The sequence below is a fragment of the Jannaschia sp. S6380 genome (assembly GCF_023015695.1).
GTDB lineage: Bacteria > Pseudomonadota > Alphaproteobacteria > Rhodobacterales > Rhodobacteraceae > Jannaschia.
The window spans coordinates 2,101,399-2,155,596 of the sequence record NZ_JALKAS010000001.1; the positions used below are offsets into that span (position 1 = coordinate 2,101,399).

63 protein-coding genes (2 of these 63 cut by a window edge) are annotated in these 54,198 nt (G+C 68.3%); 37 read left to right on the forward strand and 26 right to left on the reverse strand.

Annotated features, from left to right (window positions below; all coding sequences use genetic code 11):
• The 11 genes from ffh to rimM form a co-directional block, all read left to right on the forward strand.
• Positions 1-1,258 carry the 3' portion of a signal recognition particle protein gene (gene ffh, locus MWU52_RS10855; protein WP_246951910.1) on the forward strand. Its footprint begins 218 nt before the window's first position, so the window shows 1,258 of its 1,476 coding nt (coding positions 219-1,476); its start codon lies beyond the left edge, outside the window; its stop codon occupies positions 1,256-1,258.
• Positions 1,255-1,782 carry a GNAT family N-acetyltransferase gene (locus tag MWU52_RS10860; RefSeq protein ID WP_246951913.1) on the forward strand — a complete coding sequence of 176 codons (528 nt, stop codon included), beginning with the start codon at positions 1,255-1,257 and terminating at the stop codon, positions 1,780-1,782. Before ffh ends, MWU52_RS10860 begins: the two co-directional genes overlap by 4 nt.
• Positions 1,779-2,285 (forward strand): GNAT family N-acetyltransferase, encoded by a 507-nt coding sequence (locus tag MWU52_RS10865; RefSeq protein WP_246951915.1) that lies wholly within the window; start codon positions 1,779-1,781, stop codon positions 2,283-2,285. Before MWU52_RS10860 ends, MWU52_RS10865 begins: the two co-directional genes overlap by 4 nt.
• Positions 2,282-2,797 carry a GNAT family N-acetyltransferase gene (locus MWU52_RS10870; RefSeq protein WP_246951917.1) on the forward strand — a complete coding sequence of 172 codons (516 nt, stop codon included), beginning with the start codon at positions 2,282-2,284 and terminating at the stop codon, positions 2,795-2,797. Before MWU52_RS10865 ends, MWU52_RS10870 begins: the two co-directional genes overlap by 4 nt.
• A complete protein-coding gene (locus MWU52_RS10875; protein ID WP_246951919.1) occupies positions 2,794-3,351 on the forward strand; it encodes a GNAT family N-acetyltransferase in 558 nt (185 codons plus the stop codon). The genes MWU52_RS10870 and MWU52_RS10875 overlap by 4 nt, the downstream gene beginning before the upstream one ends.
• Positions 3,348-3,860 carry a GNAT family N-acetyltransferase gene (locus MWU52_RS10880; protein ID WP_246951921.1) on the forward strand — a complete coding sequence of 171 codons (513 nt, stop codon included), beginning with the start codon at positions 3,348-3,350 and terminating at the stop codon, positions 3,858-3,860. The genes MWU52_RS10875 and MWU52_RS10880 overlap by 4 nt, the downstream gene beginning before the upstream one ends.
• Entirely contained in the window at positions 3,857-4,189 is a 333-nt protein-coding gene (locus tag MWU52_RS10885) for an NIPSNAP family protein (protein WP_246951923.1), read from the forward strand. The genes MWU52_RS10880 and MWU52_RS10885 overlap by 4 nt, the downstream gene beginning before the upstream one ends.
• A gap of 118 nt (positions 4,190-4,307) precedes the next feature.
• Positions 4,308-4,601, forward strand: a complete 294-nt coding sequence (locus tag MWU52_RS10890; RefSeq protein WP_246951925.1) for a chorismate mutase — start codon at positions 4,308-4,310, stop codon at positions 4,599-4,601.
• Between the two features lie 25 nt (positions 4,602-4,626).
• On the forward strand, positions 4,627-5,055 hold the full coding sequence (gene rpsP, locus MWU52_RS10895; RefSeq protein ID WP_246951927.1) for a 30S ribosomal protein S16: 429 nt from the start codon (positions 4,627-4,629) through the stop codon (positions 5,053-5,055).
• 55 nt (positions 5,056-5,110) lie between these two features.
• Entirely contained in the window at positions 5,111-5,260 is a 150-nt protein-coding gene (locus tag MWU52_RS10900) for a hypothetical protein (RefSeq protein ID WP_246951929.1), read from the forward strand.
• Between the two features lie 87 nt (positions 5,261-5,347).
• Positions 5,348-5,860, forward strand: a complete 513-nt coding sequence (gene rimM / locus MWU52_RS10905; RefSeq protein WP_246951931.1) for a ribosome maturation factor RimM — start codon at positions 5,348-5,350, stop codon at positions 5,858-5,860.
• 7 nt (positions 5,861-5,867) lie between these two features.
• On the opposite strand, the gene MWU52_RS10910 is transcribed toward rimM, so the two are convergent.
• Positions 5,868-6,848, reverse strand: a complete 981-nt coding sequence (locus tag MWU52_RS10910; RefSeq protein WP_246951933.1) for a phosphotransferase — start codon at positions 6,846-6,848, stop codon at positions 5,868-5,870.
• A gap of 40 nt (positions 6,849-6,888) precedes the next feature.
• Complete coding sequence (locus tag MWU52_RS10915) at positions 6,889-7,872, reverse strand: aminoglycoside phosphotransferase family protein (RefSeq protein WP_246951935.1); 984 nt, start codon at positions 7,870-7,872, stop codon at positions 6,889-6,891.
• Positions 7,873-7,971: 99 nt separating this feature from the next.
• On the opposite strand from MWU52_RS10915, the gene MWU52_RS10920 reads away from it, so the two are divergent.
• The 8 genes from MWU52_RS10920 (at position 7,972) to MWU52_RS10955 (ending at position 14,103) form a co-directional block, all read left to right on the forward strand.
• Positions 7,972-8,136, forward strand: a complete 165-nt coding sequence (locus tag MWU52_RS10920; RefSeq protein ID WP_246951936.1) for a DUF1328 family protein — start codon at positions 7,972-7,974, stop codon at positions 8,134-8,136.
• Positions 8,137-8,175: 39 nt separating this feature from the next.
• Positions 8,176-8,967 carry a tRNA (guanosine(37)-N1)-methyltransferase TrmD gene (trmD, locus tag MWU52_RS10925; protein ID WP_246951938.1) on the forward strand — a complete coding sequence of 264 codons (792 nt, stop codon included), beginning with the start codon at positions 8,176-8,178 and terminating at the stop codon, positions 8,965-8,967.
• Positions 8,968-9,114: 147 nt separating this feature from the next.
• On the forward strand, positions 9,115-9,501 hold the full coding sequence (gene rplS, locus MWU52_RS10930; RefSeq protein ID WP_246951940.1) for a 50S ribosomal protein L19: 387 nt from the start codon (positions 9,115-9,117) through the stop codon (positions 9,499-9,501).
• Entirely contained in the window at positions 9,501-9,722 is a 222-nt protein-coding gene (gene rpmE, locus MWU52_RS10935; protein WP_246951942.1) for a 50S ribosomal protein L31, read from the forward strand. The genes rplS and rpmE overlap by 1 nt, the downstream gene beginning before the upstream one ends.
• Before the next feature lie 227 nt (positions 9,723-9,949).
• A complete protein-coding gene (locus MWU52_RS10940) occupies positions 9,950-10,759 on the forward strand; it encodes a division plane positioning ATPase MipZ (protein WP_348645518.1) in 810 nt (269 codons plus the stop codon).
• A gap of 159 nt (positions 10,760-10,918) precedes the next feature.
• Positions 10,919-11,902: an ABC transporter substrate-binding protein gene (locus tag MWU52_RS10945; RefSeq protein WP_246951946.1), complete on the forward strand. Its 984-nt coding sequence runs from the start codon at positions 10,919-10,921 to the stop codon at positions 11,900-11,902.
• Between the two features lie 96 nt (positions 11,903-11,998).
• Complete coding sequence (locus MWU52_RS10950) at positions 11,999-13,045, forward strand: ABC transporter permease subunit (protein WP_246951948.1); 1,047 nt, start codon at positions 11,999-12,001, stop codon at positions 13,043-13,045.
• Positions 13,045-14,103, forward strand: a complete 1,059-nt coding sequence (locus MWU52_RS10955) for an ATP-binding cassette domain-containing protein (RefSeq protein ID WP_246951950.1) — start codon at positions 13,045-13,047, stop codon at positions 14,101-14,103. Before MWU52_RS10950 ends, MWU52_RS10955 begins: the two co-directional genes overlap by 1 nt.
• Positions 14,104-14,118: 15 nt before the next feature.
• On the opposite strand, the gene MWU52_RS10960 is transcribed toward MWU52_RS10955, so the two are convergent.
• From MWU52_RS10960 to MWU52_RS11005, 10 genes are all read right to left on the reverse strand, one after another.
• Positions 14,119-15,141, reverse strand: a complete 1,023-nt coding sequence (locus tag MWU52_RS10960; protein WP_246951952.1) for a cytochrome d ubiquinol oxidase subunit II — start codon at positions 15,139-15,141, stop codon at positions 14,119-14,121.
• A complete protein-coding gene (locus MWU52_RS10965) occupies positions 15,138-16,568 on the reverse strand; it encodes a cytochrome ubiquinol oxidase subunit I (RefSeq protein ID WP_246951954.1) in 1,431 nt (476 codons plus the stop codon). Before MWU52_RS10965 ends, MWU52_RS10960 begins: the two co-directional genes overlap by 4 nt.
• Positions 16,565-17,113, reverse strand: coding sequence for a GbsR/MarR family transcriptional regulator (locus tag MWU52_RS10970; RefSeq protein ID WP_246951956.1), 549 nt, complete (start codon positions 17,111-17,113; stop codon positions 16,565-16,567). The genes MWU52_RS10965 and MWU52_RS10970 overlap by 4 nt, the downstream gene beginning before the upstream one ends.
• A 74-nt stretch (positions 17,114-17,187) precedes the next feature.
• Positions 17,188-17,970 (reverse strand): amino acid ABC transporter permease, encoded by a 783-nt coding sequence (locus tag MWU52_RS10975; RefSeq protein ID WP_246951958.1) that lies wholly within the window; start codon positions 17,968-17,970, stop codon positions 17,188-17,190.
• Between the two features lie 9 nt (positions 17,971-17,979).
• A complete protein-coding gene (locus tag MWU52_RS10980) occupies positions 17,980-18,765 on the reverse strand; it encodes a transporter substrate-binding domain-containing protein (protein WP_246951960.1) in 786 nt (261 codons plus the stop codon).
• 58 nt (positions 18,766-18,823) lie between these two features.
• Positions 18,824-19,876 carry a molybdopterin-synthase adenylyltransferase MoeB gene (moeB, locus tag MWU52_RS10985; protein WP_246951962.1) on the reverse strand — a complete coding sequence of 351 codons (1,053 nt, stop codon included), beginning with the start codon at positions 19,874-19,876 and terminating at the stop codon, positions 18,824-18,826.
• Positions 19,873-20,325 carry a dUTP diphosphatase gene (gene dut / locus MWU52_RS10990; RefSeq protein ID WP_246951964.1) on the reverse strand — a complete coding sequence of 151 codons (453 nt, stop codon included), beginning with the start codon at positions 20,323-20,325 and terminating at the stop codon, positions 19,873-19,875. The genes moeB and dut overlap by 4 nt, the downstream gene beginning before the upstream one ends.
• A complete protein-coding gene (gene coaBC, locus MWU52_RS10995; protein ID WP_246951966.1) occupies positions 20,322-21,512 on the reverse strand; it encodes a bifunctional phosphopantothenoylcysteine decarboxylase/phosphopantothenate--cysteine ligase CoaBC in 1,191 nt (396 codons plus the stop codon). Before coaBC ends, dut begins: the two co-directional genes overlap by 4 nt.
• Before the next feature lie 40 nt (positions 21,513-21,552).
• Positions 21,553-22,278 (reverse strand): ChaN family lipoprotein, encoded by a 726-nt coding sequence (locus tag MWU52_RS11000; RefSeq protein ID WP_246951968.1) that lies wholly within the window; start codon positions 22,276-22,278, stop codon positions 21,553-21,555.
• 9 nt (positions 22,279-22,287) lie between these two features.
• Entirely contained in the window at positions 22,288-23,166 is an 879-nt protein-coding gene (locus MWU52_RS11005; protein ID WP_246951970.1) for an RNA polymerase factor sigma-32, read from the reverse strand.
• A 77-nt stretch (positions 23,167-23,243) separates the two neighbouring features.
• Between MWU52_RS11005 and cobU the strand changes: the two genes are divergently transcribed.
• From cobU to MWU52_RS11025, 4 genes are read left to right on the forward strand one after another with little or no spacing between them, the layout of a single operon-like run.
• Complete coding sequence (gene cobU / locus MWU52_RS11010; protein ID WP_246951972.1) at positions 23,244-23,780, forward strand: bifunctional adenosylcobinamide kinase/adenosylcobinamide-phosphate guanylyltransferase; 537 nt, start codon at positions 23,244-23,246, stop codon at positions 23,778-23,780.
• A complete protein-coding gene (locus MWU52_RS11015; RefSeq protein WP_246951974.1) occupies positions 23,777-24,334 on the forward strand; it encodes a histidine phosphatase family protein in 558 nt (185 codons plus the stop codon). The genes cobU and MWU52_RS11015 overlap by 4 nt, the downstream gene beginning before the upstream one ends.
• 58 nt (positions 24,335-24,392) lie before the next feature.
• On the forward strand, positions 24,393-25,262 hold the full coding sequence (locus tag MWU52_RS11020; protein ID WP_246951976.1) for a glutathione S-transferase: 870 nt from the start codon (positions 24,393-24,395) through the stop codon (positions 25,260-25,262).
• A 57-nt stretch (positions 25,263-25,319) separates the two neighbouring features.
• Positions 25,320-26,828, forward strand: coding sequence for a YifB family Mg chelatase-like AAA ATPase (locus MWU52_RS11025; protein ID WP_246951978.1), 1,509 nt, complete (start codon positions 25,320-25,322; stop codon positions 26,826-26,828).
• Positions 26,829-26,903: 75 nt separating this feature from the next.
• Here MWU52_RS11025 and gshB read toward each other — a convergent pair whose 3' ends face one another.
• The 3 genes from gshB to rsmI form a co-directional block, all read right to left on the reverse strand.
• Positions 26,904-27,857, reverse strand: coding sequence for a glutathione synthase (gene gshB / locus MWU52_RS11030; RefSeq protein WP_246951980.1), 954 nt, complete (start codon positions 27,855-27,857; stop codon positions 26,904-26,906).
• Positions 27,858-27,929: 72 nt separating this feature from the next.
• Positions 27,930-28,283, reverse strand: coding sequence for a YraN family protein (locus MWU52_RS11035; RefSeq protein ID WP_246951982.1), 354 nt, complete (start codon positions 28,281-28,283; stop codon positions 27,930-27,932).
• Positions 28,280-29,149 (reverse strand): 16S rRNA (cytidine(1402)-2'-O)-methyltransferase, encoded by an 870-nt coding sequence (gene rsmI / locus MWU52_RS11040; RefSeq protein ID WP_246951984.1) that lies wholly within the window; start codon positions 29,147-29,149, stop codon positions 28,280-28,282. Before rsmI ends, MWU52_RS11035 begins: the two co-directional genes overlap by 4 nt.
• Before the next feature lie 101 nt (positions 29,150-29,250).
• Here rsmI and MWU52_RS11045 point away from each other — a divergent pair, with 101 nt between their 5' ends.
• The 4 genes from MWU52_RS11045 (at position 29,251) to murJ (ending at position 35,319) form a co-directional block, all read left to right on the forward strand.
• Positions 29,251-30,447: a penicillin-binding protein activator gene (locus MWU52_RS11045; protein ID WP_246951986.1), complete on the forward strand. Its 1,197-nt coding sequence runs from the start codon at positions 29,251-29,253 to the stop codon at positions 30,445-30,447.
• Between the two features lie 58 nt (positions 30,448-30,505).
• Complete coding sequence (locus MWU52_RS11050) at positions 30,506-33,238, forward strand: [protein-PII] uridylyltransferase (RefSeq protein ID WP_246952867.1); 2,733 nt, start codon at positions 30,506-30,508, stop codon at positions 33,236-33,238.
• An 87-nt stretch (positions 33,239-33,325) separates the two neighbouring features.
• On the forward strand, positions 33,326-33,481 hold the full coding sequence (locus tag MWU52_RS11055; protein ID WP_246951989.1) for a hypothetical protein: 156 nt from the start codon (positions 33,326-33,328) through the stop codon (positions 33,479-33,481).
• 269 nt (positions 33,482-33,750) lie between these two features.
• Complete coding sequence (murJ, locus tag MWU52_RS11060; protein WP_246951990.1) at positions 33,751-35,319, forward strand: murein biosynthesis integral membrane protein MurJ; 1,569 nt, start codon at positions 33,751-33,753, stop codon at positions 35,317-35,319.
• Here murJ and MWU52_RS11065 read toward each other — a convergent pair.
• On the reverse strand, positions 35,310-36,002 hold the full coding sequence (locus MWU52_RS11065; RefSeq protein WP_348645511.1) for a rhomboid family intramembrane serine protease: 693 nt from the start codon (positions 36,000-36,002) through the stop codon (positions 35,310-35,312). The genes murJ and MWU52_RS11065 overlap by 10 nt on opposite strands.
• 77 nt (positions 36,003-36,079) lie before the next feature.
• On the opposite strand from MWU52_RS11065, the gene trpS reads away from it, so the two are divergent.
• Together trpS and MWU52_RS11075 are read left to right on the forward strand one after the other, a co-directional pair.
• On the forward strand, positions 36,080-37,093 hold the full coding sequence (gene trpS, locus MWU52_RS11070) for a tryptophan--tRNA ligase (RefSeq protein ID WP_246951992.1): 1,014 nt from the start codon (positions 36,080-36,082) through the stop codon (positions 37,091-37,093).
• 300 nt (positions 37,094-37,393) lie between these two features.
• Positions 37,394-38,140: a penicillin-insensitive murein endopeptidase gene (locus MWU52_RS11075; RefSeq protein WP_246951994.1), complete on the forward strand. Its 747-nt coding sequence runs from the start codon at positions 37,394-37,396 to the stop codon at positions 38,138-38,140.
• Here MWU52_RS11075 and MWU52_RS11080 read toward each other — a convergent pair.
• From MWU52_RS11080 to MWU52_RS11115, 8 genes are all read right to left on the reverse strand, one after another.
• On the reverse strand, positions 38,132-38,440 hold the full coding sequence (locus MWU52_RS11080) for a hypothetical protein (RefSeq protein WP_246951996.1): 309 nt from the start codon (positions 38,438-38,440) through the stop codon (positions 38,132-38,134). The two genes, MWU52_RS11075 and MWU52_RS11080, sit on opposite strands and share 9 nt — an antisense overlap.
• Before the next feature lie 113 nt (positions 38,441-38,553).
• Positions 38,554-39,555 (reverse strand): ABC transporter ATP-binding protein, encoded by a 1,002-nt coding sequence (locus tag MWU52_RS11085; protein WP_246951998.1) that lies wholly within the window; start codon positions 39,553-39,555, stop codon positions 38,554-38,556.
• A complete protein-coding gene (locus MWU52_RS11090) occupies positions 39,555-40,793 on the reverse strand; it encodes a hypothetical protein (RefSeq protein ID WP_246952000.1) in 1,239 nt (412 codons plus the stop codon). The genes MWU52_RS11085 and MWU52_RS11090 overlap by 1 nt, the downstream gene beginning before the upstream one ends.
• Positions 40,790-41,995, reverse strand: a complete 1,206-nt coding sequence (locus tag MWU52_RS11095) for a carbohydrate ABC transporter permease (RefSeq protein ID WP_246952001.1) — start codon at positions 41,993-41,995, stop codon at positions 40,790-40,792. Before MWU52_RS11095 ends, MWU52_RS11090 begins: the two co-directional genes overlap by 4 nt.
• Complete coding sequence (locus MWU52_RS11100; RefSeq protein ID WP_246952871.1) at positions 41,992-43,230, reverse strand: sugar ABC transporter permease; 1,239 nt, start codon at positions 43,228-43,230, stop codon at positions 41,992-41,994. Before MWU52_RS11100 ends, MWU52_RS11095 begins: the two co-directional genes overlap by 4 nt.
• A 112-nt stretch (positions 43,231-43,342) precedes the next feature.
• A complete protein-coding gene (locus MWU52_RS11105) occupies positions 43,343-44,689 on the reverse strand; it encodes an ABC transporter substrate-binding protein (protein ID WP_246952003.1) in 1,347 nt (448 codons plus the stop codon).
• The gene (locus MWU52_RS11110; RefSeq protein WP_246952005.1) at positions 44,686-45,807 is read right to left on the reverse strand and encodes a substrate-binding domain-containing protein; all 1,122 of its coding nucleotides are present in this window, start codon (positions 45,805-45,807) and stop codon (positions 44,686-44,688) included. The genes MWU52_RS11105 and MWU52_RS11110 overlap by 4 nt, the downstream gene beginning before the upstream one ends.
• 135 nt (positions 45,808-45,942) lie before the next feature.
• Entirely contained in the window at positions 45,943-46,842 is a 900-nt protein-coding gene (locus MWU52_RS11115) for a LysR family transcriptional regulator (RefSeq protein ID WP_246952007.1), read from the reverse strand.
• 123 nt (positions 46,843-46,965) lie between these two features.
• Between MWU52_RS11115 and MWU52_RS11120 the strand changes: the two genes are divergently transcribed.
• Entirely contained in the window at positions 46,966-47,124 is a 159-nt protein-coding gene (locus MWU52_RS11120) for a hypothetical protein (protein ID WP_246952009.1), read from the forward strand.
• Positions 47,125-47,135: 11 nt separating this feature from the next.
• Here the strand turns inward: MWU52_RS11120 and MWU52_RS11125 are convergent, their stop codons facing one another.
• Positions 47,136-47,552 carry a tellurite resistance TerB family protein gene (locus MWU52_RS11125; RefSeq protein ID WP_246952011.1) on the reverse strand — a complete coding sequence of 139 codons (417 nt, stop codon included), beginning with the start codon at positions 47,550-47,552 and terminating at the stop codon, positions 47,136-47,138.
• A gap of 84 nt (positions 47,553-47,636) precedes the next feature.
• Here MWU52_RS11125 and MWU52_RS11130 point away from each other — a divergent pair, with 84 nt between their 5' ends.
• The 5 genes from MWU52_RS11130 to MWU52_RS11150 all read left to right on the forward strand — a co-directional run bounded on the left by MWU52_RS11130 (position 47,637) and on the right by MWU52_RS11150 (position 52,619).
• Entirely contained in the window at positions 47,637-49,208 is a 1,572-nt protein-coding gene (locus MWU52_RS11130; protein WP_246952013.1) for a lysine--tRNA ligase, read from the forward strand.
• 24 nt (positions 49,209-49,232) lie between these two features.
• Positions 49,233-49,670 carry a GNAT family N-acetyltransferase gene (locus MWU52_RS11135; protein ID WP_246952015.1) on the forward strand — a complete coding sequence of 146 codons (438 nt, stop codon included), beginning with the start codon at positions 49,233-49,235 and terminating at the stop codon, positions 49,668-49,670.
• A gap of 85 nt (positions 49,671-49,755) precedes the next feature.
• Positions 49,756-50,148, forward strand: a complete 393-nt coding sequence (locus MWU52_RS11140) for a DUF4864 domain-containing protein (RefSeq protein ID WP_246952017.1) — start codon at positions 49,756-49,758, stop codon at positions 50,146-50,148.
• Between the two features lie 65 nt (positions 50,149-50,213).
• On the forward strand, positions 50,214-50,399 hold the full coding sequence (locus tag MWU52_RS11145; protein WP_246952018.1) for a hypothetical protein: 186 nt from the start codon (positions 50,214-50,216) through the stop codon (positions 50,397-50,399).
• 123 nt (positions 50,400-50,522) lie between these two features.
• A complete protein-coding gene (locus MWU52_RS11150) occupies positions 50,523-52,619 on the forward strand; it encodes a glycosyl hydrolase family 28-related protein (protein ID WP_246952020.1) in 2,097 nt (698 codons plus the stop codon).
• Here the strand turns inward: MWU52_RS11150 and MWU52_RS11155 are convergent.
• Complete coding sequence (locus tag MWU52_RS11155) at positions 52,591-53,082, reverse strand: YdcF family protein (protein ID WP_246952022.1); 492 nt, start codon at positions 53,080-53,082, stop codon at positions 52,591-52,593. The two genes, MWU52_RS11150 and MWU52_RS11155, sit on opposite strands and share 29 nt — an antisense overlap.
• Positions 53,083-53,208: 126 nt before the next feature.
• Here MWU52_RS11155 and MWU52_RS11160 point away from each other — a divergent pair, with 126 nt between their 5' ends.
• Both MWU52_RS11160 and MWU52_RS11165 read left to right on the forward strand, forming a co-directional pair.
• Complete coding sequence (locus MWU52_RS11160) at positions 53,209-54,072, forward strand: branched-chain amino acid aminotransferase (RefSeq protein WP_246952024.1); 864 nt, start codon at positions 53,209-53,211, stop codon at positions 54,070-54,072.
• Positions 54,069-54,198: the start of a hypothetical protein gene (locus MWU52_RS11165; RefSeq protein ID WP_246952026.1), read on the forward strand. The gene runs 962 nt beyond the window's last position; the window shows 130 of its 1,092 coding nt (coding positions 1-130); it begins with the start codon at positions 54,069-54,071; its stop codon lies off the right edge, out of view. Before MWU52_RS11160 ends, MWU52_RS11165 begins: the two co-directional genes overlap by 4 nt.

Sequence of the window (54,198 nt, forward strand, 5' to 3'; positions counted from 1 at the left end):
GGTCATCAAGATCGTCCATGACGAGCTGAAGCTGGTCCTGGCCGGCGAGGACGGCATCCCGCCCCTCAAGATCGACAACCCGCCCGCCCCGATCCTGATGGTCGGCCTGCAGGGCTCGGGCAAGACGACGACGTCGGCCAAGCTGGCCAAGCGCCTGAAGGACCGCGACGGCAAGCGCGTGCTTATGGCGTCCCTCGACGTGAACCGCCCCGCCGCGATGGAGCAGCTCGCCATACTCGGCACCCAGATCGGCGTCGACACCCTGCCCATCGTCGCGGGCCAGAAACCCGTCGACATCGCCAAGCGCGCCCGTCAGCAGGCGTCGCTTGGCGGCTACGACGTCTACCTTCTCGACACCGCCGGCCGTCTCCAGATTGACCAGGTCCTGATGGACGAGGTCGCGGCCGTCCACGCCGCCGTCGCTCCGCGCGAGACGCTGCTGGTGGTCGACGGCCTGACCGGCCAGGTCGCCGTCGAGGTGGCCGAGGAGTTCGACGCCCGCGTCGGCGTCACCGGCGTCGTCCTGACCCGGATGGACGGCGACGGCCGCGGCGGCGCCGCGCTTTCGATGCGCGCCGTCACGGGCAAGCCGATCCGCTACGTCGGCGTGGGCGAGAAGATGGACGCGCTCGAGACGTTCGAGCCCGATCGCATCGCCGGCCGCATCCTGGGCATGGGCGACATCGTGGCCCTGGTCGAGAAGGCCCAGGAAACCATGGAGCTGGAGCAGACCGAGCGCATGATGAAGCGCTTCCAGAAGGGTCTGTTCAACATGAACGACCTGAAAGGCCAGCTTCAGCAGATGCAGAAGATGGGCGGCATGGAAGGCCTGATGGGCATGATGCCCGGCATGGGCAAGATGGCCAAGCAGATGGACAAGGCCGGCCTCGACGACAGCATCCTGCGCCGCCAGATCGCCCTGATCGACTCCATGACGAAGAAGGAACGCGCCAACCCCGCCCTCCTCCAGGCCAGCCGCAAGAAGCGCATCGCGAGGGGCGCGGGGCTCGAGGTCAGCGAATTGAACCAGCTTCTCAAGATGCACCGCCAGATGGCCGACATGATGAAGAAGATGGGCAAGGGCGGCATGCTCAAGAAGGCCATGGCGATGATGGGCGGCAAGGGCGGCGGCATGCCCGACCCGAGCCAGATGGACCCCGCCGCGCTGGAGGCCGCATCGCGGCAGCTGGGCGCGATGAAGGGCATGCCCGGCGGCATGACCCTGCCCGCGGGCTTCGGGGGCATGAAGAAGAAGTGACCGGCACCGACCTCCATATTCCGCATCTCCAGACGGACCGCCTGATCCTGCGCGCACCGCGCGTGGCGGATTTCGAACGGGTGGCCGCGTTCTACGGCTCGGACCGGGCACGCTTCGTCGGCGGGCCGCTGACGCCGGAACGTGCCTGGCGCCAGCTTGCTGCCGAAGCCGGGCACTGGGTGCTGCGCGGCTACGGGCGCTGGGCGCTGGAGGAGAAGGACGGCGGTGCGTTCGTCGGCCTGGTCGGGCTCTGGTTCCCCGATGGTTTCCCCGATCCGGAACTGGGCTGGGACCTCATGGACGGCGCCGAAGGCCGCGGCTACGCCACCGAGGCGGCGCTGGCCGCCCGGGCCCATGCCTACGACACCTTGGGTTGGACCACCGCCATTAGCCTGATCGCCAAGGGCAACGAAGGCTCCTGCCGGGTGGCCGCGCGCCTCGGCGCGACCTATGAGCGGACGATGGACCATGCCGCCTTCGGCAAGGTCGAGATCTGGCGCCACCCGGCCCCGGGGGCCGCATGACGCCTCCGACGCTCACCACCGCGCGCCTGATCCTCCGCCCCCATCGGTTGGAGGATTTCGAGGTCTATGCCGCGACCTTCGCCAGTCCGCGCGCCGGTTACGTCGTCGACACGCCCTCGCGCCGGAATGCCTGGTATTCCTTCGCCGCGGACGTGGCCGGATGGCTGCTGCAGGGGCATGGCCAATGGGCCATCGACCTGCATGACGGCACCCATGTCGGCCAGACCGGCATCTCGCGCCCCGACCATTTCCCCGAGGCCGAAATCGGCTGGCTGCTGCATGACGGCCATGAAGGCCACGGCTATGCCACGGAGGCGGCCGAGGCCGCGCGCGACTGGGCGCGGGATCGGGTCCCCTCCCTCGTCTCCTACATCACACCGGGCAACGACCGCTCGATCGCCGTGGCCCGACGGCTGGGTGCGACACATGACCCGGATGCGCCCCTTCCCGACGGCGAGACGGCCGACGACACCGTCGTCTATCGCCACTGGGGCTCCGCATGAGTGCCGTAGCCCCCCCGACCCTGCGGACCGCCCGCCTGACGTTGCGCGCGCCCACCGTGGCGGACAGCCATACTTTCGCGGCCTTCCTCGCCACGGATCGCGCCGCGCATCTGGGTGGCCCCGTGCCCGACCCGACGGCGGGACATCGGGCGTTCGGACATGCGATGGGTCTCTGGACCCTGCGCGGATACGGCCCGCTGGTAATGGATCTGGACGGCACCGGCATCGGCATGGCCGGCCCGTGGTTCCCGGTGATGTTTGACGAACCCGAGCTCGCCTGGACGATCTGGGATCCCGCCCGGGAAGGCCACGGCCTGGCGTTCGAAGCCGCCTCCGCCACCCGCGATTGGGCGCGCGATGCGCTGCGCCTGCCCTCGCTGGTCAGCTACATCGCGCCCGGCAACGACCGCTCGATCCGCCTGGCCGAACGGCTGGGCGCCACGTTGGAGCCGGACGACGATTTCGACCCCGAGGAAGACGACCTCGTCTATCGCCACTGGGGTCCCGCATGATCGCCCCGGCCACCATCCCCGTCACCTCGCCTGCGGCGGCCCGCGCCCGCGCGCTCGAAAGCGTCGTACCGGTCCTGCGCACGGCCCGCTGCACCCTGCGTGCCCCGCGTCTCGCGGATTTCGGCGCGCTTCATTCCATCACCGGCAGCGACCGCGCCGTTTTCGAGGGCGGCCCCTTCACGCCCGCGCAAAGCTGGGCCGATTTCTGCGGCATGACGGCGACGTGGCTGCTGCGCGGCCACGGCATGTGGACGATCGAGACCGGCAGCGACGTCGCGGGCTTCGTCCTGATCGGCACCGAACCGGGCGACGAGGAACACGAGCTCGGCTGGCTGCTGTGCGACGGGCACGAAGGTCGCGGCCTCGCCTTCGAGGCGGCCAAGGCCGCGCGCGACCACGCTTGGTCCGCGCTCGCCCTGCCGTCGCTGGTCAGCTACATCGCCCCCGGCAACACGAGGTCCGAGGCGCTGGCCCGCCGCCTGGGCGCGGCGCCCGACGGGACCATCCTCGACGGCCGGATCACGGTCTGGCGTCACCCGCGGGGGGCCGCATGATCCCGACGCTCACCACCGAACGCCTGACCCTGCGGGCGCCCAAACTCGCCGATTTCGACGCTTTCGCGGCTTTCGGCGCGTCGGACCGGTCGCATTTCATGGGCGGGCCCGTCCACCCGGCCAATTCCTGGCAGAAGTTCTGTGCGGTGATCGGCCATTGGACGCTGCGCGGCTATGGCCGCTGGATCGTGACCGAGATGGGCGCGGACCAGGCCCTGGGTCTTGTCGGCCTGCACCATCCGCTGGAATGGCCGGAGCCTGAAATCGCCTGGACCCTGTATGACGGCGCCGAGGGCAAGGGCTACGCCCACGAGGCCGCATTGGCCGCCCGCGCCCATGCCTACGACACATTGGGCTGGACCACCGCCATCAGCTTCGTGGACCCGGCCAACACCCGCTCCCTCGCCCTGGCCCGCCGGTTGGGTTGCCGTGCGGACGGGACGTTCGAGCATGCCGTCTTCGGTACCATGCATATCCAACGCCATCCCGGCCCGGAGGAAACCGCATGATCACCTGCACCGTCCACTACCAACTCGACCCCGAAAAGATCGACGCGTTCGAGACCTATGCCCGCGCATGGCTCTATCTGATTCCCCGCATGGGCGGCACGCATCACGGCTATTTTCTGCCGCATGAAGGGGCGAACGACCGCGCGTCGTGCCATTTCTCGTTCCCGTCGCTCGCCGCCTACGAGGATTACCGCACCCGCATGGATGCCGATCCGGAGTGTCAGCGCGCCTATGCCTTCGCGCGCAAGACCGGCTGCATCCGCCGCTACGACCGGACGTTCGAGCGCCCCGTCCTCGAAGGTGCCTCGCCGGAGGAGTTGGGCCTGTGATCCGTATCTTGACCCCGACCCCGCTCCGCCTCGGCCGCCGCGCGATATGCCTTCGCGTATGCACGGGGGGTGCACAAGCGGTGCACAGGGGGTGCCCCCCGATTTGCGAGGGAAATCAATGACCGAATCAGCCCGCGCCGCCGAACTCCTGGCCGAGCATCGCGACAGCATCGATCGCCTCGACGCGGTGCTGGTCTATACCCTCGCCGAACGCTTCGCCCGGACCCAGGCGGTCGGGCGGCTCAAGGCCCGACACGCCCTCCCCCCCTCCGACCCGGAGCGGGAGGCCAAGCAGATCGCGCGGCTCGAAAGACTCGCCGAAGAGGCCGGGCTCGACCCCGGTTTCGCCAAGCAATTCCTCGGCTTCATCATCGAGGAAGTCATCCGACATCACCGGAAACACCAATCCTAATCTACGAAAAGAACGGAGAAATATCATGGCCATGAAGATCAGGCTCGCCCGCGGCGGTTCCAAGAAGCGCCCGCATTATTCCATCGTCGCCGCCGACAGCCGCATGGCCCGCGACGGCCGCTTCATCGAGAAGCTGGGCACCTACAACCCGCTCCTGCCCAAGGACAGCGAGGACCGCGTCAAGATGGACATGGAGCGGGTGCAGCACTGGCTGTCGAACGGCGCCCAGCCCACCGACCGCGTCTCGCGCTTCCTCGAAGCGGCGGGCGTCGTGGAAAAGAAGGAGCGCGCCAACCTGAAGAAGGGCGAGCCCGGCAAGGCCGCCCAGGAACGCGCGAAGGAGCGCGAAGAGAAGGCCGCCGCCGCCAAGGCCGCCGAGGAGGAAGCCAAGAACGCCCCCAAGGAAGAGGCCCCCGCCGAGGACGCCGCGGCCGAGGAAACCGCGTCCGAATAAAGGCTTGCGCGGCGGTCCCATCCGGGTCGCCGCGTCCCGCCTCATGGCGCATCTCATGCTGCTGGCGCTCGGCCTGCTCGGCCTCGTCGTCGGGACGGTCACGCTGCTGGCGGCAGGACGGGGGCGGCACCGGCTCATTGGCGTCGCGGTCCTGGTATTGGCGACGGTCCCCTTCGCCCATGCCCTCCTCATCTCCGGCCCCTGACGCATGGGCGATCACTGGCCGTCTTGACCGCCGCGCCGCGCGGCCACAGGTTGTGCCCCCGTCGCCGGCCGAACCGAGAGAATTCCAATGAAAGACCACGTCTGCCTCGGCGCGATCATGGGCAGCTACGGCGTCCGCGGCGAAGCCCGGGTCAAGAGCTTCTGCGCCGACCCCTCCGCCATCGGCGACTATGGCCCGCTGACCGACGATCAGGGCCGCAGCTACAAGCTGACGGTTTTGCGCCCGATCAAGGGCGGCTACGCCGTCCGCCTGTCCGGCGTGCCCCACAAGGAGGCGGCGGATGCGCTGAAGGGTCAACGCCTCTGGGCCCCGCGCGAGGCACTGCCGGCGCTGCCCGACGACGAGTTCTACCATTCCGACCTGATCGGCCTTTCGGCCGTCGACACGGGGGGGGCCGATCTGGGCCGCGTCCACGCCGTCCACGATCATGGTGCCGGCGACCTGCTGGAGCTGCGGCCACGGGGCGGATCGCCGGTTCTGGTGCCGTTCACGCGCGCGGTCGTGCCCACGGTCGACCTGGCCGCCGGCCGCGTCATCGTCGACCCGCCGGCCGGCCTGTTCGACGAGGCGCCCGACTGAGCCTGCGTCAATCCTGGTCCAGCACCGCCGCCAGCCGCCGCGCCCCGGCCAGCCGACGCGCCTGGAAATCGTCGCGCCGCCCGGCCTGCGCCGGCACGGCCTGCCACAGCTTCAACAGGTCGAACCACATCAGGGGGCGCAGCCCTGGCGCCATGACTTTGCCATAGCCCTCCTCCGTCGCGCGGATCGCCTCACGAAGGTCGGCCGCCGCCGCAGCCCGCGTGACCTCGCGCGGATCGGGGAAGAAGCTCGCGTATGTCGTCAGCAGCCGCGACAGGTCCGCGGCGGCGGGTTGCGGGGACGCCCCCGCGAAATCGATCCCGAGGACGGTGCCGTCGGCGCGGATCATCAGGTTCCGCAGACCCAGATCGCCATGAACGGGCACGCGTGGGACGGGCGCGCCGGACGCGCCGTCCATCGCGGCAATCGCCCGATCGGCTGCCTTCACGAAGGCCCGCGGCGCCGCAACCGTGCCCTCCCCCTCGGCCGCATCGCGCCGCCAGGCCCGCACCCGCTGCAATTGTCCGCGATAGTGCATCGCCCCCTTCTGCCCGAGTTGCCCGTCATGCAGGTGGCGCGCCCAACCCGCGCAGTCGGACAGGACGACATGGCGACGGGCCGCGTCCCCGGCCGCGGCGACGGCATCATGCGCCGTCCGGCCGCGAATGAAATCCATCACCAGCGCCCGTGCCGGCACCGATGCGGCCAGGATCCGCGGCACGCCCAAACCACGGACCCCGGCGAACCGCGCCCGCGCCGCCAGATGGGCGGCCAGGCGCGCCTCGAAGGGCCGCGCGCCGAGCTGCGTGTCGAACTTGGCGATGACCGTCCGGCCCTTGCCGTGGGCGCGAAAGACGGCCCGCTGTCCATCGGGCTCGATCCGGTGCCAGACGGGGGTCAGATCGAACGCATCGGCATCCAGCCCGGCGCAGGCGGCCAGGTGCGGCCAGGAATCGACGACATGCTGAAATAGGTCTTCGTCGGACATCCGACCGGAATGTCAAATTCCGCCGCCCGACGCCAGCGGGTCAGGACGCCGCGCGAAACCTGGCCGCCATGCGCCGGATGCCGCGCCATCTGCGATGATGGACGAGGCCCCGGCGCCACGGGGCCACCGGGATCGACTGCCAGATCAGCAGAAGATCTGCCATCATCGCCAGATCCAGCCCCGCCCGGTCGCGCCAGCGCCCGCCATGCGCGTCCAGCAGCGCCGCGCGGGCGGGGACCAGGCCGTCGGCATCCTCTCCGCCCGCCGGACCGAAGAAGGTCGCGTGCCCGATCAGAAGACGCGCCAGGTCGCGCGACGGCGCCCGCATTTCCGTGGTGCCGAAATCGATGCCGCTGGCCTGCCCGTCGGGTCCGATCATCAGGTTCCGCAGACTCAGGTCGCCATGCGCCACCGTCAGGGTCGACTTGCGGCCCCGGTCGTCCTCGGCCCGGCGAAGGGTCCGGTCGGCAAGATCCAGGAACTTCGCGGGCGCGGGCACGGGCAGGCTTCCGTCAGCAACCGCATCGCGCCATCGGCCGACCTTGCGGAGCATCCCGGCAGGTCGCAACGGTGTGAAACGCACGTCGCCCGCACGGTGTAGATGCCCCGCCCAGCGACCGCAGGCCCGCAGGATCTCCAGCCGCTCCGACCCGTCCGGCGCGAGCAGCATGGCATCATGCGCGGTCATCCCCGGCACCCGCGCCATCACCATCGCGCGGACCTCGGGATCTGCGGCATGCAGGGTCGGCACGCCCAGCCCCTGCGCCGCGGCGAACAGGCGTTCCGCGCGTGCATGGGCGTCCACCTGGCCGGCGAACCGCGCCGGCGTCTCGCCCGGGGCATGTTTCAGGATCAGGTCGGCTTGCCCCGAACGCCGCAAAACGCAGACGATCCGCGCCTGCCCGCGTGATACGCGCGCCCGCAACACGGACACCTCGCGCGCCTCGGGCGCCTCGCCCAGCCGGGGCGCAAGACACCGCCAGGCCGCCCGCGCACCAGCTTCGAGTTCGGAATGACGGAGCATGGCGGACTGATGCCACGATCGGCCGACGGGGGCGAGCGAAACGGAACTCGCCCTGCCGGGAACACGTTGAACGGACAGCTTTGCATCAACGGAGGCACCATGCTCGAACTCATCCTCATCCTTCTGGCCGTGGCCGCCATCGCCGCGTTTCTCGGCATGGGCCGGGTCTCCGGCATGGCCCTGACCGGCGCGAAGATCCTGATCGTGATCGCCCTCGTCGTGTTCCTCCTGATCGTTCTGGGCGTGATCGCGATCGCCGCCTGACGCTTTCCCGACGCCCCGGCCCGCGCTATGGGCCGGGGCATGACATCTCCCACCCGCTCCCACGGTCAGAAATCCATCCGCGCCTCGGCCCGTCCGCGCGACCTGATGGCCGACGCCCCGGAACCCGGGGCATGGCAGGCCAACGTCGTGACCCTGTTCCCCGAGGCGTTTCCCGGTGTCCTGGGCCACAGTCTGACCGGAACCGCCCTGCGCGACGGGCTCTGGTCGTTGCGAACGACGAATCTGCGCGAATTCGGCCTGACGCGCCATCGCAAGGTCGACGATACGCCCGCCGGCGGCGGGGCGGGTCTGGTGCTGCGCCCCGACGTGGTCGGCCCGGCGATCGAGGCCGCACGCGGCCCGGGCCCCATCCTCTACCTCAGCCCGCGTGGCCGCCCCTTCGACCAGGCGATGGCGCGCGACCTGGCCGACGGGCCGGGCACGACGCTCCTCTGCGGACGTTTCGAGGGGGTGGACGAACGTGCCATAGTGCATTTCGGTATGATCGAGGTCTCGCTGGGCGACTTCATCCTGACCGGCGGCGAGATCGCGGCGCAGGCGCTTCTCGATGCGACTGTCCGCCTGCTGCCCGGCGTCCTCGGGAATGCCGCCTCGACCGAGGAAGAGAGCTTCGCGGGCGGACTGCTGGAGCATCCGCAATACACCAAGCCGCCCGAATGGCGCGGGATGCCGGTCCCGGAGGTCCTGATGTCGGGGCATCATGGCCGGATCGCGGCCTGGCGACGCGCCGAGGCCGAACGCCTGACGCGGGAGCGACGCCCCGACCTCTGGCAGGCCCTTCTGGAGCGCGGCGACCCCGGCAGCCCTTGATGTCGCGCCCGCAGGGGCGTATGGGGCGCCGGTGTACCGCCCCGGCCTGCCGGGACGCTCTGCATGGACCAACAAAGAACAGCCGCCCGGACCAACCGGGCCGGACATCATCCGCGGGCAAACCGCGCGCAACCATAGGAGGGTCCGATGGACCTGATCGCACAGATCGAGGCGGAACAAGTCGCCGCCCTCGACCACGAGATTCCCGACTTCAAGGCCGGCGACACCGTTCGCGTCGGCTTCAAGGTCACCGAAGGCACCCGGACCCGGGTGCAGAATTACGAAGGCGTGTGCATCGGCCGCAAGAACGGCACCGGCATCGCCGGCTCGTTCACGGTTCGCAAGATCAGCTTCGGCGAGGGCGTCGAGCGCGTGTTCCCGCTCCACTCGACCAATATCGACTCGATCACCGTGGTGCGCCGCGGCCGGGTCCGCCGCTCCAAGCTCTACTACCTGCGGACGCGGCGCGGCAAATCCGCCCGGATCGTCGAGCAGACGAACTACCGTGCCCCCAAGGCCCAAGGAGAGGCGTGATGAAGAAGGACATCCATCCCGAATACCACGTCATCGACGTCAAGCTCGTCGACGGCACCGTGGTCCAGATGCGCTCCACCTGGGGGTCCGAGGGCGATCAGCTCGCGCTCGACATCGACCCGAGCGTGCACCCGGCCTGGACCGGCGGCACCTCGCGCCTGATGGATACCGGCGGCCGCGTCTCGAAGTTCAAGAACAAGTATGCCGGCCTGGGTTTCTGATCCCGGCATCGGCTCAAGCCGTCGAACGCCGCCCCCCCCCCGGGGCGGCGTTTTGCGTTCCGGGCGGCGGAGAAGCACCGATTTCGCCCCCGACCGCGGTTTTTTTGCCATCCCGCCGAGAATTCCCTCCCGGGGTGATTCGGCAGTTCTGGGCATCGACGGCGGAAGTCCCTAGAAGGTGACCCAAGTCCGGTGAAACGGGCATGGATCAGACAGGGACGGGGCCAGTGGCGCACATCATCGTCTTCGGCAACGAAAAGGGCGGGTCCGGCAAGTCGACCTCCTGCATGCATACGGCGACGGCGCTCGTCCGGTCGGGACGGCGCGTCGGCGCGCTCGACCTCGACCTGCGGCAACGGACTTTCACGCGCTACCTGGAGAACCGGGAAGGCTACGGGGCGCGGCATGGTGTCGCCCTGCCGACGCCCACGGTCATGGGGCTGCCGAAGGTCGACCGCGCCGACCTGGCCGAAACCGAAAACCCGTTCGACAAGTCCCTCAGCCTGGCGGTCACCAAGCTGGAAGAGACCTGCGATTTCATCATCATCGACTGCCCGGGCAGTCATACGCGCCTGTCGCAGGTGGCCCACAGCCTCGCCGACACGCTGATCACGCCGCTCAACGACAGTTTCGTCGATTTCGACCTGCTGGCGAAGATCGACCCCGATACCGGCAAGATCCTGGGTCCGTCGGTCTATTCGGAAATGGTCTGGCACGCCCGGCAGTTGCGCGCCAAGGCCGGGCTGAAGCCCATTGACTGGATCGTCCTGCGCAACCGGCTGGGCGCGCAGGAAATGCACAACAAACGCAAGATGGGCCAGGCGCTGGAGGATCTGTCCAAGCGCATCGGGTTCCGCGTCGCGCCAGGCTTCTCGGAGCGCGTGATCTTTCGCGAACTGTTTCCGCGCGGAATGACGCTTCTGGACCTCAAGGACATCGGCATCGCCAACCTCAACCTGTCGAATGTCGCCGCGCGTCAGGAAGTTCGCGACCTTCTGCGCGCGCTGAACCTGCCCGAGGTCGAAGTCGCTTTCTGACAAGTTCCGTCGCAAAAGCCGGTTGACCTCCCCCCGCCCGCTTGTCACCTTTTGGATCGAACCCAACTTTCAAACACGGGTTTGCAATGCGCCTCCGGTGAACGGAGGCCCCCGACGCGACGTCGGGCGCATGTCATCCACACAGGGAGAAGTGGAAGAATGAAGAAGTTTCTGATCACGACGGCCTCCGTCGCGACGGCCGCGACGATGATGGCCGGCACCGCGATGGCGGACGCGCATGGCGACTGCGGCGAAGTCACCATCACCGAGATGAACTGGGCCTCCTCCGCGGTGGTCACCGGTGTCGCCTCGTTCCTAATGGAACAGGGCTATGGCTGCGAAGTCACGAAGGTGCCGTCCTCGACGACGCCGGCGCTGGCATCGGTTGCCGAGACCGGGCAACCGGACATCCTGACCGAGTTGTGGATCAACGGCGCACCCTCCTACGACAAGATGTCCGAGGCGGGCACGATCACCACGCTGACCGACGTGCTTCTGCCCGGCGGCGTCGAGGGTTGGTGGATCCCGACCTACTTGGCCGAGGAACATCCCGAGTTGGCCACGATGGAAGGCCTGCTGGCCAATCCCGACCTCGTCGGCGGCCGCTTCCACCAGTGCCCCGAGGGCTGGGGCTGCAAGAACACGAATGCCGGCATCGCCCGCGCGCTCGGCCTCGAGGACGCGGGCTTCGAGATCTTCCAGCACGGCTCCGGCGAGACCATGGCCACGTCGATCGCCTCGGCGGTCGAGAACGAGGAGCCCTGGCTGGGCTACTACTGGGGTCCGACCTCGGTCCTGGGAAAGTACGACATGACCCAGGTGGACCTGGGCCCGTACAACGAGGAAGCGCATATGTGCAACGCCGACCCCGATTGCGAGGAAGTCGGCATGTCGTCCTACCCCGTGGGTCCGGTGAAGACCGTGGTCACGACGGATTTTGCCGACAACCATCCGGATCTGGCGGAGCTGATGTCGAACGTGACCTTCACGAACGACCAGATGAACACCGTCCTCGCCTGGCAGGAAGACAACAACGCCTCGGCCGACGAGGCGGCGGTGTACTTCCTGACCAACTATTCCGACATCTGGTCGGAATGGGTGAACGAGGCCGCCCGCGAGAAGCTGGCCGCCTTCATCCAGTGACATCCTAACCGGAACGGGCCCTGCGGGGCCCGTTTCGCATCCGGCGAAGGGCGTCAGACCCCAGCCGCGAAGAATATGGACGGACGGGGAACGTAGATGGCAACCTATGACGGACTGTTCGAGGCCGCGGGCCTCGAGGAATGGTGCAGCGGCGGCGCGACCGACGGGCCCATGACCATGGCCGAGATGCTGGCCCGCGCGAACGGCACCCAGGTTGAGGACGGCCCCGATCCGGCGGTCCCCCTGCTCGAGACGCCGTTCCCCTCGCTCGATGCGCTCAACAAGTCCTGCGGCGCGATCCCGCGCTCCCGCGACATGACCGAGGCGGTCGAACAGGGCTTCCTGACTATCAAGGATCCGCTTAAGGTGGTCCTCGACCCTTTGACGCAACCGCTCAGCTGGATGCTGGACGCCTCGCTCGAGGCATTTCAGGCGATCCCCTGGTTCATCATGATCCCGCTTCTGGTGCTGGCGACCTGGTTCGCCTCCCGTCGGATCGGCGTGACGCTGTTCGTCGCCTTCGCCTTCCTGTTCATGGCGTTCATCGATTACTACGACGACGCCATCAAGACGCTGTCGATCATCTTCGTCTGCACCATCATCTCGATCCTGCTCGGGGTGCCCATCGGCATCGCCATGTCGCGATCGAACGCGCTGCAGCGGATGACCATCCCGATCCTGGACATGCTGCAGACCCTTCCGACATTCGTCTATCTGATCCCGCTGATCTTCCTGTTCTCGGTGACTGAATCCAAGCTCTACGGCATCGCGATCATCCTCTACGCCATCGTGCCGGTGATCCGCCTGACCGATCTGGGCATCCGCCTGGTCGACAAGGACGTGATCGAGGCGGCCGACGCCTTCGGCATGTCGGACCGCCAGAAGCTCTGGGGGGTGCAGATCCCGCTGGCGCTGCCCAACATCATGGCCGGCATCAACCAGACCATCATGATGTCGCTGGCCATGGTCGTGATCGCCTCGCTGGTCTCGGCCCCGGGTCTGGGCGTGAAGGTCCTGGCCGGCATCCGCAACCTGGAACTGGGCGTGGGCCTCGTCGCGGGCTTCTGCATCGTCCTTCTCGCGGTCCTGCTGGACCGTGCCACCAAGGCCGCTCTGGGCCGCATAGACTCGAGTGCCCGCTGATGACCGACAATGAAATCAAGGTTTCGATCCGCAAGCTCTACAAGATCTTCGGGCCGAACGCGAAAGCGATGATGGCGCATGTCGAGGGCGGCATGGGCAAGCCCGAGCTGTTGGACCAGTACAACCACGTGCTGGGCCTGCAGGACATCAATGTCGACATCCGCGCGGGCGAAATCACCGTCATCATGGGTCTGTCCGGATCGGGAAAGTCGACCCTGATCCGGCACCTGAACCGGCTGATCGATCCCACGTCGGGCGAGGTGATCGTCAATGGCGAAGACGTGCTGGCCTATGGCGATCCGCGGCTGGCCCAGCTTCGGCAGAACACGATGTCGATGGTGTTCCAGAAATTCGCGCTGTTCCCGCATCACACGGTGCTGGCGAATGCCGGCATGTCGCGGCGCGTCCGGGGCGAGAGCGCCGACATCGCCGACCGCGAGGGTCAGAAATGGCTCGAACGGGTGGGGCTGGCCGGCTACGAGGAACATTACCCAGGACAGCTCTCCGGCGGCATGCAGCAGCGGGTCGGCATCGCCCGGGCGCTGGCGTCGGATTCCGAAATCATGCTGATGGACGAGGCGTTCAGCGCGCTGGACCCCCTGATCAGAACCGACATGCAGGACCTGCTGCTGGAATTACAACGCGAGTTGCAGAAGACCATCGTCTTCATCACGCACGACCTGGACGAGGCGCTGAAACTGGCCGACCACCTCGTCATTCTCAAGGACGGCGCCGTCGTCCAGCAGGGCGAGCCGCAGGACATCCTGCTGCGTCCGAACGATCCGTACATCATCGACTTCATCTCCGACATCAACCGCGCGCGGGTGCTGCGCGTCCGCTCGGTCATGGAAAAGACGGAGCGCGAGGGGTCCGGGCTGTCAGGCGAGGTGGAGGCGAACCAGAACCTGGAGTCGGTGATCGCCCTGTCGGAAGGCGATACCAACCTGCATTACCGCGTGATGGAGGATGGCCGCCAGGTCGGACTTCTGCACATGCGCGACCTGGTCAAGGCCCTCGTCCCGGTCGAGGCCGCATCCGAGGATCGCCGCGTCGCCTGACGCCGGTCGAAGGCGTCAGTCGTAGCGCAGCGCCTTCGCCTTGCCGCGGAAGACCCAGTAGGCCAGCGCCGTGTAACCCAGGATGCTGGGCACAACGAAGATCGCGCCGATGCCGATGATCATCAGGCTTTCCGGTGCGCTGGCCGCCTCGTAAATCGTCAGTCGTTCGGGGACGACATAGGGATAGAAGCTGTAGGCCAGGCCGAGGAAGGCAAGCGTGAACAGCCCCAGCGCCGCGGTGAACGGCGCCCAGGCCCAGCGGTCCCCGTCGGCCGGCAGATGCCGGAAGCTGCGCCAGAGCAGGGCGAGCAGCCCGAGCGAGAGGATCGGCAGCGGGGACAGCCACAGCATGTCGGGCCAGACGAACCAGCGGTCAAAGATGCGGTCCGACACCAGCGGCGTCGCCAGGGAAATCGCGCCGATCCCGACCACGAGGCCCCAGATGCAGTCCTTGGCCCAGATGACGGCGTTGCGCTGCAGCCGGTCCATTCCCTTAAGGATCAACCACGCCGCCCCGATGAACGCGTATCCCAGCGTGAGGGCCAGCGCGCAGAGGATCCCGAACAGGATCGTGCCGAACGAATGTTCCAACCCCATCACATAGATCCCCAGCATGAACCCCTGCGCCAGCGTCGCCAGGAGAGAGCCGCCGAAGAACAGCCAGTTCCAGAGGTTCTTGTACTTGGCCCGCGCCTTCACGCGGAATTCGAAGCTGACGCCGCGCAGGATCAAACCGATCAGCAGGAAAAAGACCGGCAGGTAGAGGGTCGTCAGGATCATACCATGCGCGGTCGGGAAGGCCACCAGCAGCAGGCCGATGGCAAGCACGAGCCAGGTCTCGTTCGCATCCCAGAACGGACCGATGGAAGCGACCATCATGTCGCGCTGCTCGTCGTCGTCGGCGAAGGGCGTCAGCAGGCCGACGCCCAAATCATAGCCGTCGAGGACGACATAGATCAGGATCGACAGGCCCATCAGCGCCGCGAAGACGAAGGGCAGCCATTGGTCGGCCGGATATCCGAAGAGCTCCATGGTCATTCCGCCGGCACCGCGCCGCGATCCTCGCGGGTGATCGCATCGACCACGGCCTCGCCCGACGCGGGTGTCATGCTTTCAAGCGGTTCGTCATACCGCGCCTTGACCGCGAGGTAGAGGATCACGCCGACATAGGCAAAAAGCAGCGCGGCGTAGATCGCCAGGTAGCCCAGCAGCGTCGACAGGACCATCGGCGCCGGCAGGTCCGCGACGGCCATTTCGGTCGTCATCACGCCCTGCACCAGCCAGGGTTGCCGGCCGATCTCGGTCGTGTACCACCCCGCCAGCGTCGCGACCCAGCCCGAAAGGGCCATGGGAACCAGCGCATAGAGCAGAATTCGCGGCAGGCGGTCGATCTGCAGGCGGCGCCCGTGGGCGTTCCGCCGCGCTATCAGCGCGACCGAGGTCCAGCTGAGCAGCAGCATCGCGAGCCCGGTTCCGACCATGACGCGGAAGGACCAGAACACCTTGTCGACGGGCGGATGCAGGACCGTGCCGTCCTCGGTCACGAAGTCGTTCAGGCCGGGCACGACGCCGTCGGCCTTGTGAGTCAGGATGATCGAGGCGAGGTTCGGGATCGCGACCTCCAGGTCGTTCTCGCGCGTCTCCTCGTTGGGCAGCGCGAACAGGACCAAGGGCACGTTCGACCGCGTCTCCCAATTCGCCTCCATCGCGGCGACCTTGGCCGGCTGATGCTCCAGCGTGTTCAGTCCATGCATGTCGCCCGCGAAGATCTGCACCGGGATCAGCAGCGCCCCGAAGATCAAGCCGGCCCGCATCGAGGAGCGGACGCTTTCCTTGCGGTCGCCCAGCAGCCAGCGGAACGCGCTGATCCCCGCGATCAGGAAACTGACGGTCAGACCGCTGGCCAGCAGCATATGCGATAGCCGGTACGGCATCGACGGATTGAAGACGATGGCCCACCAGTCGGTCGCGTGCGCGACGCCATCGATCATCTCGAACCCCTGCGGCGTGTGCATCCAGGAGTTCAGGACGATGATCCAGAAGGTCGACATGGTCGTGCCGAAGGCCACGAGGAACGTCGCCAGCGTGTGCAGCCACCCCGGCACCCGGCTGAAACCAAAGAGCATGATCCCGATGAAAACGGCCTCCAGGAAGAAGGCGGTCATCACCTCGTAGGCCAGAAGGGGGCCCGCGATGTTGCCCACCGTCTCCATGAAGCCGGGCCAATTCGTGCCGAACTGGAACGACATCGTTATGCCCGAGACGACGCCCATGGCGAAACTCAACGCGAAGATTTTCACCCAGAACCGGTAGGCCTCCATCCACTTCAGGTCCCCCGTCCACTGGAACCGCAGCTTGAAGAACAAAAGGAACCAGCCCAGCGCGATGGTGATCGTGGGAAACAGGATGTGGAACGAGATATTGGCCGCGAACTGGATCCGGCTGAGCAGCAACGTGTCCATCATTTCGCCTTCCCCCACAGCTTCATCCTCGGCGCGCGGTCGAAAAGCGAGCCCAGCTTGCGACCCATCGTCATCAACTGGACCAACCGTTCCGTCTCCAGCCGCTCCATCTCATCATGGAACTGGGTCATCATCTCGATCATCTCGCGCAGCTCGGCGATGCGGGCCTCGGCATAGGGGTCGCCCTGGGGACCGGACATCTCCAACTCGCGCAACTTGGTCAGCGTTGGGTCGATTTCACGCTTGCGGCGCTCCGACACCAGGGTGCGGACAATCTCCCACAAGTCGTCGGGCGTGGTGAAATAGTCCCGCCGATCGCCCGGATAATGCCGCAGCCGGACCAGGTTCCAGCTCTGCAGTTCCTTCAGGCCCATCGAGGTGTTGGAGCGGCTGATGGAAAGCTGCGTCGTGATCTGTTCGGCGTTCAGCGGCGCTTCGGACAGGAACAGCAGCGCATAGATCTGCCCGACGGTACGGTTGATGCCCCACCGACTGCCCATCTCACCGAAGTGCAGGACGAACTCCTGATGTGTCGTGGAAAGCGCCATGTTATCCGTTTCAGTAATTTCTGAAATGGATGTATTGCCTCGGCCGATGTGGGCAAGGGGTGCGACGTCCTGCCCTACCCCCGCCTTTGCTGCAGGCGGCGTTCCAACCCGCGCAGGGCGAGGGACAGAAGGATCGTCATGGTCAGATAGATCAACGCCACGATGTTGTAGGTCTCGAAATACCGGAAGTTTCCAGATGCCGTCAGCTTGCCCAACTGCGCCAGGTCGAGCACCCCCACCACCGAGACGAGCGAGGAATCCTTGACCATCGCCACGAAATCGTTGCCCAGCGGCGGCAGGATCGTGCGGATCGCCTGCGGCATGATCACATGGCGAAACCGCGGCCAGCGCTTGAGGCCAAGCGCCTTGGCCGCCTCGATCTGGCCGGGATCGACGGATTGCAGGCCGGCGCGGAACACCTCGGCGATGAAGGCGGAATACGCGATGACAAGGGCAAGGATCGCCCGCCAGAGCAGCGAAAAATCCCGCGTACGGATCTCGGGCAGACCGGTCCAGTTCCACAACGCCACGAGCGCAGGCGCGAAGACGAACGCCACGTAGAGCAGCAGCACCAGGATCGGGATGCCGCGCACCACTTCGACATAGAACCGCGCGATCTGGCGCAACACGACGTTGCCCGACAGCGACATCAATGCCAGTCCCAGCCCGACAACCGTGGCGAAAGCGAAGGAGACGACGGTGACGAAGATGGTGATCGCCACCCCGCGCCGCAGGGTGGCGAATGTCTGCGACAGCACCTCGTCGTTCAGGATGGCCAGGTAGGCCCCGCCGATCAGGACCGTGACGGCCACCAGCCACCACGGAAAATCGCGCTCGGGGTCCGTCGCGGGGCCCAATTCCGACGCTCAGCCCCCGATCTGGTAGTCGACGAACCATTTCTGATTCAGCGCGTCGATGGTGCCGTCGGCCTTCATGTCGGCGATCGCGGCGTTCATCGGCTCGACCAGTTCGCTGCCCATGGGAAAGATGAATCCGAAATCCTCGGTTCCCAAGGGGTCGCCCACCAGCTTGAGCGCCCCGTCGGATGCCGAGACGTAGCCTTGCGCCGCCGTGGAGTCGGACAGCGCCAAGTCGACATCGCCCGCACGCAGCGCCTGAACCCCGGCACCGAAGGTCTCGAACAGCTTGATTCGGGGGTTGGCCTCGTCCCCGTCAAGGACGTCATAGACGCCGACATAGAAGGGCGTCGTCCCGGGCTGCGCGGCCATCAGCAGGTCATCGTCGGCGGCGAAACCTTCGGCATCGTCGAAGCGATCCTCGTCGCCGCGCACGATCATCCGCATCTGGGACCGCATGTAGGGATCGGAGAAATCGACCACCTCGGCCCGGTCTTCGCGGATGGTGATCCCGGTCATGCCCATGTCCATCTGCCCTTCGGACACCGCCGGGATCATCGCGTCCCAGCTGATCTTCTCGTATTCCGGCGTGAAGTTCAGGCGGTCCGCGATCTCGGCCATCGCGTCGTATTCCCAGCCGATCGCGTCGCCCGATCCAGGGTCCTTGAACTGCAGCGGCGGATAGGCATCCTCGGTGGCGATGGTCACCGTGCGCCCCCCGAGATCGGGCAGGTGCCCGTCGGCCAGGGCGGGGGCCGCGACGGCGATCGCGGCGACGAAAGCGAGGCTTTTCATGACGTCTCTCCTGTTGGTTGGGGGCGATGATGCATCCACAGATCGATCGCGCAAGGGTTCAGACCGCGCCGCAGACGCAGCAGCCGGGGCGCCGCGCGACGTCGATCCGGCGGGCATCGGCGTCGAGCCCGTCCCAGAGCAGGATAGTACCTCGAAGGGGCGTGCCTGCCCCGGTCGCCAGCTTGATCGCCTCCAGCGCCATCATGCTTCCGACGATACCGGGCAAGGCGCCCACCACGCCCGCCTCGGCACAGGGCGGGGCCAGGCCGTCTGCCGGCGCCTCGGGAAACAGGCAGGCCATGCACGGCGCCCCGCGGGCCGGATCGTAGATCGTCACCTGCCCTTCCCATTGGGCGATCGACCCGGAGACGAGGGGCTTTCCCGCCGCCACCGCGCCCGCGTTTACCAGCCCGCGCGTCACGAAACTGTCCGAGCCGTCGATGACGATGTCGTAGTCCGCGAACAGTTCGGCCGCGATCTCTGACGTCAGACGCCGATGATACGGTCGGACGGTCACATGCGGGTTCAGCGCGCGGATGGCACGTTCGGCCGAGAAGACCTTGGGCCGACCGCCATCGGCGTCGCCATGGACGACCTGCCGTTGCAGGTTCGAAAGCGAGACATCGTCGTCGTCGATCACGCCGATCGTCCCAACCCCCGCCGCCCCGAGATAGAGGAGAACCGGCGATCCCAGCCCGCCGGCCCCGATCACCAGCATGCGCGCCGCCTTCAGGCGTTTCTGCCCCGGCCCGCCGATCTCACGCAAGACGATGTGGCGGGCATAGCGTTCCAGTTCGACGGCCGAGAACGATCCTTCAGGCGTGGGGTTCTGCGCCGCGCGCGCGGCCTCGACGGCACGGGCGCGGCTGCGGACGCGACCCAGACCCGCGCGGTAGATCAGGATGGCACCGATCAGCCCGCCGAGGACCAGCCATTGCCCCGGCCCACCACCGAGGCTTTGGCGCAGGGGATGGCCGTCGGGCAGAGCGAACTGTACGAACAGCACTGCGACATAGAGGAGGCCCAGCATGTAGAGCCGCGCCGCCACCGGCGTCCGGAACACCATCCCCAGCCCCCAGAGCACCGCGGCCAGGATCAGGACGAGCATCATGTTCCGGTGGACCCGAAGCCACCCGCCCCGCGAGGCGTGGTATCAAGATGTTCGGCGATCTCCCACCCGACCTGTACGACGGGGGCGACGACGGCCTGGGCGATTCGCATGCCATGCGTCACCTGGAACGGTGCGTCCCCGAGGTTGAGGAGGATCACGCCCAGGGGCCCGCGATAATCGCTGTCGATGGTGCCCGGCGCATTGGCGAGCGTGACACCATGGCGCAGCGCCAGGCCCGACCGGGGGCGGATCTGCATCTCGTAACCGTCGGGAACGGCCACATGCAGGCCGGTCGGGATCAGCGCCCGCCCGCCGGGATCGAGCGTCGTGACCCCGCCCCCGGTATCTGCGCGTAAGTCGGCACCGGCAGCACCCAGTGTCTCGTAATTCGGCAGGGGCAGGTCCGGGTCCGCCCCCTCGGCCCGGGTCACGCGGATCCGAACGCTCATGCCAGATGATCCGCGATCCGTCGCGCGAGGCGCCTCGCCGTCTCCTGCTTGGACAGGCGCGGCCAGGTTTCGGCCCCCTCCGCGGTGATCAGGGTCACGGCGTTCTCGGACCCGCCCATGATGCCGCTGCCGGGCGAGACGTCGTTGGCCAAGATCCAGTCACAGCCTTTTCGGGCCCGCTTGGCGGTGGCATGGGCAATGACATCCTCCGTCTCGGCGGCGAATCCCACGACCAGGGGCGGCCGCGCCTCGGCCCCTGACACCCAGGCGAGAATATCGGGGTTCTCGGCAAAGGTCAGGCTCGGCAGGCCGCCATCTCCCTTCTTGATCTTCTGGGCGCCGGCATTCTCGACGTGCCAATCGGCGACGGCGGCGGCCATGACCGCGGCATCGGCGGGCAGGGCCGCGCGCACGGCGTCGAACATCGCCCGTGCGGTGTCGGCCCGCACGACCGCGACGCCGTCGGGTGGCGCAACCTCGGCCGGTCCGGTAACGAAGGTGACCCGCGCGCCCAAGTCGCGCAGCGCCGCACCGATGGCCGCCCCCTGCGCCCCGGAGGAGCGGTTGGCGATGTAGCGCACGGGGTCGATGGGTTCATGCGTAGGCCCCGACGTGACCACGACATGCCGCCCCGTCAGCGGCCCGTCTGTCAGCCGCGCCGTGATCGCGTCGATGATCTGCGAAACCTCTGACAGGCGGCCGGGGCCGTATTCGCCGCAGGCCATGGCGCCCTCCTCCGGGCCGATGACGGTCACACCGTCTGCAATCAGGGTAGCCAGATTTCGCCGGGTCGCCACGTGCTCCCACATGCGCACGTTCATGGCCGGCGCGATCATGACGGGCGTGTCCGTGGCCAGTAGCAGGGTGGTCGCCAGGTCGTCGGCGATGCCCGACGCCATCCGGGCCATCAGGTTCGCGGTCGCCGGGGCCACCACGATCAGGTCGGCGGAGCGGCTTAGTTCGATATGGCCCATCTCGGCCTCGTCGGTCAGGTCGAAGAGGTCGCGATAGATCTTCGACGCCGCCAGGGCCGAGACCGACAGGGGCGTCACGAACTCCTCGGCCGCCGCGGTCAGCACGGGCGTCACCGTCGCCCCGCGATCCCGCAGGCGGCGGATCAGTTCCAGCGCGCGGAACGCCGCGATACCGCCGCCGATGATGAGGAGTATTCTCTGGCCTGTCAGCATCGCCGCCCCCTTGCCCGCCCTGTCTAGGCGAGGCCGCGCGCTAGCGGAAGGCCGCGCAGGGGTCGGCGCGCTCCACGGGGGCGGATTGCAGGACGATGTCGCCGGGCACAACGGCCCCGCCCTCCCCCTGGATCACCGAGACGACATGGAGTTCCGGTCGGACCCGCGCGATCATGGCGGGGACGCCCCAATCGGTTCGTGCATGGCCGTTTCCGGTGATCAGAACCACGGGCGCCCCATGCTCGTCGAGCGCCCGGAGGGTCGCCGCCGCGAACCGGGCGTCCGCCGCACGCTGCCGGGCCACGAATTGTGGCAGCATCTCCGTGGGCAGGGCATCGCAATGTGCGGCAGCCTGCAGCGCCTCGCGCCGGGCCTGCTGCGCGTCGGGCAGCGGCCTGTCCAGATCAAATTCGGACAGGTCTAGATCGACCTCGGCCCCCAGGATGACGGAATCGTGGGCGGCCATGATCGGGGCGTACATGGCAATATCGGGCCAGCCGGACCCCGCCCAGCCAAGAAGGGGGCCGAGCGTCTCGGCATCGCGGGGCGTTCGGGGCGTGATGCGGTCGGCTTGCTCCCCGGTCAGCATTTCGAAGACGATGGCGTTGGGCCGAACCTCGGCGACCATCCGGGCCTGCCGGACGTGGTGGGCTGCATTGTCGTGGATCTCGCCCAGGACATAGATGTCTGCGGGCGGCAGTGGCGCAGCCGCCAGTGGGGCCGAGACCGCCGTCAGAATGGCGGTCGGAAGCCAGCGTCCGATCACCGGGCGCCCCTAGTTCAGGAGGCCCAGTATCTCGCGGTTGTCCCGCTCCAACGTCTTGCGCATCTTCGCGAAGGCCGCCGCCTCCAGTTGACGGACCCGTTCCTTGGATAACGACAGCTCGTTGCCCAGGCTTTCCAGCGTGCGCGGGTCCTCGCGCAACTTGCGTTCCCGGACGATGAAACGCTCCCGCTCGTTCAGTGACGACAGCGCGGTCAGCAGCCATTGCCGCAACATCGCGTTGTCATGCCGAAGGGCCACCGACTCGTCGGCCTGGACGCTCTCGTCCTCCAGCGCGTCGATCCACTCGCGCCCGTCTTCGTCGCTCGACTGCGTGGCATTCAGGCTGAAATCCGAGCCCGACAGGCGCCCTTCCATCATCTCGACATCGTGCAACGGTACTCCGACCTCGGTTGCGATCTTCTCGCGCATGGTCTGGCGGTCCAGAACCACGCCCTCGGCCTGGGCCTCGCGTTCGAGCCGGGCCTGCACGCGTCGCAGGTTGAAGAACAGGGACTTTTGACTGCTGGTCGATCCGGTCCGAACCATGGACCAGTTCCGCATCACGTGATCCTGGATCGACGCCTTGATCCACCACACCGCATAGGTGCTGAACCGCACGCCCCGATCGGGGTCGAACTTCTCGGCCGCCTTCATCAGGCCCAGGCCCGCCTCCTGGATCAGATCGTTCATCGGCGCGCCATAACGCCGGAACTTGGCGGCCATGGAAATTGCCAGACGCATGTAGGCCGTGATCAGCCGGTGCAGGCTTTCTTCGCAACGGTCGTCGCGCCAGGCATAGGCCAGGCGAAGCTCGGTCTCGGCGTCGAGAAGCTCTGCCTTCATGGCGCGCCTTGACAGGGACGTGTCGCTGTTGAAATCCAGTGCCATATCAAAGCCCCCCAAGGGTTGATGCCGGTGCCGCGGGGCGGCTCTTGAAAGCAACTACGGATGGACTACGCCCTCGGATGGAAAAAAGTTCCCCCGATCCGGTTCACGAACCCGGGATCGACCTTGTCCTCGGCCATGCGTCGTCGGGAAAATCCCTTTGGGCGGAGAGACTTGCGTTCGGCATGGACTGGCCTCTCACCTACGTCGCCACGGCGCGGGTCGCGGATGAGGAGATGCGCGCGAAGGTCGCCCGCCATGTCGAACGGCGCGGTCCGGACTGGCAGCTGATCGAGGAGGAGACGGATCTGGCCGGCCGATGCGCGGCCATGCCAGTGCAGTCCACCGTCCTGGTCGATTGTGCGACGATGTGGCTGACCAACCTGATGATGGACGGCGCGGATTGGCAGTCGCCGGCGGAGGCGTGGCTCGCCGCGATGCAGGACGCGCCCGCGCGGTTCGTGGTCGTCAGCAACGACGTGGGCGGCGGCGTGACGCCCGACAACGCGCTGGCCCGCGCCTTCCAGCGGGCGCAGGGCGAGCTGAACCAGCGCCTAGCGCAGGCGGCGGACCGCGCCTTCCTGGTCACGGCCGGCCTGGCGCAAAGGCTCCGTTGACCCGGCTCTGGCTCATCCGGCACGGCCCGACCCATGTCCGGCGCATGGTCGGCCATTCCGATCCTCCCGCCGACCTTACCGACATCGCGGCAATCGGCCGGCTGTCCGCCGCCCTGCCCCGGGCGCCCGTCGTCAGCAGCGACCTGATCCGCGCGACGGCGACCGCCGACGCGATCGCGGGGGCGCGCCCGCGCCTGCCGCACGAGGTCGCGCTGCGCGAGTTCGACTATGGCGACTGGGACGACCGGCCGTTCGACGCGATCGACGGGCCCGAACTGCGCGCCTATTTCGACGACCCGGGCGACCGCCGCGCCCCGAACGGCGAATCCTGGAACGACGTCGCAGAACGGGTGGACACCGTCCTGGCGCGCCTGGCCACCGGGCCGGACCTGATCGTCGTCGCCCATATGGGCGTGATCCTGACGCAATGGGCGCGGGCGACCGGCCTGACCCCGTTCCGGGCCCTGGCGCAGAAGATCGACAATCTGAGCCTGACGCGGATCGACATGTGGGCGGACGGCCCGGCACCGGTCTTCGCCAATCGCATCCCGTGATGGGCGCATCAAGGATCGGCGTTTCGTGCACGTCCGGGGGGCATGCTAGGGCGCATCCATGACATATGAACTCCTCATCGGCGACCGATCCTATTCCTCCTGGAGCTTGCGCGGCTGGCTCCTGTTCGAGGCATTCGGCATCCCGTTCCGCGAGAGCCGCACGCGGCTTTATCATGACGATTTCACTCGCGACCTGGCGGCCTGGGCGCCCGCGCGGACCGTGCCGACGGCGCGCACGCCCGAAGGCGGCCTCTGGACCGACAGCATCGCGATCGCGGAAGGCCTGGCCGAGGCGCATCCCGATGCCGGGCATTGGCCGCGCGCACTGAAGGCCCGCGCCCTGGCCCGTTCGCTTGTCGCCGAGATGCATTGCGGATTCGCGGCGCTGCGAAACGACTGCCCGATGAACATGCGGATGGCTTCCGGCGGGTTCGACCCGTCCGAGGCCGTGCTGGCCGACCTCGCCCGGCTGGAGGTGATCTGGGCCGCCGCGCGGGACCTGTCGAAGAGCGGTCCGTGGCTCTTCGGCGAGTACTCCGCCGCCGACGCCTTCTTCGCGCCGGTCGCGATGCGGATCGCGGGTTACGGCTTACCGGTGTCGGACGGATCGCGGGCCTATGTCCAATCGCACCTGGCCCATGTGCCCCTGCGCCGCTGGCGCGCGATGGGCGAGGCCGCGAACCGCACGATCGACGTCTACGCGATCCATCCGCCCGCCAGACCCTTCCCGATGCCCGCCGCGATTAGCGCCGAAGTCGCGGATGGCCCGTCGGTCAACGCGGCCTGCCCCTACTCGGGCAAACCGGTCACGCATTTCATGCAGGCCGGGGGGCGGGTCTGGGGCTTCTGCAACGCGTTCTGTCGCGACAAGACCCTGGCCGATCCCGAAGCATGGCCCGCCTTCATGGCGATCTACGAGGCGCGTTAACCATTCCGCAACCAATCGGCCGTTAACCGTGTCCCGACTGACAGGGACGCGACGGACATGCTGGCACGGACCACCACGGTGGCCTTCGAGGGACTGGAGGCACGACCTGTCGACGTGCAATGCGCCGTCTCGCCGGGTCTGCCCGGGTTCTCGATCGTTGGGCTTCCCGACAAGGCCGTGTCCGAGGCGAAGGACCGCATCCGCACCGCGCTCTCCGAGCTCGGCATCGCGCTGCCGTCGAAGAAGGTGACGATCAACCTGTCGCCCGCCGACATCCCGAAGGAAGGTGCGCATTTCGACCTGCCGATCGCGCTGTCGCTTCTCGCCGCGCTGGAACTGGTGCCCGCGTCCAGGGTCGCCCGTGCCGTCGGGATCGGTGAGATGTCGCTCGACGGGGCGCTGGTCGCCGTGACGGGGGCCCTGCCGGCGGCGATGACGGCGGCCTCCATCGAAGCGGACCTGCTCTGCCCGCAAGCCTGCGGGGCGGAGGCCGCCTGGGTCGGGGCCGCGACGGTCTATGCCGCGCCGTCCCTGAAGGCCCTGATGGACCATCTGACCGGCGCCTGTCCCTTGCCCGAGGCGCGCCGCGGCCATGTGGCCGAGGCCGAGGGCGGCCCTTGCCTGCGCGACGTTCGGGGCCAGGATCGGGCCAAGCGGGCGCTGGAAATCGCCGCCGCCGGGCGGCATCACCTGTTCTTGGTCGGGCCGCCGGGGGCCGGGAAATCCATGCTGGCCGCGCGTTTGCCGGGCTTGCTGCCGCCACTTTCGGCGATGGAATCGCTCGAGACGTCGATGATCCATTCGCTGGCCGGGACGCTGGACGAGGGTGGGATCCTGCACCGCCGCCCCTATCAGGAGCCGCACCACACCGCCTCCGTCGCCGCGATCGCGGGCGGGGGCAAGCGCGCCGGGCCGGGTCAGATCAGCCTGGCGCATAACGGCGTCCTGTTCATGGACGAGTTTCCGGAGTTTCCCCGCGCCGTGCTCGAAACCCTGCGCCAGCCGATCGAGACGGGCGAGGTCACGATCGCGCGGGCCAACGCGCATGTGCGCTATCCCTGTCGGTTCCTGCTCGTCGCGGCCGCGAACCCGTGCCGGTGCGGCATGCTGTTCGACCCCGATCAAGCCTGCACCCGCGCGCCCAATTGCGGCGAGGATTACATGGGCAAGATCTCCGGCCCGCTGAGGGATCGCTTCGATCTGCGGCTGGAGGTGCCGGCGGTGGAGGTATCCGACCTGGCGCTCCCGCCGGGCGGCGAAACCTCGGCCACGGTCGCGGCCCGCGTGGCCGGGGCCCGCGCGGTCCAGGCGAACCGCTACGACGGTGTGCGGGGCGTCACGGTGAATGCCGATATCGCAGGCGACGCCTTGATGGAGGTCGCGGCCCCCGATGCGGAGGGAAATGCGCTGCTTCTCCAGGCGGTCGAACGCTTCCGCCTTTCCGCGCGCGGGTATCACCGTGTGCTGAAGGTCGCGCGGACGATCGCGGATCTCGATGGCTCGGCGGATGTGCGACGGCCGCATGTGGCCGAGGCCCTGTCCTACCGGCTGGTCTCGGGAGCCTGACGGCAGAGGCGGAGGCCCGCCCCCGGACCCCCGAGGTATTTCGGGCCAGAGAAAGCGACGCCCCGTACGGCCGGATCAGGCGCGGCGGCGTTCGATCGCCTGCCAGATCGACGCGCTTGCATTGGTCCCGTCGAACCGCTCCAGCTCCTGCAGGCCAGTCGGCGAGGTCACGTTGATCTCGGTCAGATATTCGCCGATGACGTCGATCCCGACGAAGATCTGGCCCGCATCCCGCAGCCGAGGCCCGATCCGGGCACAGATCTCGCGGTCCCGGTCGGTCAGGGCGACCTTTTCGGGCCGGCCGCCGACATGCATGTTCGACCGCGTCTCACCCTCGGCCGGAACACGGTTGATGGCTCCGATCGGTTCGCCGTCGACGAGGATGACACGCTTGTCGCCCCTGGCCACGGCAGGCAGGAACTTCTGCATGATCAGCGGTTCGCGGTTCAGAACCGAAAACATCTCGTGCAGGGAGTTGAGGTTGCGATCCTCCGGCGTGAGCCGGAAGACGCCGGCACCGCCGTTGCCGTAGAGCGGCTTCAGGATCACGTCGCCATGCCGCGCCTTGAACGCCTTGAGCGTGTCGAGATCGCGCGCGATCGCCGTCGGCGGTGTCAGGTCGGGAAAATCCAGCACCATCAGCTTTTCGGGCCAACCGCGCACCCAGGCCGGATCGTTCACGACCAGGGTGTCGGGATGCACCCGTTCCAGGAGGTGGGTGTTGGTGATGTAGGCCATGTCGAAAGGCGGATCCTGCCGCAGCCAGACCACATCCAGATCGGCCAGCTCGATCTCCGCCATCGGACCGAGCTTCGCATGGTCGCCGCGCGTGCGGCGCAGCTCCATCGTCTGGCCGCGAGCCACAACCCGACCTTCGACATAGGCCAGCTTGTCCGGCGTCCAGTAGACCAGCGAATGACCCCGGGACTGGGCCTCCAGCGCCAGGCGAAAGCTCGAGTCGGCGCCGATATCCACGGCCTCGACCGGGTCCATCTGGAAGCCGACCTTGAGGGGCTTGGGGCTGGACATGGCTCGGCTCCTGCTGCGTGGCGTCGTCGCCTGCATGCCGGAACCGACCGGCGGTGACAATCGCGGGCGGCGTCAGGCCGAGAGGGCGTTTTCCACGATCTCGATCCGTCCGACGCCGTCGACCAGGGCCACATCGAAGCGGACGGCGGCGTTCATGCCGTCGGGCAGCGTGCCCATGTACTCGCCCGCACAATCGAACAGGCGGTGGATCTGTCTTTCGCTGACCCGAAGGGCCGCCGCGGCATGCGTGTCGCTCTTCTTTACCTCGACGAAGACCGTGTCCGGACCGTCCTGCACGATCACGTCGATCTCGCCCCCCTTGCCGCGCCAGCGCCGTGCGAGCACGTCATGCCCGGCACGTTCGTAATATCGGGCCACGCTATCCTCGGCCGCGAGGCCGGCATGGTAGGAGGTCGTTCCGCTCATCCTTCGTCCTTCATCGCCAGGGCCATGTCGTAGACCAGCTTACGCGGAACGCCGAACATATCGGAAACATCTTTTGCGGCGGATTTTACCGATCCGTCCGCGAGGGCCACGCGCAGTGCATCGCGTATCGCCTCCGGGTCGGCCTCGCGCGGGGCCGCGCGGTCGACGACCACGACGATCTCGCCGCGCGCGCCCTCCTCGGCATAGGTTTCGGCCAAGGCGTCCAGGGACCCGCGCCGCACCTCCTCGAACCGCTTGGTCAACTCGCGGCAGACGGCCGCCTCGCGCGGCCCGAGCATCGCGGCCGCGTCGCGCAACATCGCCGCCAGCCGCTTGGGCGACTCGTAGAAGACCAGCGTCGCCGGCACCTCGGCCACCTCGCGCAGCGCCGTTTTCCGCGCGGCCGATTTCGGCGGCAAAAAACCCGCGAAGAGGAACCGATCCGTCGGCAAACCCGCGACACAGAGTGCCGCCAGCACCGCGCTCGCCCCTGGTGCCGCCCGCACCGTCAGGCCGCCCTGCCGCGCCTCCACCCCGAGCTGAAATCCCGGATCGGCCACCAGCGGCGTGCCGGCCTCGGAGGCGTAGGCGACCGATCTGCCGTCCCGCAGGGCGGTCAGCAGGCGCGGACGCGCGGCGGCACCGTTGTGGTCGTGATAGGGGACCATCGGGCGATCCCCCAGCGGGATGCCGTGGATGTCCATCAACCGCCGGAGAGATCGCGTGTCCTCGGCGGCGAGCATGTCGGCATGGGCCAGGATATCCAGCGCCCGCAAGGTGATGTCGCGCGCGGCGCCGATCGGAACCGCGACCAGGTGGAGGCCGGGCTCGACGGACGACGGGTCGTCCTTGCCGATCTTCGCCATTCGCCGCCCCTTTCCGTTCAGCCGTTTACTCGCCCCCGGGGTCGCTCTACCTTCGCGGCGACATAATGCGCCGAGGGCGCCGTTCCGGGGAGATCACGATCATGTCCATCCGCGGCCTTCGCGCCAGACTCGTTTCATTCATCCACCGGTCGCGCAAGGCCGTGGCACTGGTCGCCACGACGGCCGCACTGACCGCCTGCAACGTCGCAGCCCCGCTGGGCACCGGTACGGGCGGTGGCGGCGTCGACAGCGCCGGGCCGACGAAGGTTGCGCTGCTGGTGCCGCTCGGATCGGCGCGCGGGACGGACGGACAGGTCGCGCGCAGCCTCGAAAACGCGGCCCGTCTGGCGGCGGCGGATCTGGGCGAAGGGGTCGTCACGATGACGGTGTACCCGACCCAGGGCACACCGGGCGGCGCATCGGCGGCGGCCACGCAGGCCGTGTCCGAGGGGGCGCAGGTCATCCTTGGGCCGCTCTATGCCGACAATGCGGTCGCGGCGGGCAACGCGGCGGCCGGCTCGGGCGTTCCCGTCCTCAGCTTCTCGAACAACACCGCGATCGCGGGCGGCAACGTCTGGGTCATGGGCAACACCTTCGAGAACACCGCCCGCCGCGTCATGGGCTTCGCCGCGCGACAGGGCCGCAATCGGGTGCTGGTGACCCACGCAAATGACGAGGCCGGGCAGATCGCCAATTCCGCCATCCGGTCCGCGGCCCGGGGCACCGGCGCGCAGATCACCGGCAGCGTTCCATACGAGTTCAGCCAGCAAGGCATCTCGGCCGCGGTGCCGACCATCGCGTCGCAGGCCCGGGCGACGAATTCCAACGCGGTCTTCCTGACCGGCACGCCGACGGGTGACCTGCCGGTTATCGCGCAACTGCTGAGCGAGGCCGGCATCGGCGGCGAGGCGTTCCGTTTCCTCGGCCTGACCCGCTGGGACATCCCGACCGAGACGCTGGCCCAACCCGGCCTGCAGGGCGGGTATTTCGCCCTGCCCGACCCGGCGCCGCTGGCGCAGTTCCGCGCGCGCTACAACGCCGCCTATGGCGGAGCGCCGCACCCGTTGGCCAACCTGGCCTATGACGGCATGGCCGCGATCGGCGCCATCTCGCGCCGGGGCGACACGGTCGGCCGCGGCACGCTGACACGGAACGCTGGCTTTGCGGGCACGGGCGGTATATTCCGCCTGCGCGGCGACGGCACCATCGACAGGGCGCTCGCGGTCGCACAGATCGTCAACCGTCAGATACAGGTGGTCAGCCCTGCCCCCAACAGCTTCGGCGGCGCCGGATCGTAAGAGCCCGGCCCCGGCCTTCACCACCGCCGACCTGCCTCCGCCCGCTTCGGCCGGGACGCTGATCGCGTCCTTGCCGGAGATCTTCGATGCGGACGCGACGCTTTCGGCACTGGACGATGCCGTTCGCGCGGGCGGCGACGTCATGGCCACGCGGCGGGCGGTGGTGTCCATCCTTCGCGCGGCGCGGGCCAGGGGGCGCGACGCGATCCAGGCCGGGTTCGCGGACGATCCGACGCGGGCGCGCCGCGTCACCCATTCCTACGCGCATCTGACCGATCGCCTGGTGCAATGCGCCTGGCTCGTCGCCACGCGGGCCCTGCACCCCTGTCCCAACCCGACCGAAGGCGAGCGTTTCGCGGTTCTGGGCGTCGGGGGATACGGCCGGGGCGAGATGGCGCCCTTCTCGGATGTGGACCTGCTGTTCCTGACGCCCTGGAAGGTCACGCCCCGGACCGAGAGTGTTGTCGAGACCATGCTCTACATTCTGTGGGATCTGAAGCTGAAGGTCGGTCACGCCACGCGCACGGTGAAGGATTGCGTGCGCCTGGGCGCCGAGGACTACACCATCCGCACCTCCCTGCTGGAGCGTCGACTGATCTGCGGCGACGCCGACCTCGGCGCTACCCTGGCCGAGCGGCTCTGGTCCGACCTCTTCGACGGGACCGTCGCCGAGTTCATCGAGGCCAAGCTGGAGGAGCGCGACGAACGGCACCGCAAGCAAGGCGGGCAACGCTATATCCTGGAGCCCAACGTCAAGGAGGCCAAGGGCGGGCTGCGCGACGTCCAGGCCCTCTACTGGATCGCCAAGTACCGCTACCGCGTGAAGGAGGCGGCCGACCTCGTGGCGCTGGGCGTGTTCACCGCCGAGGAATTCGACGCGTTCGAGGCGGCGGAGCGGTTCCTGTGGTGCGTCCGCTGCCACCTGCATCTGATCGCGGGTCGGGCGGCGGACCACCTGACTTTCGACATGCAGGTCGATGTGGCCGGCGCCATGGGCTACCGCGACCATGCCGGCCGGCGCGGGGTCGAGCATTTCATGCAGGACTACTTCCGCCACGCCACCCGCGTGGGCGAGTTGACGCGGATCCTCCTGGTCGCGCTCGAGACCGACAACATCAAGCGCGAACCGGCGCTGCTCGGCCTCTTCAAGCGCCGCCGCAAGGTCCGCGCGCCCTATGCCGAACGCCAGGGCCGGCTGGACGTGGCCGACGAGGCGGCGTTCCTGGGCACGCCCCTCAACATGCTGGGCATCTTCGAGGAGGCGCTGCGCACGGGCATGCTGCTGCATCCGCATGCCATGCGCCTGATGGCCGCCAACCGGCACCTGATCGACCGCGACCTGCGCGAGGACCCGGAGGCGGCCAAGCTGTTCCTCGGCCTGCTGCTGAGACACGGAAATCCCGAACGCGCGCTCCGCCGCATGAACGAGCTGGAGGTGCTGTCGGCCTTCATCCCCGAATTCGCGCCCATCGTGGCGATGATGCAGTTCAACATGTATCACAGCTACACGGTGGACGAGCACACCATCCAGGTCATCTCCAACCTCGCGCAGATCGAGCGGGGGGAACTGGTCGAGAGCCTGCCGCTGTGTTCCGATATCCTGGCGAAGGGGGTGAACCGGCGCGTCCTCTACGTGGCCCTGCTGCTGCATGACATCGGCAAGGGCCGTCCCGAGGATCACTCGATCCTGGGCGCGCGCATCGCCCGCGCCGTGGCGCCCCGCCTGCGCCTCAAGCCGCGCGAGGTCGAGACGGTGGAATGGCTGGTGCGCCACCACCTGCTGATGTCGGACATGGCGCAGAAGCGCGACATCGCCGACCCGCGCACCGTGCGCGACTTCGCCAAGGCGGTGAAAACGCGCGAGCGGCTGGACCTGCTGACTGTACTCACCGTCTGCGACATCCGCGGCGTCGGCCCCGGCGTCTGGAACAACTGGAAGGCGCAGATGCTGCGCGCGCTGCACCGCGCCACCGCCGCCGCGCTGGAAAACGGGCTGGAGGACGTCAACCGCGAGACCCGCGAGGCGAAGGCGAAGAAGCTGTTCCGCGACGCCCTGCCCGACTGGACCGAGGCCCGCAGGCGTGCCGAGATCGCCCGCCATTACGGCCCCTACTGGCAGGGCGTGCCCACGGCCGCGCAGGTCCGCTTCGCGCAGATGCTGGACGGGCTGGGCGACGACGAGGTGCGGGTGGAGCTGGAGGCCGATGCCGACCGCGACGCGACCCGCGTGCTGATGGCCTGCCAGGACCATCCGGGCATCTTCTCGCGCCTGGCAGGGGCGCTCAGCCTGGTGGGCGCCAATATCGTCGACGCGCGGACCTACACCTCGAAGGACGGCTTCGCGACCAGCGTGTTCTGGCTGCAGGACGGCGACGGCCACCCCTACGAGGCGTCGCGCCTGCCGCGCCTGCGCGCGATGATCACGAAGATCCTGCGCGGCGAGGTCGTCACCCGGCTGGAGCTGGAGGGCCGCGAGATCAAGAAGCGCGAACGCCGCTTCCAGGTCGCCACGAATATCAGCTTCGACAATGAGGGCTCCGACATCTACACGATCATCGAGGTCGACACACGCGACCGCCCCGGCCTCCTCTACGACCTGACCCAGACGCTGGCGGCGGCGAACATCTCGATCTCCCAGGCCGTCGTCGCGACCTACGGCGCGCAGGTGGTGGACTCGTTCTACGTCAAGGACCTGTTCGGGCTGAAGCTCATGTCGAAGTCCAAGCAGGACGCGCTGGAACGCAAGCTCCGCGCCGCGATCACGAAGGCCGCGGAACGGGCGGGGGCATAGTAGAGGCGTACCCGACCTCCAAAGCCCACCTCTACGGCAACCTGTCAGCTGGTGGGGAAATCGCGAGCGATCTTGCGCAGGAAATCCATGCGCTGGGAATCCGGAAGCTTCTTCATCGCAGGCCAGACGACGTCCGAGTACCTCTGGTTGCTGGACGCCGTGCGACGGGGCGCGGAGGTCGTCGATACGGGATGCGAGGGGATGCGCCGGTATCATCCGGATGGACGCCCGGTCACGGACTGAGGCAGGGATGGACGAGCGCATCGAACTTGCGCGTACTGGGCCTTCGCCATCGGGTTCCGACTGGCAGCGCCGGGAAACGATCCGTCCCGGCGCATGACGCGATGAATGCGGACATGGCGCTTCGCCACCTCGATGTGCCTGCCATCCGCCACGGGGCCGAACAATACCATTCACGCCGCCTGCCGGAATCTGTAGGGCTGCGCCCGACTGTTCCGGAGACCGCTGCCATGATCCCTTCCGCCGAAGCTCTCTGACGTGATGTCCCACCCATGATCCGTGGCTTCCTCACCGTCGGCGGTTGGACGCTGATGTCCCGTATCCTCGGGTTCGCGCGCGATATCCTAATCGCGCGGTTCCTCGGCACGGGCGCCGCGGCGGAGGCGTTCTTCGTGGCCTTCTCGCTGCCCAACATGTTCCGCCGCTTCTTCGCCGAGGGCGCATTCAACATGGCCTTCGTCCCCCTCTACGCCAAGAAGCTGGAGGGCAACCCGGCCGAGGCGGACGCCTTCGCGCGCGACGCCGTGGCGGGCATGGTGATGGTCCTGACGCTGTTCACCGTGGCGGGGATCTTGTTCATGCCGGCGTTGGTCCTGGCCATGGCCAGCGGGTTCGCCGAGGACGCGCGTTTCGGACTGGCCGTCACCTATGGCCGGATTGCGTTCCCCTATATCCTGCTGATTTCGCTGGCCGCGCTGGTCTCTGGCGTTCTCAATTCGAACGGTCGCTTCCTCGCCGCCGCTGCGGCGCCCGCGCTTTTGAACGTCGTGTTCATCGCGGCGATGCTCGGCGTATCCCTGCGCCCCGACCTCTGGGCCTGGCTCGAGGCGCCGACGCAATCGCGGATGGTCGGGCGGGCCCTGGTCTGGGCGGTGCCGCTGGGCGGGCTGCTGCAACTGGGCCTCGTCTGGTGGGCGGCGGCGCGGGCCGGGCATCGCCTGCTGCCGCGCCGTCGGCCCCGCCTCACGCCGGATCTGAAGCGGCTGCTGGTCATCGCGGCGCCCGCCGCACTGGCCGGGGGCGTGGTGCAGGTGAACCTTCTGGTCGGCCGCCAGGTGGCCAGCTATTTCGACGGTGCGGTGGCGTGGTTGAACTACGCCGATCGGCTCTACCAACTGCCTCTCGGGGTCGTGGGTATCGCCATCGGCGTGGTCCTCCTGCCCGACCTCGCGCGACGGGTCCGCGCGGGCGACCGGGCGGGTCAGCAGGATGCCTATTCCCGCGCCTTCGAGTTCTCGTGGCTCCTGACCCTGCCCTCGGCGGTGGCGTTGCTGGTGGTGCCCTGGCCCCTGGTCGAGGTCCTGTTCGAGCGGGGCGCCTTCGACGCCGACGACACCGCCGCCACGTCGCTGGCGCTGATGATCTATGCGCTGGGCCTTCCGGCCTTCGTGCTGCAGAAGGTGCTGCAACCCCTCTACTTCGCGCGCGAGGATACGCGTCGGCCGCTGAACTACGCCGCCGTCTCGCTTCTGGTGAATGCGGGCGTGGCCATCGGCCTGGTCGTCTGGCTTGGCTGGGCCGCCGCCGCGCTGGGCACCACGCTGGCCGCCTGGGCGATGGTCGTCCTGTTGGTGCGGGGCGCGCGCGGGCTGGGCGACGTCGCGACGCTCGATGCCCGCGCCCGCTCGCGCGGCTGGCGTATCGCGGTCGCGGCGGCCCTGATGGGGGTGATCCTGTGGATAACGAACCTGATGCTGGGTCCGATGTTCGGCGGTCCGCTGCGCGGGTTGGCGCTGGCCATCCTGGTGGGTATGGGCATCGTCAGCTATTTCGCCTTCGCCCAGGCGATCGGCGCGGTGCGGCTGCGCGAATTGCGATCGTCGCTGCGCCGTCAGCGCTGACGCAGCCTGTCGCGGATGCGGTGCATGGCGCCGGGAAAAAGCAGCGCCGCCATCCCGTAGCCCGTCGCCGCGCCGGCCAGGTCGGCCGTCCAGTCGGGCACCCAACCCAGGTTCCGCGCGATGAGCAGGCCGAAGACCGGCTGGATCGCCAGCAGGAACCCGATCAGCAGGAACGCCCGCGACGGATCCGCCCGCGTCAGGCCCCGCTGGGTCAGATAGGTGAATGCTCCGATCAGGCCGTAGGCGGCCGGAAAGCCCCCGATCAACGGGGCGCGCGTCTCGAACAGAAGGAGATAGGCGAGCGCCCCGCCCAACGTCGCGGCGAAGAAGATCGCGGCGAAGCGCCAGGCGGGGTAGACCGGCGCGACGACGTTGCCAAGTGCGAGCACGAAGACCGCGACGAAGGCGGTATGCGTGAAGCCGCCATGCACGAATGGATAGGCCACGAAGCGCAGAAGCTGCCCAAGCGGGGCCTGACCCGTCTCGACCATCCAGTCCCAGACCTGTTCCGAGACGGCGAAGGACTGCATCGCCGACAGGCGCCAGCCGACGCCCTCGGCGCCACCGACGAAGCCCGAGGCCCCGGCCTGGAAAAGAAGCTCGATCGCGACCATCGCGCCGGCGAGGGCCACGACGATCGGCGGCAGGGCGTTGAAGGGGCTTTGCTGGCGGGGGTCCATCATGGCGGGCCTCGTTGACGGCGATTGCCCCGCTGGCTAAGCGATGGCCCGACCCGAGACCACCCCTGCCGGAGGCTTTGATGGCCCAGTTCACCCCGCGCGTCTTCTCCGGCATCCAGCCTTCGGGTGGATTGACGCTGGGCAACTATCTGGGGGCGATCACGAAGTTCGTGGCGACGCAGGACGCGGGCACGCATGAGACGGTGTTCTGCATGGTCGACCTGCATGCGATCACCGTGCCGCAGGCGCCCGAGACGTTGCGGCACAACACCCGCGAGCTTTGCGCGGGGTTCCTGGCGGCGGGGATCGATCCGGAAAAATCCATCCTCATCAACCAGTCGCAGGTGCCCGAGCACGCGCAGCTCGGCTGGGTGTTCAACTGCGTCGCGCGGATGGGCTGGATGGGTCGGATGACCCAGTGGAAGGACAAGGCGGGCGCCAATGCGGAAGGCGCGTCGCTGGGCCTGTTCGCCTATCCGGCGCTGATGGCGGCGGACATCCTAGTGTACCACGCGACCCACGTGCCGGTGGGAGAGGATCAGAAGCAGCATATCGAATTGACGCGGGACATCGCGGCCAAGTTCAACCACGATTACGGCGTCGACTTCTTTCCGGAGGTCGAGCCGGTGATCGAGGGCGTGGCGACGCGGATCATGTCGCTGCGCGACGGGACGCGGAAGATGTCGAAGTCGGATCCGGTGGATGCGAGCCGGATCAACCTGACCGACGACGCCGATACGATCGCCCGGAAGTTCCGCAAGGCGAAGACCGATCCGGACCCGTTGCCGGGCGCGCCCGAGGGGCTGGATCAGCGGCCGGACGCGCGCAACCTGGTCAATATTTATGCGGCGCTTTCAGGGGCTTCGGTCGCGGATGTGCTGGCGGCGCACGACGGACAGATGTTCGGACATTTCAAGCAGGAGCTGGCCGATCTGGCGGTGGCGAAACTGTCGCCGGTGTCCGACGAGATGGCGCGGCTGATGCGCGACCCGGCCGAGATCGACCGCATCCTGGCCCGGGGCGCCGCGCGGGCGCGGGAGATCACGGTCCCGATCCTTGAGCGGACCTACGAGATCGTGGGCATGGTGCGGTAGGGACAATTCTTCGCATTTCGTCCGGGTGGCGGACGGGGTTGCGTTCGACCCCATATTTTCCTGGCCGAAACGCGTGTCACCCCCCGTGCACCCGGCGTACACCCCCCGTACAGACACGGATGCACCCCCCTGCGCGCGGAGGGGGGCCGCGGCGCAACGGCGGGTGTTCGGCGTTACGGCGTCGGGATTCGGGACGTTGGGCTTCGGTTCGCGCCGTCGGCTTGCAACGTCGTCGGCCGGCGCGGGTCCGGTGCGGGGCGATGCCGTTGCCGGGGCCCTCGCGAGGGGGCTGGTCACGACATGATCCGTTTCGCCGTCCATTCGCTCATCTTACTTATCGCGACGGCCCTGACGCAGATCGGCGGCCTGGCCTGGATCGTCGCACTCCTCTTCCGGCGAAGGCTGATCGCGTTCGCGGGGGTCTATGCGGCGCTGACGGTGGCATCGGTGTGGATCGCGCCGGGCTTCGGGCGGGTCGCGCTCGATTGCTTCGACGACGGGCCGCTTCGGGTCCAGAGCCCGCTCTATTGCGCGCTCAACCGGACCTACGTGACGCCGGAACTCGAAGGCATATTGGTCGAGACCGCCGAGGAGATGGACCGGCGCTTTCCCGGCACGGTGACGTTGGTCCTGGATGCGAACTTTCCGTTCCTCGACGGGTTTCCGCCTCTGCCGCACCTTTCGCATGACGACGGCGAGAAGGTGGACCTCGCCTTCTTCTACGCGGACGGGACCGGGTATCGTCCCGGCGCCACGCGATCGCCGATCGGCTACTTCGCGTTCGAGCAGGGTCCGACGGAATGTTCCGGGGACTGGCCGACGCTTCGCTGGGACCTCGACATGCTGCAGCCGTTCTGGCGCGATTACCGATCGGACGACGCGCGCAACAGGGCGATCCTGCGGATACTGTCCGAGGACGCGCGGGTCGGGCGGATATTCGTCGAGCCGCACCTGGTCCGGGCGCTCGACCTGTCGCTTCCGGACATCCGGTTTCAGGGATGCCGGGCCGCGCGGCATGACGACCACATCCACCTTCAGCTACGATGAACGGCGGTGTCGGGCGGGCCTGACGGCGAAGAACAGGCCGATTCGGGCGAGATGTAGGTCGCACCAGCCGCGTGCCGTCATGCGGGGGGAATGGCCGGTGGTACGGTGCAGGAGGCCGGGTTCAAGGACCATCCCGAGGGCGATTATGGCCGCGAAGGCGCACTTGAAGTCGTTGGCGTGGTTGCGGATCGGGCCGACCGGCAGGAGGACGATCGTCGGGCCGGAGATGGAGATGGCCCCCAACGGCAGGGTCCGGTCCCGCCGCCACCGCAGGAGGATGGCGAGCGCCGTCGTCCGCATCGCCGGGCCGTCGTGCGCAATTTCGAGCGCCTGTCGGGGGGCGACCGGTCGTTCCTGGCCGGGCCGCCCGCCTCCCGTCGGTATCCCGCGGGGCATCGGCCGGCGGTGCGCCGCTAGCGAACCGCCATGCCGTCGGCGTCGAAACGGTGCACGTCGGTCGGGGCAGCGGTCATGCGAAGGGGCGCGCCGGGGGTCAGGTCGGTGTCGCCGGTGAGCCGCATCGTAACGCGGCCGGCGTCACCGCATTCGGCGATGACGTAGCTCTCGGCGCCCAGATATTCGATCACGTCGACCGTGCCGTGAAGCGGGCCATCGCCCGGCGCCAGATGTTCGGGGCGGATGCCCACATGCCGGGCGCCCCCGGCCCAGTCGGGGACGGCGACAGCGGGCATCACGTTCATCCGCGGCGAGCCGATGAATTGCGCCACGAAGAGGTTCGCGGGCCGCTGGTAGAGTTCGCGAGGCGTGCCGACCTGGGCGATGCGGCCCGCCTCGAGCACGACGATGCGGTCGGCCAGGGTCATCGCCTCGATCTGGTCGTGGGTGACGTAGATCATCGTGGCGCCGAGGGACTGGTGCAGCTTGGCGATCTCGTAGCGCATCTCGACGCGCAGGGCGGCGTCGAGGTTCGACAGCGGCTCGTCGAAGAGAAAGGCCGCCGGGTCGCGGACGATCGACCGACCGATCGCCACACGCTGACGCTGGCCACCCGAGAGGTCCCGCGGCCGCCGGTCGAGATAGTCGTCCAGGCGAAGGACACGCGCCGCCTCCTCGACCTTGGCGGCGATCTCGGCCCTGGGGATACCGGCGGCACGGAGGGGGAAGCCCAGATTTTCACGCACGGAGAGGTGGGGGTAGAGGGCGTAGGACTGGAACACCATGGCCAGGCCGCGCTTCGACGGCGGCTCGGCCGTGGCGTCGCGGTCGCCGACCATGATCCGGCCGCGGGACGTCTCCTCCAGCCCGGCGATCATCCGGAGCAGGGTGGATTTGCCGCAGCCCGAGGGGCCGACGAAGATCACCAGTTCGCCATGTTCGACGGCCAGGTCCACGCCCTTGATGACCTGCGCCTGGCCGTACCATTTCTCGGCCCCGACAAGTTCGATGGATGCCATCAGTCCGCCCCCCGCGCCCAAGTCAGCCAGATGGCGGCCGTCCAGGTGAAATCGCCTCCGCCGCAGGCGGTGCCATCGGTCGGGTCGAAATACTCGTTGAAGCCGCCGCCCCGGATCAGCGCCGCGGTGTCGGATCGCAGCCGCTCGGCGCGCGACCCGTCGAGACCCATCGCGATCAGCGCGTTGAGGAAAGGCCAGGCCGGCCCGCGCCAATAGCGCCGCGCGTCGAAACCGGGTCCCTCGGGGTCCGACGATGGCAGGCCGTAGCGCACGGCATCCCAGATCCGGTCGAGATGGGCCGTCAGCGGGGGGCGGCCCTGTCCGGCGAGGAAGGCCAGCATCGCGCCCGTGCCCAGGGTCCCGGCGAAGCGGCCACTGCGCATGTCGCGCGCGTCGTAGGCCCCCAGCGCGTCGTTCCAGATCACGTCGCAGCCGCCGGCGAGGATCGGCATCCAGGCTTCGATCTCGGCCACGTCGCGGCCCAGGGCCCGGCCGAGCGCGGCGAGGTCCGAATGGGCGCGCATCAGGATGAAATGCGTGCCCGGATCGGCCATCAGGAACGGCCCGTCGTCGACGATGCGGGACTGGTCCCAGCCGACGTCGCGGCCGAATTCCACCAAGGCGACGTAGCGGTCGTATTCCTGCCGGGTCGGACGCATGGAGGCGTCGACATGCCCGGTGTCGCGCCGCTGATAGGGGGCGACGCCGGAGCCATCGACGGCAGCGAGGCCGATGTCCCAGTCGGGGCAGTTGTCGCGCCCCGATTCCCAGGGGTGGGTGACGCAGGCGACCCCCTGGCGGACCCGATGGATCATGAACCAGCGGTGCCAAGACAGGAGCCGGGGATAGAGCGCGGCCAGGCGGCCTTCATCGGGGCTGCGGTCGTGGACGAGGCGGGCCATGGTGGCCGCGACGGGCGGCTGGGTGATGCCGGAGGACGCCGGCATGGTGCCCGAGGCCCAGACCTCGGGGCCCGGAAAATAGCCGGGGTCGGGGCGGTGGAACAGGATGTGGGGCACCATCCCGTCATCCCACTGCCCGGTCATCAGCGTCTCCAGCTCCGTCCACGCGCGGGAGCCGTCGAAGGTGGCGAAACCCCAGGCCGCGAAAGCCGAATCCCAGTTCCACTGGAATGGATAGAGGCCACGCGTCGGCACGGTATAGCCGCCCCGGTCGTTGACGCGAAGGATGGCGCGGGCGCGCGCGTCGAGGTCGAACGGTGTGTCTTCCATGGTCATCCTTTCACCGAACCCGCCGTCAGGCCTTTGGTCATGAACCGCTCCAACCCCAGGAACAGGGCCATGATCGGCACCGTGGCGATGACGGATCCGGCCATCAGGTGCTGGCGCGGGATCTCGGAGGAGTTGAGCGCCGCGATCCCTCGGGTCAGCGTGAATTTCGACGGATCGTCGAGCAGCATGAAGGCCAGCAGAAACTCGTTCCAGGCGATCATGAAGACGTAGAGCCCGACCGAGGCGAGTGCCGGAAGCGAGAGCGGCAGCGTGATCTTCCAGATGACCTGGAGGCGCGACAGGCCATCCATCAGCCCGGCTTCCTCCACCTCGGCGGGCAGGCCGCGGAAATAGCCCTGCAGCATGTAGAGCGCGACGGGAATGGTGGTGACCGGATAGATCAGCAGGATGCCGAAGATGCTGTTGCGCAGGCCCGTCAGACTGAACGCGATATAGATCGGCAGGGCCAGCACAATCAGCGGCACCATGTAGATCAGAAGGATCGCCCGGCTGAACGCCGCCTGGCCGCGAAAGCGGAGCCGCGCCACCGCGTAGGCGCCCGGGATCGCGAAGGACAGCGTCACGAGGACGGTGACGACCGAGATGAAGGCGCTGTTCATCATGTAGAGGCCGAAGTCGAACTGCGTGAACAGCTCCTCGTAGGAACGGAACAGGTCGCGTCCCCGTGACAGGTCGATCCCGAAATCGAGGGGGTTGGCCACCTGCTCGGCCCGCGACTTGAAGGAGGTCATCAGCATCACCCAGAAGGGAATGGCGACGATGGCGGTGAAGAAGATGTAGCCGAAGCCCGTCAGGAAGCGGATCACGGCCGCCTCGAAGGCGTGGCGGTCGTTGGCGCCGGGCACGAGGCCGGCGAGCGTCGCGCGCAGCGCCAGGGCCAGCGCGCCCCCGAGGATCGCCGCGCCCACCGCCTGGGCCGCCGTCCCGGCTGCCTGCGTCATCGGGGGCAGCAGGCCCAGAAGGCAGGCCGCCGCCACCAGGATTCCGCCGGCCCGGACGCCCGCCCGCCCCATCCGCAGCGCCAGCACACCCGCCGCCCCGCCCCAGAGAAGCGCGGCACCGATCGCGGGCCGGAACGCGCCGCCGGTGGCGAAACTCATGCCCACGGCGACCGTCACCGACAGGGTGACGAGCCAGAGCGCGCCGAGCAATGCGGCGGCCACGTCGCCCCGGCGAAGCAGGCTCACAATCCTTCCTCCCGGCTGATGAAGCGGAAGAACAACGCCGAGAACAGCAGAAGGCAGCCGAAGATCACGACCGCCACCGCGGCGCCCGCGCCGATGTTCGAGATGGCGAAGGCCTGTTCGTAGACGTTGACGGTAAGCGTGCGCGTGCCGGCATTGCCGCCGGTCAGCAGGAAGATGTCGTCGAACTTGTTGAACGTCCAGATGAAGCGCAGAAGGAACAGGACGGACAGGATGCCGAGAAGCTGTGGCAGCGACAGCCAGGCGAACTGCTGGAAGGGCGACGCGCCGTCCATGTCGGCCGCCTCGTACATGTCGGCCGGGATCGACTGGATCCGGGCCAGGATGAAGAGGAACGACAGCGGGAAGTAGCGCCAGATCTCGAACACGGTGACCATGATGAGGGCCAGGGGACGTTCGCCGAAGAAGTTGATCGCGTCCTCGGTCATGCCCATCCGGATCAGGAGCGCGTTGGCGCTGCCCGAGAAGGGATCGAAGAGGATGATCCAGGCGAAGGCCACGGCGATGACGGGGGCCACGTAGGGAAACAGGTAGAGCCCGCGCAGGATGCCCTGCCCCCGGAACGACTTGTCGAGCAGGAGCGCGGCGAAGAGGCCCATGACGATCGCGCCGATCGTGCCCACGACGGTGTAGAAGAGCGTGGCGTAGAGCACGTCCCAGAATTCCGCGCCGTCGAAGACGCGGGCGAAGTTCTGCAGCGTGAAGGTCGCGTCGGTCAGCACCGAGGTGGCCTCGGCCGTGGTCGCGGGGGCAGTGTCCTGCACCCGCAGCGCCGGGTCGAAACCGGGGCCGGCGGTCACCGGAACCTCGATCCGTTCGCGCCATCCGCCGGGCACCTCGCCGAAGGTGCAGGTCAACCGGTTGTCGGCCATGGCACAGGGTTCGGGAAGCGAGCCCGGCGTCAGGCCAGGCGGGACGGCATCGGCGAACGAGACCCCCCGCAGCGGCCGGTCGGGCGAGGAGTTCCTGAGGCGGAAGCGCCAGGTCCCGGCGTCACCCGGGGCCTCCACGCGGCGCAGGTCCTCGCGCAGGACGAGCGCGGGCGGGCGCAGGTCCGAAAGCTGCACCGGTTTCACGCTGATCCAGAAGATCGCCAGCAGCGGCAGGATCACGACCGCCGAGACGATCAGCACCGTCGGCATCAGCAGACCCCAGGCCAGCCGGGCCTCGCCGCGGGCGAGCGGGCCGCGTCCGCGGGGCGGACCCGCGACCGGCACATCGGCGGGCGTGCCCGAAACGGGCACGGGATCGGGCGCCGGGGCCTTGCTGGGGATCGGATCGGTCATGGCACCGGGCCGGAGGGCACGCGCGGCGCCCCCCGGCACCTCCTCACTCGACGGCGGCGATCGCGTCGTTGAGCGCGGCGACGGCGGCCTCGCCCTCGATCTCGCCGTCGATGTACTGGCGCACGACGCGGTTGATCGCCTGGCTGTTGATGATCCGCGAGGCGGTGGCGAGTTGCCCCTCCTCGACGCCCCAGCGCTGCGCCACGTCGAGCCCGGCGACGATGTCCTCGATCACGGCGGGGTCATAGAGTTCGCCCAGCGGCGCGCGCCGGTCGACGCCCACGTCGAGCGTGGCCCAGAGGTCGGTGAAGGCGGTCGGATCCTCGGCGGTGCCGCGCCGCACCGGGAACTTGCCCTCGGGCGCGATGGAGAGCGTGGCCTCGTAGCCTTCGGACATGGAGTATTCGACGAACTCCATCGCCGCCTCGGTCGCCGCGTCGGCGGTGATGCCGAAATAGCGGATGTCCCCCCAGGCCGCGCCGTCGGGGTTCGAGGGGCCGGCGAAATTGGTCACGATCCCGGTGCGCGACGCCAGCTCGGACGAGGTCGGGTCGTCGGTGATCGTGGGCGGGGTGCTGTCGCGCAGGCCGGCCAACTCGTCGAGGATGAAGGGGGACCAGATGATCATGGCCGCGTTGCCGGAAAAGTAGAGCGTGCGCGACTGGTCCCAGTAGAGCTCGCCCTCGGGCGAGGCGTCGGCGATGGCCTTGTAGAAATCGAGGACCTCGAGCGTCGGCGCCACCTCCAGTTCCGCCACGCCGTCGTCGTCCACGACGCTGACGCCGTTGGCCAGGAACACGTGCTCCAGCACCTGGCTCATGAAGTTCTCGTCGACCTTGGTGGCGGCCACGAAGCCGTACATTTCGGGCGGATTGTGCAGCGTCTCGATCGCGGCGAGGACGTCGGCATAGCTGTCCGGCGCCTTCAGCCCGGCCTCTTCGAACAGGTCCTTGCGATAGACGATCATCTGCGTCCAGCCATCCACCGGAACCGAGGCATAGCCCCCGTCGACGGCCGCCAGCGAAAGCGCGCCCTGGCTGAACGTCTCGGCGCCCAGATTTTCGACCGCGTCGGTCGCGGCGTCCGTATCGAGGATGCCGGCCTCGGCCCAGGGCAGCGCGTATTGCAGCGGGTGATAGATCACGTCCGGCAGGTCACCGGCGGCGAAGGCCGCGGTGGCGCGGGTGCCGAGGTCGGATTCGGTGACGGGGATCACCTCGACGGTGTGACCCGTGGCCTCGGCGAAGGCGGCGGCCATCTCCTCCTGCAGGGCCAGGCGTTCGGGCTGCTCCTCGGTGGTCCAGAAGCGCAGCGTCTCGCCATGGGCATCGGCCAGCGCCGCCCCCGTGCAGAGGGCCAGCGCGGTACCGGCGAAAAGAATGGATCTCATGAGTCGTTCCTCCCAGTGGACTCGGGTGATTCCGCCGCAGCTGCGCCGCGGTCGGCATTCGGCGACGCGCCTGCCCCGCACGAGGCCGAGCCCCGATCGAGGAAGGTCGCGGGCATCGTCTCGCGCAGCGTCTCGGGCGGCTCGCCCCGGACACGGCGGATCAGCAGGTCGGCGAGCCGGGCGCCCGCGCGGTGCCAGTCGACCGCCCAGGTGGCCAGGGGCGGTTCGGCATGCAGCCCCTCGGGGTCGCCATCATAGCCCAGGACGGCCAGGTCGCGGCCGATGACCAGGCCACGGTCGCGGGCCGCCCGCCAGGCGCCCAATGCCGCGCGGTCGAGCGCGTAGACCAGCGCCGTGGGCGGCGTGGCCGCGTCCAGAAGCGATCCGGCCGCCGCCGCGCCGTCGGCCCGATCGAGCGCGCCGCGACGGATCATCGCCTCGGGCAGGTCCAGACCGGCACTGCGCATCCCGTCACGCAATCCTTCCTCGCGCAGTGCCGAATAGGTGTAGTCGGGATGCCCGCCGACATAGGCGATGCGCCGGTGGCCGCGTCGGGCCAGCAGGATCGCGGCCGCGCGCATGGCCGCGGCGCCGTCGACGTCGAACCAGGCGCATCCGTCCGGGTCGCCATGACCGCCGAACAGCACGAAGGGCGTGTCGACGGCGCGCAGCATCGCCACCCGCGGATCGTCCCGCCGGGTGCGGGGGAGCACGAAGCCGTCGACCTTCCGTTCGTCGAGGAGCCGGCGGTAGGTGTCCAGGGACGCGCCGAGCGGGGCCGTAGCGACCGTCAGCGTCCAGGCCTCCGCCGCGGCGCCCTGCGACAGGCCGGCAAGGAAATCGGTCAGAAAAGGACGGTGGGCGTCGTGCTCCTCGGTCTCCAGCACGAGCCCGATGGCGCGGCATCGCCCGGTGCGAATCGCCTGCGCGGTGCCCAGCGGCACGTATCCCATACGTTGAGCCACGCGGCGGACGCGTGCGCGGGTCCCGTCGGCGATGTCCGGATGGCCGTTCAGCGCGCGGCTGACGGTGCCCTTGGTGATGCCGATCTCGGCGGCGACATCGGCGATCCGGACGCGCCGGGGGCGACTTGGGGTGATGTCGAGGCGACCCTGCATGCGGAATGCTAGGTTTCAGAAACCGGTTTCGGCAACTGTTTTTCGGTCGGGTCCGGTCCATCGGGATTCGGCTCCAGCGACCGCGTCGTTCGGATGGGTCCGCCCGCCGTGTTCGGCAGGCGATGCACGACGTCACTAGATCGACCATTCCGGGCGGACGTTCGGCATCGCGGTCTGGATGTAGCCGGGGGTGAAGCGCATGAATTCGCGGACCAAGGGGCGGGCGTGGCTTTCGGGCGCGGCGACGATCCAGAACGGGACGGCGAGGTCGGGTTCGGTGAAACAGAACGTCAGTTCGGGTTCGAGGTCGCCGATGCCGCGGGGCAACAGGCCGATGGCATCGCCCATGCGCAACAAGCCCACCATGCCCGCCGGCTCGTCCGGGCGGACGATGCCGCCCGCCGGGGTGACACGGGTCTGAAGGGTGCGGATCGGTTCGATCTCGGCGGTGCGGTCGGAATAGCCGGCATAGCGGTGGCCGGCGAGGTCCGTCGAGTTCGCGGGGGTGCCGTGCCGGCTGAGGTAGTCGTCGGTCGCGTAGAGGCCCCAGGGATGGGTGAAGAGCTTGCGCGCGATCAGGGTGTCGCCTTGCAGGGTCACGCCGGGGCGGAAGGCGACGTCGACCTCGCCCTCCTCCAGCGAAAGGGTACGGTTCGACGTGTCGAGATCGAAGCGCGCCTCGGGGACGCGGTCCTGGAAGGCGCGGATCAGGGGCACGAGATAGGGCGTGACCGTCGTGTTCGCCGTCAGCCGGATGGTTCCCGAAAGACCGCGGGCCAAGACACCCGCCTGGCGGGCGAGGGCGTCGGCCGTGTCCTGCATCGCCTGCGCCGAGGGACGGAGGTCGAGCGCGGCCGGCGTCGGGATCGCGCCGCGCGCGCCGAAGTCGAAGAGGTGCAGACCGAGCGCGGTCTCCAACCGGGCGATGCGGCGACTGACGGTGGTCTGGTTGGTCGCAAGCTCGCGCGCGGCGGCGGCGGCGGAACCGTGGCGCAGTACGGCGAGGAAGGTGCGGATGTCGGACCATTCGTACATGGCGTTCCCCCGGGGGCTGCGAAAACGCAGATCCGCTCCACAGGAAACACAATTCCCGCGGCGCCGCAATCGGCGTGCAATGGCGGTGTCCCGCACGGACGGGGCGTGAAGACGGAGAGCACCATGAAACGCTTGATCCTGGCCGCCCTGGCAGCGGCGACCCTGGGCGCAGGCCCAACCCTTGCAATGACCGGACCGCCCGCGGGGATGATCCTGCCGTCGCTGGACTTCCCCGAGCCGCCCACGCCCGACACGACGCGGGACGCCACCGGCACGGACTGAGGGGCGCGTCGCTAGAGCTTGAGGTGCCGGGCGCGCGCGCCGCGTTCGATCGCGGCGGCGTGCAGGGTGTCGATCTCGAACTCGTAGCGGATCTCGCGCAGCAGCCGCAGTTCGGTCTGGCGCAGCGCGCCGTCGGCGGCGGCCACGTCGCAGGCGAGCGCGTAGGCCGTCTCGTGGTGGGTGGCGGGCAGCGCGGTGCGGATCAGTCCGAAGATCGCGTCGAGCCCGTCCTCCTCCTCCAGCAGGTCGAAGACGGTCTGGGCGATTCCCTCCATCCGGTCCTCGTCGAAATCGGCGAAGATCGGCAGGTGGTTCACGATCGACTGGATGGTCAGCAGTTCGGACGTGCGGATGGTCGCGTCGGAGGCCGAGACGGTGATCATCAGCGCGACGAGCGCGTCCTGCGCGGAAAAGGCGGTGTCGGTCATCTGGCGCTCCTTTGGGAGGGATTTATTGACGGGGCGGTGGGGCCGCAATAGGTGCGGTTCCGCTTCAACCCCGAGGACGTTCCCATGACCAGCTTGCGCGACGCGGCGATGACATCGAAGGCCTGGCCGTTCGAGGAGGCGCGCAAGCTGTTAAAGCGTGTCGAGCGGCAGTCGAAGGACCATGTCCTGTTCGAGACGGGCTACGGTCCGTCCGGCCTGCCGCATATCGGCACCTTCGGCGAGGTGGCGCGTACGACGATGGTGCGCCGCGCGTTCGAGGTGATCAGCGACATTCCGACGCGGCTGATCTGCTTTTCCGACGATCTGGATGGGATGCGGAAGGTGCCCGACAACGTGCCCGACCCGGCCGGCCTGCGCGCGCATCTGCAGAAGCCGCTGACATCCGTGCCCGACCCGTTCGGCACGCATGAGAGCTTCGGCCACCATAACAACGCGATGCTGCGGCGGTTCCTGGACACGTTCGGGTTCGATTACGAGTTCGTATCGGCCACGGAGTTCTACGGCTCGGGGCGGTTCGACGACGTGCTGCTTCGCGCCGCAGCGCGGTATGACGATCTGATGGCGATCATGCTGAAGACGTTGCGCGAGGAGCGTCGGCAGACCTATTCGATCTTCCTGCCGATCCATCCGGAGACGGGGCGTGTCCTCTATGTGCCCATGAAGCATGTGGACGGGGCTGCGGGGACCGTGACCTTCGACGACGAGGACGGGCGCGAATGGACGCTGCCGGTGACGGGTGGCCAGGTGAAGCTGCAGTGGAAGCCCGATTTCGGGGCGCGCTGGGCCGCGCTGGGCGTCGATTTCGAGATGTACGGCAAGGACCACGCCGCCAACACGCCGGTCTATGGCGGCATCTGTCGGGCACTGGGCGGGGTGCCGCCGGAGAACTTCACATATGAGCTGTTTTTGGATGCCGACGGGCACAAGATCTCGAAGTCGTCGGGCAACGGGCTGTCGATCGACGAGTGGCTGACCTACGCGGCGACCGAGTCGCTGTCGTACTTCATGTATCAGAAGCCGAAGACGGCGAAGCGGATGCATTTCGACGTGATCCCGAAGGCGGTGGACGAATATCACCAGCAGTTGCGCGCGTTCCACGCCGCGAACGATCCGGACCGACAGGCGGCGAACCCGGTGTTCCACATCCATGGCGGCGACGTGCCGGTATCGGACATGGTGGTGCCCTTCTCGATGCTGCTGAACCTGGCGAGCGTGGCCGGGGCGGAAAGCAAGGATGCGTTATGGGGATTCATAAATCGTTATGCACCCGACGCGTCGCCCGAGGCGAACCCGCAGATGGATCGCGCCGCCGAGGGGGCGGTGCGCTATTACAACGATTTCGTTAAGCCGGTTAAAATTTACCGATCACCGACCGAGGCCGAGCGCGAGGCCCTGGCCGAGCTGCGCGACCGTTTGCGCACCTGGAACGGGCCGGTGGATGACGAGGCGCTGCAGGGCGTGGTCTATGACGTCGGGCGGGCGCGGTTCGACCCGATGCGCGACTGGTTCAAGGCGCTCTACCAGGTGCTGCTGGGCGCCGATCAGGGGCCGCGCTTCGGCGGGTTCATCGCGCTTTACGGCGTGGCCGAGACGGCGGACCTGATCGACGCGGCGCTGGCGGGGGGGTTGGGCTAGGCCCCGCTTCCGCAAGGGGAGGCGATGGAAGAGCGCGAGGTCACGTATCACGTCCTGACGGCGAAGAACGCGCCGACGCTGCGAGGGGCGGACGTGTTCGACAAGGCTGTCGACCCGGACATGCTGTCGGCATTCGTGTCGGATACGGGGCATGAGATGATCTTCGCCGCGACCGGAGCGGACGTCATCGGCTTCGCCTCGGGCAACGTGCTGCTGCACCCCGACAAGCCGCCCGCCTTCTTCGTGAGCGAGGTCGGGGTCGAAGCGGCGTGGCGCCGGCAGGGCATCGCAACCGCGTTGGTGGATCGTTTGATCCGCCTGGCGCGGGATCGCGGATGCAGGGGGATCTGGCTGGCGACGGAGACCGACAACGTGGCGGCACGCGCGCTCTATCGCCGCCTGGCCGCGCGGGAGACGGGTGCGGTGGTCGTCTATGATTGGGACGGCGCGATGGACGAATGAGGGGCCGGACCGCCGTGACATGAAACTCTGCCGCGATTGATCCGTGACTGCGGGGCACTAGGGTTTGAACGCAGGAGGGTGCGACATGAAGGTTCTGGCGACGGTGATGGTTCTGGCGGCCTCGGCCGTGCAGGCGGACGAGGGTGCGATCCGCGGCGTGATCGGCGACCAGATCGAGGCGTTCAAGGCCGATGATTTCGACACCGCCTTCACATACGCGGCACCGAATATCCGCGGGATGTTCGGCACGTCCGAGAATTTCGGCACGATGGTGCGGCGGGGCTATCCGATGGTCTGGCAGCCCGGATCGGTCGAATATCTGGGTGCGCGCGACAACGGCGCGACCTGGCGGCAGGAGATCCTGATCACCGACGGCGCGGGGCGCTTGCACAAGCTGGCCTATCTGATGGTCGAGACACCCGACGGCTGGAAGATCGCCGGCGTGCAGATCCTGGCCGCGCCGGAGGTGGGCGCCTGAGCCGCACCGGTCGCACGGGCCGGAACTTAACCATCCGTTAACCGCTCGGGCCGAGTTTTCCCGACATGACGCCGGACCAGCCCGGCGCCGGCAACACATTCGAGGACCGTTCGGGCGCCGAGGCGCCGGGGCGGTCCTTTCTCGTTTCTGCGGAACTTCGGAAGGGCACGGATATGAACAAGGCGATCACCGACGGACTGACCCTGGCGCCCCCGGCCTTCGCGTCGGGGCTGGGCGTCTGGTCCAGCTAGGATGGGCTGCCCGGATCGGACACCTATGCCGAGAAGGACAACGCCGCCATCGTCCCGGCGGATCAGGATTTCGGCGGCTGCCTGGAACTGGTCAAGACGGCCAATGTGCAGAAGATCCGATGGATGGGTGCGACGCCGATCCTTCCGGGCTGCTACTATCGGATCACGGTGCGGGTGAAGGCGGTGGCCGGGAACCTGCCGCGCGTGCGGGCCGCCGCAACGCCGGTCAAGGCGAACGGCCAGGTCGCGAGCGGGCCCGTCACCCATGGCGCGGAGGTGCCGCTGAATGCCTATGGCCGCATCGCCACGGTCACCGCGATCGTCGGCACCGGCAACCGCGGCGGCGTGGACATGGCCTGGGACGCGGGCGTCGCCTATGCCCATCTGGGTTTCGACCTGGTCGGCGGCAACGGCGGATCGGTCCGGGTGGACGACATCGCCGTCGAGGACGTCACCGGGGCCTTCCTGCGCGACATGATGGACTGGGTCGACGTGCGCGACTACGGCGCGAAGGGCGACGGGACGAGTGACGACACGGACGCGTTCCACGCCGCCGACGCGGCCGCGGAGGGGCGGTCGGTGCTGGTGTCGCGGGGCGTGTATCGCCTGGAGGATCACGTCACGTTCAACGCGCCGGTGCGGTTCGAGGGACGGGTCGAGATGCCCGTGTCCAAGCGCCTGAGCCTGACGCGGAACTTCGAGCTGAACAGCTATGTCGATGCGTTCGGCGACGAGGAGGAAGGATTCCGCCGCGCGATCCAGGCCCTGTTCCACTTTACCGATCACGACACGCTGGACATGATGGGCCGGCGTGTGTCGCTGACGCAGCCGCTGGACGTGCAGGCGGCCGTCCATGGCAAGGACACCTATGCCAACCAGCGGTCGATCCGGAACGGACAGCTGGACATCCGCGACACGCCGGCCTTCGACACCGAGACGGTCACCGCGGGCTGCGATTTCGATCCGGCCGACCCGCGCGAGCTGTCGAACGTGGCCAATGTCGCCAACGTGCCGGTCGGCGCACTGGTGACCGCCGCGCAAGGCGTGGGGCGCGAGGTCTATGTCTCGTCGGTCGACGTGAACCGCCGGACCGTGCGCCTGAGTGCCGCGCTCTGGGGGGCGCCGGGACGGCAGACCTATACGTTCCGCCGGTTCAAATACGCGCTGGATTTCAGCGGGTTCAGCGTGTTGCAGCGGTTCTCGCTCGAGAATGTCGAGTTCCTGATGGCGGATCGGTGCTCGGGCATCCTGCTGCCGACGGGGGGTCTGATCTTCCACGTCAAGGACTGCTTCTTCACCGGCCCGCGCGACCGCGCGATCACCAGCCATCACGAAGGCTGCCAGGGCATGCTGATCGACCGGTGCCAGTTCCTGTCGAGCGAGCAGGCCAAGGACGTCCCCGACCGGCACACGATCGCGTTCAACGTCAACAAGAACGACGTCAAGGTGCGCAACAACCGAGCGGTGCGGTTCAAGCATTTCGCCGTCATGGGCGGGTCGGGCCACATCGTCAGCGGCAACCACTTCTTTCAGGGCGACAGCAACAGCGGCGGGCAGCGCACGGCCGGGATCGTCTTCGCGGAGGCGCAGGCCAAGACGGTCTTCGTCGCGAACTATGTCGACAACTGCTATCTGCAGTGGACCAACGAGCATGACGGCCATCCCGACTTCCAGTCGGAGCTGTCGTTCGGCGGCCTTCAGATCATCGGGAACATCCTGTTTTCGTCGAACGTCACCGCGGGGTACCGCCCGATCCACATCAAGCCTTTCGGGGCCGGGCATTTCATCAACGGGCTGACCATCACCGGCAACAACTTCAAGACCATCCAGGGGCAGGCGCTGGACCGTGTCGATTTCGTCGACACCACGCATGCGCCGCTGGACACGGCGCGCTTCGTCGATGTGAACGTCCATTCCAACACGTTCCAGGCGGTGCGCAAGCAGTTCCAGAACCCGATCACGGCGCCGTTGGTCGAGAATTCGGCCCAGTCGACCTGGGAGTTGGACCTGTCGGACTTCATGCCGTTCGGCGGCGAGGTCCGCGTGGTTACCGCCGTGCAGCCTGACGGGCCGATCCTCGACGCGGCGAACGGGACGGTCTGGACCATGCCCCATGCCCGCGGACAGGTGGGCGGCGACCGCCAGTCTGTCCGCGTGGCCTGGTCGGAGGCGGTGAAGGGCAAGGTCTTCGTCACCGCCCGTTGCGACGCCCCGACCTGAGTGCGCGCAGGGCCGAGTTCGGCATGGCGGCGACTTCGCGCAGGATCGCCGCCATCGTCCGGGTGCCCGTCATGCGCCCGGGCGGCCCCGAGAGCGCGGCGCGTCGCCCCATGAGGCGCGCGATCAGCCAGGCGCGCGGCAGGTGCCAGCGGTTCGAGACCAGCATGATGGCATCGGTTTCGCGCAGGAGGGTCAGTGCGCCCAGGATGTTCTGATGGGTGTTGGCCGACTGCGTCTCGGCCAGCAAGCGATCCGGGGGGACGTCCAGCGACAGGGCGAGGTCGCGGGCGACCTGGGCCTCGGGCGGGCCGTGGCCGCCGCGGCCGCCGGTCAGGCAGATCGCGTCGACGTGCCCGCGCCGCCAAAGGTCGACCGCGTGACGGACGCGCAGGTCGAGCGTGGGCGAGGCGGTGCCGTCGGGCCGGACGGCAGCGCCGAGGACGATCGCGACGCGTCGGCGCATTGGCTGTTCGATGGGCATGACGCGCACCCTGCCCCGGGGGCGGCGCGGCGGGAAGGGGCCGGGTGCTGGACGCCGCCCGGCCGCGCTCCTATCGTTCGCGCCAGTACAGGCAACAGGAGCCGCGACATGGCCTTCGGCAAGGTGATCCGCACGTATTTCGATGGGACGTGGCATGATGGCGACGTGCCGGTGATGCGCGCAGCCGATCACGGGTCGTGGCAGGGGTCGAGCGTGTTCGACGGCGCCCGACGATTCGAGGGGGTCACGCCCGATCTGGACCGGCATTGCGCGCGGCTGAACCGCTCCGCCGAGGCGCTGATGCTGCGGCCGACAATGGAGCCCGCGGACGTGGTCGCGCTGGTCCATGAGGGGCTGGCGGGATTTGCCCCCGATGCAGCGATCTATATCCGGCCGATGTACTGGGGCATCCACGGCAGCGAGCTTGGACTGGTTCCGTCGCAGGCCGAGACCGGCTTCGCGATCTGCCTGGAAGAGGTGCCGATGTACGGCCCCGACAAGACCACGACGCTGACGACGACGCGGTTCCGCCGCCCGGTGCTGGAAAGCGCCGTCTGCGACGCGAAGGCCGGGTGCCTTTATCCCAACAACGCGCGCATGCTGGCCGAGGCGCAGGCCAAGGGCTTCGGCAACGCGCTGGTGGCGGACGCGATGGGCAACGTCGCGGAGTCGGCGACGTCCAACGTCTTCATGGTCAAGGACGGCGAGGTGTTCACGCCCGCGGCGAACGGCACGTTCCTGGCCGGGATCACGCGGGCGCGGCACATCGCCAACCTGGCCGCCGACGGGGTGAACGTGCACGAGACGGTGCTGACCTTCGACGATTTCCGCGACGCCGACGAGGTGTTCCTGTCCGGCAACCTGACCAAGGTGACGCCGGTCACCGCGTTCGACCACAGGTCCTATCAGGTCGGACCGGTGACGCGGCGGGTGCGCGAGATGTACTGGGACTGGGCGCTTTCGGCGGCATGATCCTGCGCCTCGTCCGGGCCGCGCCGCTCTTGGCGACGCTGGCGGCGACGGGCTGGGCACTGTCGACCAACCCGCTGGCCGCGCCCCTGGTCGAGCGCGGGGCGACCGATCTGATCCTGACGCTGG

Excerpts from the sequence above, each read along its gene's own strand:
- trmD (WP_246951938.1), top strand. The coding sequence starts at position 8,176 with ATGACATCTCCCACCCGCTCCCACGGTCAGAAATCCATCCGCGCCTCG.
- MWU52_RS11025 (WP_246951978.1), top strand. The coding sequence starts at position 25,320 with ATGCTGGCACGGACCACCACGGTGGCCTTCGAGGGACTGGAGGCACGA.
- MWU52_RS11145 (WP_246952018.1), top strand. The coding sequence starts at position 50,214 with ATGACGCCGGACCAGCCCGGCGCCGGCAACACATTCGAGGACCGTTCG.
- MWU52_RS10880 (WP_246951921.1), top strand. The coding sequence starts at position 3,348 with ATGATCCCGACGCTCACCACCGAACGCCTGACCCTGCGGGCGCCCAAA.
- MWU52_RS10865 (WP_246951915.1), top strand. The coding sequence starts at position 1,779 with ATGACGCCTCCGACGCTCACCACCGCGCGCCTGATCCTCCGCCCCCAT.
- MWU52_RS10950 (WP_246951948.1), top strand. The coding sequence starts at position 11,999 with ATGGCAACCTATGACGGACTGTTCGAGGCCGCGGGCCTCGAGGAATGG.
- MWU52_RS11120 (WP_246952009.1), top strand. The coding sequence starts at position 46,966 with ATGAAACGCTTGATCCTGGCCGCCCTGGCAGCGGCGACCCTGGGCGCA.
- MWU52_RS11005 (WP_246951970.1), bottom strand. The coding sequence starts at position 23,166 with ATGGCACTGGATTTCAACAGCGACACGTCCCTGTCAAGGCGCGCCATG.
- MWU52_RS11080 (WP_246951996.1), bottom strand. The coding sequence starts at position 38,440 with ATGCGGACGACGGCGCTCGCCATCCTCCTGCGGTGGCGGCGGGACCGG.
- MWU52_RS11130 (WP_246952013.1), top strand. The coding sequence starts at position 47,637 with ATGACCAGCTTGCGCGACGCGGCGATGACATCGAAGGCCTGGCCGTTC.
- murJ (WP_246951990.1), top strand. The coding sequence starts at position 33,751 with ATGATCCGTGGCTTCCTCACCGTCGGCGGTTGGACGCTGATGTCCCGT.
- MWU52_RS11150 (WP_246952020.1), top strand. The coding sequence starts at position 50,523 with ATGGGTGCGACGCCGATCCTTCCGGGCTGCTACTATCGGATCACGGTG.
- MWU52_RS11155 (WP_246952022.1), bottom strand. The coding sequence starts at position 53,082 with ATGCGCCGACGCGTCGCGATCGTCCTCGGCGCTGCCGTCCGGCCCGAC.
- coaBC (WP_246951966.1), bottom strand. The coding sequence starts at position 21,512 with ATGCTGACAGGCCAGAGAATACTCCTCATCATCGGCGGCGGTATCGCG.
- MWU52_RS10875 (WP_246951919.1), top strand. The coding sequence starts at position 2,794 with ATGATCGCCCCGGCCACCATCCCCGTCACCTCGCCTGCGGCGGCCCGC.
- MWU52_RS10970 (WP_246951956.1), bottom strand. The coding sequence starts at position 17,113 with ATGGCGCTTTCCACGACACATCAGGAGTTCGTCCTGCACTTCGGTGAG.
- MWU52_RS10915 (WP_246951935.1), bottom strand. The coding sequence starts at position 7,872 with ATGCTCCGTCATTCCGAACTCGAAGCTGGTGCGCGGGCGGCCTGGCGG.
- trpS (WP_246951992.1), top strand. The coding sequence starts at position 36,080 with ATGGCCCAGTTCACCCCGCGCGTCTTCTCCGGCATCCAGCCTTCGGGT.
- MWU52_RS10945 (WP_246951946.1), top strand. The coding sequence starts at position 10,919 with ATGAAGAAGTTTCTGATCACGACGGCCTCCGTCGCGACGGCCGCGACG.
- MWU52_RS10965 (WP_246951954.1), bottom strand. The coding sequence starts at position 16,568 with ATGATGGACACGTTGCTGCTCAGCCGGATCCAGTTCGCGGCCAATATC.
- MWU52_RS11035 (WP_246951982.1), bottom strand. The coding sequence starts at position 28,283 with ATGAGCGGAACGACCTCCTACCATGCCGGCCTCGCGGCCGAGGATAGC.
- gshB (WP_246951980.1), bottom strand. The coding sequence starts at position 27,857 with ATGTCCAGCCCCAAGCCCCTCAAGGTCGGCTTCCAGATGGACCCGGTC.
- MWU52_RS10870 (WP_246951917.1), top strand. The coding sequence starts at position 2,282 with ATGAGTGCCGTAGCCCCCCCGACCCTGCGGACCGCCCGCCTGACGTTG.
- dut (WP_246951964.1), bottom strand. The coding sequence starts at position 20,325 with ATGAGCGTTCGGATCCGCGTGACCCGGGCCGAGGGGGCGGACCCGGAC.
- MWU52_RS11115 (WP_246952007.1), bottom strand. The coding sequence starts at position 46,842 with ATGTACGAATGGTCCGACATCCGCACCTTCCTCGCCGTACTGCGCCAC.
- rpmE (WP_246951942.1), top strand. The coding sequence starts at position 9,501 with ATGAAGAAGGACATCCATCCCGAATACCACGTCATCGACGTCAAGCTC.
- MWU52_RS10885 (WP_246951923.1), top strand. The coding sequence starts at position 3,857 with ATGATCACCTGCACCGTCCACTACCAACTCGACCCCGAAAAGATCGAC.
- MWU52_RS11140 (WP_246952017.1), top strand. The coding sequence starts at position 49,756 with ATGAAGGTTCTGGCGACGGTGATGGTTCTGGCGGCCTCGGCCGTGCAG.
- MWU52_RS11085 (WP_246951998.1), bottom strand. The coding sequence starts at position 39,555 with ATGGCATCCATCGAACTTGTCGGGGCCGAGAAATGGTACGGCCAGGCG.
- MWU52_RS11090 (WP_246952000.1), bottom strand. The coding sequence starts at position 40,793 with ATGACCATGGAAGACACACCGTTCGACCTCGACGCGCGCGCCCGCGCC.
- rsmI (WP_246951984.1), bottom strand. The coding sequence starts at position 29,149 with ATGGCGAAGATCGGCAAGGACGACCCGTCGTCCGTCGAGCCCGGCCTC.
- MWU52_RS11160 (WP_246952024.1), top strand. The coding sequence starts at position 53,209 with ATGGCCTTCGGCAAGGTGATCCGCACGTATTTCGATGGGACGTGGCAT.
- MWU52_RS10890 (WP_246951925.1), top strand. The coding sequence starts at position 4,308 with ATGACCGAATCAGCCCGCGCCGCCGAACTCCTGGCCGAGCATCGCGAC.
- MWU52_RS10980 (WP_246951960.1), bottom strand. The coding sequence starts at position 18,765 with ATGAAAAGCCTCGCTTTCGTCGCCGCGATCGCCGTCGCGGCCCCCGCC.
- moeB (WP_246951962.1), bottom strand. The coding sequence starts at position 19,876 with ATGATGCTCGTCCTGATCCTGGCCGCGGTGCTCTGGGGGCTGGGGATG.
- MWU52_RS11055 (WP_246951989.1), top strand. The coding sequence starts at position 33,326 with ATGCGCTGGGAATCCGGAAGCTTCTTCATCGCAGGCCAGACGACGTCC.
- rimM (WP_246951931.1), top strand. The coding sequence starts at position 5,348 with ATGAAAGACCACGTCTGCCTCGGCGCGATCATGGGCAGCTACGGCGTC.
- MWU52_RS11075 (WP_246951994.1), top strand. The coding sequence starts at position 37,394 with ATGATCCGTTTCGCCGTCCATTCGCTCATCTTACTTATCGCGACGGCC.
- MWU52_RS10920 (WP_246951936.1), top strand. The coding sequence starts at position 7,972 with ATGCTCGAACTCATCCTCATCCTTCTGGCCGTGGCCGCCATCGCCGCG.
- cobU (WP_246951972.1), top strand. The coding sequence starts at position 23,244 with ATGGAAAAAAGTTCCCCCGATCCGGTTCACGAACCCGGGATCGACCTT.
- rpsP (WP_246951927.1), top strand. The coding sequence starts at position 4,627 with ATGGCCATGAAGATCAGGCTCGCCCGCGGCGGTTCCAAGAAGCGCCCG.
- MWU52_RS11045 (WP_246951986.1), top strand. The coding sequence starts at position 29,251 with ATGTCCATCCGCGGCCTTCGCGCCAGACTCGTTTCATTCATCCACCGG.
- MWU52_RS11135 (WP_246952015.1), top strand. The coding sequence starts at position 49,233 with ATGGAAGAGCGCGAGGTCACGTATCACGTCCTGACGGCGAAGAACGCG.
- MWU52_RS10900 (WP_246951929.1), top strand. The coding sequence starts at position 5,111 with ATGCTGCTGGCGCTCGGCCTGCTCGGCCTCGTCGTCGGGACGGTCACG.
- MWU52_RS10910 (WP_246951933.1), bottom strand. The coding sequence starts at position 6,848 with ATGTCCGACGAAGACCTATTTCAGCATGTCGTCGATTCCTGGCCGCAC.
- MWU52_RS11105 (WP_246952003.1), bottom strand. The coding sequence starts at position 44,689 with ATGAGATCCATTCTTTTCGCCGGTACCGCGCTGGCCCTCTGCACGGGG.
- MWU52_RS11125 (WP_246952011.1), bottom strand. The coding sequence starts at position 47,552 with ATGACCGACACCGCCTTTTCCGCGCAGGACGCGCTCGTCGCGCTGATG.
- MWU52_RS10960 (WP_246951952.1), bottom strand. The coding sequence starts at position 15,141 with ATGACCATGGAGCTCTTCGGATATCCGGCCGACCAATGGCTGCCCTTC.
- MWU52_RS11110 (WP_246952005.1), bottom strand. The coding sequence starts at position 45,807 with ATGCAGGGTCGCCTCGACATCACCCCAAGTCGCCCCCGGCGCGTCCGG.
- MWU52_RS11065 (WP_348645511.1), bottom strand. The coding sequence starts at position 36,002 with ATGATGGACCCCCGCCAGCAAAGCCCCTTCAACGCCCTGCCGCCGATC.
- rplS (WP_246951940.1), top strand. The coding sequence starts at position 9,115 with ATGGACCTGATCGCACAGATCGAGGCGGAACAAGTCGCCGCCCTCGAC.
- MWU52_RS11020 (WP_246951976.1), top strand. The coding sequence starts at position 24,393 with ATGACATATGAACTCCTCATCGGCGACCGATCCTATTCCTCCTGGAGC.
- MWU52_RS10955 (WP_246951950.1), top strand. The coding sequence starts at position 13,045 with ATGACCGACAATGAAATCAAGGTTTCGATCCGCAAGCTCTACAAGATC.